This window comes from Gryllotalpicola koreensis, from assembly GCF_039538185.1.
In the GTDB taxonomy this organism is placed as follows: Bacteria; Actinomycetota; Actinomycetes; order Actinomycetales; family Microbacteriaceae; genus Gryllotalpicola; species Gryllotalpicola koreensis.
In genome coordinates this window covers 55,151-109,893 of record NZ_BAABBW010000005.1, presented here as the reverse complement: position 1 = coordinate 109,893, position 54,743 = coordinate 55,151, and the positions used below count along the sequence as shown (strand labels likewise).

Below are 54,743 nucleotides of genomic sequence, written 5' to 3'. Positions count from 1 at the left end.
CGCAGCAGCACGAGCTCGCCGGGGTGCAGCTCCAGCGAGACGTCGGTCAGGGCATCCACCTCGGTCTCTCCGCTGCCGTAGACGCGCCGCAGCCCTTGCGCGATGATGATCGCCCCGCTCGTCTCGGTCATGGGCTCGCTCATTCGCTGTCTCCCTTCCGTACCTCGGCGTGGTCGGGCTCGAGTGACAGCCTCACCCGGTGCTTGAGGTCAAGCGCCTGCACGTAGTCCGGCGGCAGCTGCAGCCGGCCGACACGGTCGAGCACGGCGAACTCCTCGGCGATGTGGCGCTCGGCGCCGTCGTCGCTCACCTCGGTGCGCCGCAGCGTCTCGGTCGAGGTGCGCCCGTCGCGGATCTGCACCGTGCGCCGCACATGGTCGGAGACCCCAGGGTCATGCGTGACGATCAGCACGGTGACACCGAGCCGCTCGTTGACGGCGCGCATCGCCTCGAGCACGAGCGCGGAGTTCGCCTCGTCGAGCTCGCCCGTGGGCTCGTCGGCGAGCAGCACCTCCGGCTCGTTCGCGAGCGCGACGGCGATCGCCACGCGCTGCTGCTGGCCGCCGGAGAGCTGCTGCGGCTTGCGGGCGCCGAGCTCGCCGATGTCGAGCAGCTCGAGCAGCTCAGCGGCACGCGCGGCACGGCGCGACCGCGGCACGCGCGCGACTGCGAGGGCGAGCGCGATGTTCTCTGCGGCGCTGAGATACGGGATCAGGTTGCGGCCCGTCTGCTGCCACACGAAGCCCACGACGTGGCGGCGATAGCCGACGCGGTCGCGCTCGCGCATGGCGAGCAGGTCGAAGCCGGCGACGGATGCCTGACCAGCGGTCGGCACGTCGAGGCCGGAGAGGATCGACAGCAGTGTCGACTTGCCGGAGCCCGAGGCGCCGACGAGCGCGGTGAGCTCCCCTGGGGCAACCTCGAGGTTGAGGCCCTGCAGCGCCTGCACCTCGACGCCCTCTGCGGAGAAGATCCGCACGAGGTCGCGGCAGTGGATCGCGGGTTCGGTCATTCTGCCCCCATCTTGACGGTGCCGGTCGGGTCGGTGCGCCGCGCGACGAGCACGGCGACGAGGATGGCGAGCGCGGCGACGCCGAGCACACCGGCGAGCAGCCGGCCGAGCTGGGCCCAGTCCGTCGCGACGGCGAGTCGGGTCGCGCCGCCGGTGAACGGCGCGAAGTCGGTCGTCGCGACGAGCAGATGCGGCATCGCGAGCCCGAGGCCGAGCCCCACAGCGGCGGAGGCCACGACGATCGGCACGATCTCCCACACGACGAGTCCGAGTGATTGGCCGCCCGTGAGTCCCATCGTGCGCAGCATCGCGATCGCCCGGTTGCGCGCGGCGCCGGCGGTGACCGAGCCCGCGAACACGGCGATCGCGGCGAGCACGGCGCTGCCGATCGCGCCAACGACGAGGGAGATGCGCAGGCCGGATGCCGCAGGGGCCGCGTTCACGACGGCGACCTCGGCCGCGGCATCCGTCACCACCGCATACGGCGCAACGTGCCTGATCGTCTTCTCGACGGGGGCGGGGTCGGCGCCGGACGTGAGCGACACCAGCAGCTGGGTCGGCTCGAAATCCTCGGAGGTGAGCTGCTTCGCGAAGGCCTTGTCGATCAGCGCCCAGCGGGAGTCGGCGCCGAGCTGCGCGTCCTGGGGCAGGACGCCGACGATCACGACTTTGGTTGTGCCGAGCTCCTGTTTCGCTCCGAGCGGGTGGGCGTCGGTGACATCGGAGGACACCACGATCGGGATGCGTCCGTCGTGCTTCGCGGCGAGGTCGCCGGGGATGTCAGGGCGCACGCGGTGCAGCTCGCGGCTGTCGGCGAAGATGCTCTGCACGGTCGTGGTCTTGCCGTTGAGGCCGAGGTCGAGGTTGTTGCTCGCCATGGTACCGCTGAGCTCGGCGACGCCGGGGGCCGCGCGCACCGCCGCGACCGCCTTGGCATCGAAGAGGGAGCCGTCCGCGCGGATGTCGGCGCCGACCTGCCCGACCGCGTGCGCGTGCGCGCCGCTCTGGATCGTCGTGAGGATGCCGGAGGACAGCACCGCGATCGAGACGCCGACCACCACGGCGAGGGCGGCCGCGACGCCGAGCGCGGGGTCGCGCATGGCGCGGGCGGCGCCGATGAACGCCACCGCCCCGCGGCCCCGCCGCGCGAGGGCGAGTCCGGCGCGCAGGGCGAGCGGCAGCAGCCGCAGCACCACGATGCTCACCGCGAGCGCCAGCAGCAGGGGAGTGAGAGCGAGCAGGGCGTCGAAGCCGGCATCCGCCACCGGTCCGCGCCGCAGCAGCAGGAAGGTCGCCACGGCGGCCGCGCCGACGACGCACGCCTCGACGATCCAGCGCACGTTCCCGCGGGCGCGCACCGACAGGTCGCGGCGCGTGCTGCGGAAGCCGGCGCCGCTGCCGAGCGCGGCGTACAGCACGGCCGGCACAAGACCGGCGAGCAGGGGGACGACCCAGGCCGCGGCATTCGCAGCGTTCGAGCCCGGCAGGATCAGCTGGGCGATGAGCGCCCCGATCACTGTGGCGGGAAGGCCCGCGACGAGCCCCTCGAGGCCGGCCGCGCCCCGCAGTTGCGCGGGGGTCGCCCCGCGCGCGGCGACGAGGGCAAGCACCGCCGCGCGTCGCTCGAGCACCGCCCGCACCGCGAGCGCGAACACGGCGACGACGACCCCGGCCGGCCCGCCCGCCAGCACTGCGATGACCGCGAGCGTCGCGGCGATGCGCCCGATGCTCTCGCCAATGGTGGTGCCGAGGTCCGTGCTCACCGGCACGCGCACGGTCTGCCCGGGCTCTGCGGCGGGGATCGAGATCTGCCTGGCCTGCATCGCCGCGATCCCCGACCTGACCTGCGCCGCGTTCGCGCTCGTGATCGCTGCGGCGTCGACGGGGAACCAGAAGGTGCCGTTGAAGACGGTCGTGTCCTGGAACGCCGCGATCGTCAGGGGGTTCACGAAGCCGACGGCGGTGTAGATGTCCGGCCCGTTGACGCCCGGCTCGACGTTCGCCTTCACGATGCCGGGCGTGTTCTGCCAGTAGTCCGAGCCGGGGTCGACGGGATCGAAGATGCCGGCGACGCGCACACGCACCTGGACGAGCTGGGTGAGCTGGGTGTCGAACACGTCGCCGACCGTGAGGTTCATCGTCTTCGCCGCCGCGGCCGAGATCGTGAGGTCGATCGGCGAAGCCGTGGTGAAGTCGCCTGGGGTGCCGGTGGGCTGGCCGTCCGGTCCGTACTGCGGCGCGGGCGCCGTCCACGCCTTCGGCAGAGCGCCGGCCGTGAGCTTTACGTGCTGCTCGTACTTCGGGTCTGCGGAGAGCCCGAACAGGTACGTGCCCTTCACATCGACCGGGCTCGCCGCGTTCACCTGCTGCGGCGTGCTGCTCACGACGACGTGCGGCGTGCCGAGCACGGCGCGCAGCGGGGCGGATGCCTGCTGCTTCGCTTTCGCGAGCGCCGCGTCGACCCGCCCGAATGCCCACTCAGCGCTTCCCTCAGCCGGCTTCCTGCCCGGCGCCTCGCCGACGAGGAACGGGATCACCGCGCCGCTCACGTCGCGGCGCGGATCGGCGAGACCGCTCACGGAGTGGTGGAGATCGGATGCCTCGAGCGCGGCCGTCGCCCGTGGGACCAGCCCGCACGCGAGCGCCACGAGGAGCATGAGCACGGCGACCAGGGCGGTGATGGGCGCTCCGGGCGCGACGATGCGCACGAGCAGCGGCAGCGTGCCCGTGCGCGGACTGCGTGCTCGGCCGCTCATCGCGCCCCCTCCCGCGCGATGACGGTGCGCGCCTGCTGCGCGACGCGCGCGGCGTAGACGGCGACGATGCCGGCGACGACGATCGCCATCGCGAGCGCGGCGGCGCCGAGGCCGACCGCGTCGAGGTGCAGGGGCAGCGGCAGCCCGGCGAAGGGGCTCTCGATGGCGACGCGCGCGAGGCCGGGCACGACGAGCAGGCTCACGACCGCGCCGCTGATCGCCCCGCCCACGGCCGCGGCAAGGCAGGCGGCGACGAGCTCCCAGCTGCGCAGCCGCGCGAGGGTGCGCGGGGCGAGGCCGAGGGCGCGCAGCACGCCGACCTCCTCCGCCCGCAGGCGCAGCAGCTCGCCGGCGACGGCCGCGAGGGCGATGAGCGCGAGCACCGCGCCGCCGGCCATGCCGAGCCAGAGGGCGGCCGGCACGGCGTCGAGCACCTGCGAGCCGGCGTCGACGGCAGGGCCGGTGACGCGGGAGCCCGGCACGGAGCGCTCGATCGCGGCGGCGGCGTCGCGCGGGGCATCCGTTCTCACCCAGATGCGGTCAGGGGTGAGCGGGTCCGAGCCGCGCATGATGCGCTGCGTCTGCACGGCGGGGAGCGCGGCGAAGGCGGCGGCGTCACCCTGCGCACCGGGCACCTGCGGCACGACGGATGCCACGGTCGCGTTCATGGTGCCGCCCGCCCCACCGCTGAGGTCGAAGGTGAGCTCGGTGCCGCGCGTGGCATGGTTCGTGTCGGCGAAGGCGGTCGAGACGGCGATCGGGACCTCCTGCGTGCCGGCCGGGACGAAGCGCAGATTGATCGCCGGGAATCCGCCCATTCCCCTGTGGGTGAAGCCAAGGGTGCCATCGATCGTGGGGGAGCCCGCCGGATCGTCGTTCGCGCTGTCACCCGCCGGCTTCCACGCCGTGCCGAGATCGACCGGCGCGGCAGTGCCGCCGGGGCCCGTCGCGACGATCTTGGTCACGTGGAATGCGATATCCGAGTTGACGATCGTCCCGAGCCCCGTGGCCGGATCCACCACCAGCCCGTCGAATGCCGGCACGCTCACGTCGACTGCGACGAGCCGCCGCCCGTTTCCGGCCGGAAGCGTCGCGTGCGCGCCGGTGCCGTCGGCATTCAGCGTCACCGGCAGGCGCGCCCCGTTCCCGTCGGCATCGACGACGTACGTGTCGAGTGTGGGCGTTATGCCGCTGATCGTGGTCGTGAAGTCGAGTGCCGTCGCCCCGTCGGCGATCGTCGCCCCGAGCAGGGGAGCGGCGACGGCCCTCGCGAGCGCGGCCGGGTCCGCGGCGCCGCCCGCCGGGGACACCGCCGAGCGGATGCTCGCGGTGCCGAGCGCCGACAGATTGAACTCCGCGCCGTCGTCGTTCTGCCAGGAGAAGCCGACCGCCGGCGCGGCGCCCGCGACGCCGGGCAGTTTCGCGATGCGTGCGGCATCCGTCGCCCCTACGTCGCTCACCACGAGGTCGCCGCCCGCGTGCAGGGTCGCCGTGCTCACGGACGCCGCCTGCCAGGTCGGCGTGTAGCACGCCGCGACGATCAGGCCGCCGCCCGCGAGCGCGATGAGCACGATCGGCGAGGCGATCATGCGCGCGCGGCGGGCGAGCTGGTTCGCGACGAGGGTGAGCCGGGCTCCGTCGCCGTGCGCGGCGACGCGCTCGACCAGGCGCGCGATCGGCGAGACGACAGCGAGGCAGAGCACAGCGAGCGCCGCGAGGCACAGTGCGGGTGCGAGCACCGCGATCGGGTCGACCTGCGCGCCCGCGCTCGTGGGCGATAGTGGAGATCCGAACTGCAGGTAGCGCCACAGGCTGAGCACGGCGGCGGCCACGAGCAGCACGAGGAGCCCGGGGGCGGCGAGGCGCCGCACGCGGCCCGAGTCGTCCACGGTGTCGCGGCGGAACGCGAGCCGCGCCGAGTTGTAGGCGACGCCCGCGACGAGCACGGTCGCCGCGACGACGACTGCGAGCACGATCGATCCGAGCAGCGGCCAGGTGAGCGGGTGCTCGCCGAACGCGAGCAGCGCCCCGCTCGCGATGCCCGCGCCGAGCAGCGCGCCGACGCCGGAGACGATGAGTGCCTCCAGTGTCGTCGTGCGCAACACCCGGCCCGCCGAAGCGCCGCGCGAGCGCAGCAGGGCGGTCTCGCGCAACCGCACCCCGTCGAGCAGGCGGGCGAGTTCGGCGAGGGTGACGAGTCCGATCGCGGCGACGAGCAGCAGGGGGACGGGCTGGATGCCGGCCAGCGGCGCCACCCGCGCCGCGAGCGCCTTCGCCTGGCTGTCGAGCGTGCCGGTCTTCTCGACGCCCTGCGCCCCGACCGCGTCGTCGTCGATCATCGCCGTGTGGATCCGCGAGCCCGCGCGCGCGAGCACGGGCAGGTCGGCGGGGGTGATGCGGGTGGCATCCGCCCGCACCGTCCAGATGAAGTCCTCGCTCTCATCGGCGGAGATGCGCGTCACCGTGACGGGCACGGATGCTCCGCCGCGCCGCAGCTCGCGCGAGATGATCGCCTCGGCGTGCGCGATCTGCGTCTTCGTGTCGTCGGACTTCGGCGCGTCGTAACGCAGCTCGGCCTGCGAGCCGGAGAGCTGTGCGATGCCGCCGCGCACCCCGTCGAGGGCGGCGGAGTCGAGGTGCCCGACGAGGCCGACTCCGAGGCCTGCGAGCAGCGCGCAGACGCACGCGAGCGCGGCGAAGAGCGCGCTGTGCGCACGCACGCGTCGGGCCGCGATCATGCGGACACTCTAGGGGTTGCATGATGGTTGCTTCGCGCACCCCAACGGGAGCTGTGCCAAGGTGATCGTGTGCGCTACACGGATGCCCTCGGCGGCGCTCTCATCATCGCGTGGGTCTTCACCGCCCTGCTCCTTCTTCTCGCCGTGACGGCGATGCTCGCCGGGCGCGGGGTGATCGGCAGGAATCCGATCATCGGAATCCGGATCCCCTCGCTGTTCGCGAGCGACGACGCCTGGCGCCGCGGTCACGCCGCCGCGGTGCGCCCGAGCTGGATCGGCTTCGCTGTCGCGCTCGTGCTCGCGCTCGTCGGCATCGTCGAGCCGGTCACCTATTGGGCCGTGATCGCCGTCTTCGTCGGAACCGTCATCTGGATCTTCGTGGCCGCGAACCGCGCCGCCAAGTCGGGCTGAGACATCGGGCAGTCGCTGAGAACAGTCAGCCGATGCGATCGAACGGGGCAGGTTCGTCGGCAAGTGGTGGTGCGGGGACCGGGATTTCGGGGTAGGTGCGGTAGACGCGGCCGGAGGGCGCGCGCCAGTCGAGTACCCCGTCGAGGTACTGGGTGAGGTTCCAGCCGGCTTCGTGTTTGAGGTGGTGGTGGTTGGCGCACAGGTGGGCGAGGCTGGTTTGGTTGGTTCTTCCGCCGCGGGCGTAGGCCTGGGTGTGGTCGATCTCGCAGTTCTTCCGTGAGCAGCCGGGGGCGCGGCAGTGCTGGTCGCGGAGTTTCAGGATGCGTTTGAGTTCAGCCGGGACCCGGTAGGTGGTGCGGTCGAAGTTCACGATGGCCCCGGTGATCGGGTCGGTGAGGATCCGGCGCAGGCTGGGAGCGAGGGCGACGAGTTCGCGGGCTTTCACCGGGTCGATGGCGCCGACGCCGGGGATGGTTCCGGCGTGGTCGTTCCTGCCGGCGAGGGTCTCTGCGGGGATGAGCACGTCAACGGTGACGGCCGCGCGCTGCTTCACGGGCGCCGTGCGGGTCACCGTGACGTCGTCGGGATCGGTGCTGGGGGTGACGATGGTGATCTGCCCGTCGAGGAGCAGCTCGACGACGAAGTCGGCTTCCAGTTGCGCCGACGTTCGGGCATCACCGGCCTCGCGGGCTTCCTGCGCGGCGTTCTCGAGCCCGGCCTTGATGCGCACCGCGTCCGTGAGGTCGAGGTAGGCCTCCAGATGCGCCATGCCGTCCCGGGCGGGTGTCACGTCGATGCGCCGCTTCGCGAGGGCCCGCTCGTGCCGCTTCGCAAGGGGCTCCTTCTCGAGGCTCTCGAGGACCTGCTTGGCCTTGTGACGGAAGCGGGGCACACCGAGTCTCTTCGCCCAGGGCAGGAGCGCCTGCTCTGCTTCCCGTCGGTCGTGCAGGTGCGCGGTCTCGATCACGATCTCGTGCGCATGCCCGCGGGTGATCTCCCCGGCCTCCAACGAGGTGAGGGTGTCGAACAGCTCGTTCGAGAGCGTCCACGCCTCGCCAAGACGCTGCTCGGCGGTCTGGACGGAGATCTGCAGGGTGCCGGCAAGCTCGGTCGCGATCGATCGCACGTTCAGGTCGTGGCGGCGGGTGACCTCGGCAGGATCACCGGCATCGAGCGCGTCTTCCCCGGCCGAGCCTTCCGCCTCCAGCAGCATCGCGGCCAGCATCCGCACCTCGCGGGCCTCGATCCACGCGATCTCGCGCCGCCCTTCCGCGACCTTCTCCAGTTCCGAAGCCAGCCACGTCTCGCTGGCCACCGGTGCAGAGTTCTCCGCATCGATATCGAACGAGACTTCCAATGTCATGGCGACAGTCAATCATGCGCCACTGACATTCGGGCAGTGCGTTTCGCGATCTGTGGATAACTCGTCAGGCCACGTCGGATCGCCGTGATTTCAGGTTGGTTAGGTAGGCGGACACACAGAAGGCCCACGCGACCGCCAGCGACAGTCCGCCCTGCAGATGTAGAGCAAAAGTACGAGAGTCATGTGCACGCTGAAGGCCATCCGGGCATTGGGGGTCGGCGGGGTCGACACACACGATGGCGTTCGCCGGCTGTGCGGGGTTGGTCAGCACCCAGAAGCCGTACAGGCCGGCCAGCAGGCCGAGCAGGAGAAAGACTGCACCAAGCATCCGCATGCGCGAAACGCTAGCAAGCGGCATCCGCCACAAATAAATTGTGCACAATCAAATTGCGTGCGATAGTAAAGCCGTGCCCGCCGCATCAACCGCAACCGCCGCCGAAGCCCTCGACCCGATGCTGTGCTTCGCCGTCTACTCGGTCGAGCGGCAGTTCGGGCAGATCTACCGCGAGTTGCTCGCGCCGTGGAAGCTCAGCTACACGCAGTACCTCGCGCTCATCGCGCTCAGCAACGACGACGAGCTCACCGTGGGCCGGCTGGGCGAATTGCTCGGCCTCGACTCGGGCACACTGTCCCCGCTGCTCAAGCGGCTCGAGTCCCGAGGCCTGGTCGCGCGCGCACGAGCCGCGCGCGACGAACGCGTGGTCGAGATCACGCTGACGGATGCCGGCCGCGAGCTCTATGGCGAGCTCGCCGACATCCCACGGTGCTTCGGCGACCGCACCGGGCTCAGCCATCACGAATACGTGCAGCTCATCTCGCTCGCGAAGGCACTGAGCGCGCGCATGACCACAGGCCAGAAGACCACGGGCCAGAAGACCACCGACAAGGAGAAGGAACAGTAATGGACATCCTCTACACCGCTGAGGCGCTTTCGACCGGCGAGGGCCGCAACGGCCACGTCACCACCGTCGACGGACGTGTCGACCTCGACATGGCGATCCCGCAGGCGATGGGCGGCTCCGGCAACGGCGCGAACCCCGAGGCGCTCTTCGCCGCCGGCTACGCCGCCTGCTTCCACTCGGCTCTGCTCGGCGTCGCGCGCTCGCAGAAGATCAAGCTGAGTGACGAGACCGTAGGTGCTCGCGTGCACATCGGGCCGAACGGCGAGGGAGGGTTCCAGCTCGCGGTCGAGCTCGAGGTCACGATTCCGACGCTGCCGCAGGATGAGGCGCAGGCGCTGGCGGATGCCGCACACCAGGTATGCCCCTACTCGAACGCCACCCGCGGCAACATCGACGTGACGATCACCGTCACCGACGACTAGCGTTTCGAGTCGCTTCGCTCCTCAACGACCGGGAGCGAAGCTCTGGGTGCCGACGACGCCGAGCAGGGCGATCTTCTCGGCCGCCTCTGTGCGGGGCGGCGCCGTCAGCACCAGCAGCGCCTGCGACTGGTCCTCGGTGAACAGCACCTGGCAGTCGAGCTCGATCGGGCCGAGTTCGGGGTGCACGAGCACCTTGTGGTCCTCGAAGCGCCGGGCGACCTCGTGCCGCTCCCACAGGGAGGCGAACTCCGGGCTCTCTGTCGAGAGCGCCCGCGCCAGCTCGCCCGCGCGCGACTGCGGGCCGTCCACTCCGTAGGCGGCCCGCAGGTTCGCGACGAGCGCCCGACTCTGCCGCTCGCGGTCGCCTTCCGGGTACAGCTCGCGCGCCCCGGGCTCGGTGAACCAGCGCCAGACGTCGGAGCGCGCCCACCCGGTGCGCCCGGACACGTCGCCGAACAGCGCGACCGCGAGCGGGTTCGCCACGAGCGTTTCGCCCAGGTTCGACAGCACCATCGCCGGAGTGTCCGAAAGCCGGTCCAGCACCCGCAGCAGCGCAGGCGCGACATGGGGCAGACCGCCCGAGCGATCCGGCGCGGCATGCCCCGCGACGCGGAACAGGTAGTCGCGCTCATCGTCTGAGAGCCGCAGCGCCCGCGCGAGCGCCGCGAGCATCTGCTCGCTCGGCTGCGGCCCGCGCCCCTGCTCGAGCCGCGTGTAGTAGTCGACCGACATGCCCGTGAGCGCGGCCGCTTCCTCACGGCGCAGGCCGGGAGCGCGCCGACGAGCACCCGCAGACAACCCGACATCCGAGGGCTGCAGCTCGCCGCGACGGCGGCGCAGGAAGTCGGCGAGGGCGGTGCGATCCATTCCTCCATCATCCGCCGCGCTCTCGAGCGCAACCAGGGACCGCCGATCCCACGATCACGGCGTCTCTGGTGCGCGCACGACACGGCGCGCACCGTAGGGATATGAACATCAGCGGAAACACCATCTTCATCCCTGGCGCGACGAGCGGCATCGGCCTCGCCCTGGCGCTGCGCTTCCAGGAGCGCGGCAACACGGTGATCATCGGCGGCCGCCGGGCGGCGCTGCTCGAGCAGCTGAAGAACGAGCACGGCTTCGACACCGTCCAGGTGGACACGACGGATGCCGCACGCATCACCGCCGCCGCGCAGGACGTCATCGCCCGGCATCCGGACCTCAACGTCCTGGTCGCGATGGCCGGCATCATGCGCGCGGAGGACTGGCACCGCCCCGAGGGCTTCCTGGCCTCCGCCGAGGAGACGATCACAACCAACCTGCTCGGCCCGATCCGCCTCATCGGGGCCTTCGTCGAGCACCTGCAGACTCGGCAGGATGCGACCATCGTGACCGTCTCGAGCGGCCTCGCGCACACGCCGCTCGCTTTCACGCCGAGCTACAACGCGACCAAGGCGGCGATCCACATGCTGTCCGAGTCGATCCGCCTGCAGCTCGCCGACACGAGTGTGAAGGTGCTCGAGCTGGTGCCGCCGCTCGTCGCCACCGAGCTGATGCCGGGGCAGTCGGATGACCCGAACGCCCTGCCTCTCGCGGACTTCATCGACGAGGTGACCGAGCTGATCGAGACCCAGCCCGAGGCGCACGAGATCCTCGTCGAGCGCGTGAAGTTCCTGCGCTTCGGCGAGGTCCGCGGCGACTACGAGCAGGTCGTCGCCACGCTCAACTCAGGCCACCGCGACCTCGCGGACTGATCGGCACGGCACTGCCTGAAGTCGACCGTCGCTGGGTACCCTCTTGCCCATGGCCATGTTCAGCAGGAACCGGGTACCCAGCGGCGGTGCGCTGCCGAAGACGGGTGCGGTGGCGGCGGCGAGATCAGCGACCACGGTGGCGTGGGGCGACGGCTTCGGCCGCTTCGCCACCCGGTGCATCCAGATCCTCGCGATCCTGATCATCGCGGGCGTAGCGGTGTTGGCGATCACGCAGGTGAGCCTCGTGTTCATCCCCGTGACGCTTGCGCTGATCCTGGCGTGCGCGATCCACCCCTTCATGGCGTGGATGCGCAGGCACGGGGTCCCCTCGATCCTCGCCACCTGGATCGCGCTGCTCTCGATCCTCGTCGTGATCGGCGGACTGACGACGCTCATCGTCTGGGCGGTGCACTCGCAGTGGGCCGAGCTCCAGCAGAACGCGACCGACGGCATCAATCGGCTGGAGGGCTACTTCAACCAGCTGCCCGCGAACCTGATCAGCCAGCAGAACCTGCACGACGCGCAGAACGCGGTCATCGACTTCGTGACCTCCGCGCAGTTCGGCCGAGGGGCGCTCGCCGGCGCGGGGGCGGCGGCCGAGGGCGTCACCGGCCTCTTCCTCACGATCGTCACGCTCTTCTTCTTCATGAAGGACGGGCCGCAGATCTGGGGATTCCTGCTGCGCCCGCTGCACGGCGAGACCTTCAAGCGCGCCCAGCGCATCGGCGACAAGACGGTCACGGTGCTCGGCGGCTACGTGCGCGGCACAGCGATGGTCGCCGCAGCCGACGCGCTCGGCATCGGCATCGGCCTCGCGATCGTCGGCGTTCCCCTCGCCTTCCCGCTCGCCGTCATCGTCTTCATCACGGCGTTCATCCCGATCGTCGGCGCGGTGCTGGCCGGCGTCCTCGCCGCGCTGGTCGCGCTGGTCGCGAACGGGCCCGTCGCGGCCATCATCGTGATCGCGATCGTGGTCCTCGTCAACCAGCTCGAGAGCCACCTGCTGCAGCCGCAGATCATGGGGCACTCGCTGAACCTGCACCCGCTCGTCATCCTGCTCTCGCTGGCGGCGGGCTCGCTCATCGGCGGCATCGTCGGCGCGGTGCTCGCCGTGCCGATCGCGGCGACGGCGTGGGGCATCGTCAGCGTGTGGAACGCGGAGACCGGCGGCCCGTTCGCGACGCCGGCCGCGGAAGAGGCTCCACCCGCGCGCGGGTAGCCGCTACCCGCGCGCGGGCGTCAGGAAGCGCCCTGCGGCGGCATCCTCGATCGCCTGCTTCTTCAAGATGAAGTGCTGCTTCTTGCCCGTCGCGGTGTAGGGCAGTTCGTCGACGAACGCGTAGCGACGCGGTCGCTTGAAGTCGGCGAGGCCGGGGTGCGCGCGGCAGTGCGCGTCGAGGTCGTTCGCGACCGCCTGCGCGTCGCCGAGGCGACCGGGCTTCAACCGCACGTAGGCGATCACGACCTCGCCCCACTGCTCGTCCGCGAGTCCCGTGACGATCGAGTCGGCGACGGCGGGATGCTCGGCGAGCGCCTCCTCGACCTGCACGGGGTGCACGTTCTCGCCGCCCGAGATCAGCATGTCGTCCTTGCGGCCGACGATCGTGACGATCTCGCTCTCGTCCCAGGTGGCGAGGTCGCCGGGGTACATCCAGCCGTCGCGGAACTTCTCTGCGGTGCGCTCGGGGTCGGTGTAGGCGTAACCCGCCTTGACGCTGCGCATGATCACCTCGCCGACGGTCTTGCCGTCCTTCGGCACGAACTCGTCAGGCGCGGCGAAGCGGTCGTCGTAGACGTGCACGACGGCCACGTCGTCGTCGATGCAGGCGCGGCCGGCGCTGCCGGCGAAGGTCGGCAGGTCCTCGGGCCGCAGGAAGGTGTTCCAGAACGCCTCGGTCGTGCCATAGCCGTTCATGAGCCGCGGGTGCAGCGTGTTCTGGTAGCGGATCGCCGCCGCCTTCTCGAGCGGCGCGCCCATCGTGACGATGCCGCGCAGCGAGGAGATGTCGCGCGGTGTCTTCTCCTGCTCGTCGGCGAGGCGCTCGAGGTTCGTCGGCGCGCCGATGACGTAGGTGAGGCGCGAGTTCTGGATCGCGTCGAGCACGACCGCCTCGTCGAAGCGGCGCAGGCAGACGGATTCCGCACCCACGAACAGCACGGGGTTCGGGCCGGCGCAGTAGTTTCCGCCGCGGTGGAACCACGGCGACATGTTCATCGTCTTGTCGGTCGACGCCAGCGGGAACGCCATGATCACGTCGTGCGCCGACAGCGTCTCGTTCAGCGAGGTGAGCGGCACCGCCTTCGGCATGCCGGTGGTGCCGCTCGTGTAGAGGCGGCTCGACTCGTCCCACACGCTGCCGTCGGCGGGAGCTCGGAAGGTGCCTGCCGAGGCATCCAGCAGCTCCTCGAACGGGATGGTGCCCGGCAGCAGCTCGCCCGCTGCCGCACCGCCCACGCCCGCAACGACGGCAGGCTTGTGCGCCGCGAGCTCAAGCGCTTGAGAGACGGCGGATGCCTGCTCGCGGTCGTACACGAAGACCTTCGGCTTCGACTCGTCGAGGATGAAGGCGGTCTCGCCGGGGGAGAGGCGGAAATTCATGGGGGAGCTCACGGCCCGCACGCCCTGGGCCGCGACGTACAGGAACGCGAACTCCGGGCAGTTCATCAGCTGATAGGCCACGAGGTCGCCGGTGCCCACGCCGGCACGGGCGAGGCCCGCGACCAGCTGCCCCGTGACGACGCCGAGTTCGGCGTACGTCCAGGAGCGCCCCGTCTCGGGGTCGCTGATCGCGGGCCTGTGCGCGTAGCGGTGGGTGTTCCGCTCGAAGGCGGTCGCCCAGGTGAAGTGATTCTCGAAAACGCTGCGGAGCTGTGAGATGTCGTACCCGGTGCCGTTGGCAGACTGCGTCGTCATCCCACAATTCTATGGAGCGTCAGCGCTTGTCCGTCGCGTCGTGGAACGCGTCCTTGAGCTGATCGCCCGCCTTCTTGAGGCCCGCCTTGACCTGGTCGGCGCGCCCCTCGTTCTCGAGCTTCTCGTCGTCGGTCAGCTTGCCTGCGGCTTCCTTGCCCTTTCCGAGCAGGTCCTCGCCCTGGTGCTTCCCCTTGTCTTCCATCGACATGATGTGCTCCCTCCTGTCACAAGGGGGAGTACCCGCAGGAAGAGCCCTAAAAACGCGGCTGCTCTGCCCGCTCGGCGGCGACGACGGCGTACACGGCGGCGGCGACCATCAGGGCGACCAGGGCCGCCTGCAGCAAGACCTGGACGATGGCGATCAGCGGCAGCATCGACACGACGCACCAGGCGGCGGCGATGATGAGCAGCCAGATCCAGCCGACGGTCTTGCGCGCGTAGAACGCGACGCCGCCGACGAGCAGCGCGGCGACGGTGGTCTGGAAGAGCGGGGTGGAGAGCTCGCCGTGGCCGATCCAGGTCACGACCAGCGTGTAGGCCCAGAACAGGAACACGAGCAGGGCGAGCAGTGTGACGAGCAGGGCGCCGACGGCGGTCGGCACGCGGCGCGCGAGAAAACCGACGAAGGACTGGTTCTGAACGCCGTCGTCGTGGGTGACGGCCGGGGATGCTGCATTCACGGTCACGGCCCCAGCTTATCGAGTCAGCTCGGCGTCGGAGAGCGCATCCACCGCGCGCACGAACGCGAGGTGCGACAGTGCCTGCGGCGTGTTGCCCGCCTGGCGCCTCGCCCGAGGGTCGTACTCCTCCGACATGAGCCCCAGGTCGCTCGCGATGCCGACGACGCGGTCGATCAGCCGGGTCGCGTCGGCGCGTCGCCCCGATCGGGCGTACTGCTCGGCGAGCCACAGCGAGCACGCCGTGAACGGGTTCTCGCCGGCTGGCAGCCCGTCGACCCCGCTGCCCGAGACGTACCGGTCGACGAATCCGTCGTGCATCAGCTCGGTCTCGATGCGCGCGACCGTGGCGAGCATGCGCGGGTCGTCGGGCGCGCAGAAGCCCACCTGCGGCAGCTGCAGCAGCGCGGCATCCACCTGATCCGATCCTGCGTACTGGACGAACGCGCCGGTCGCGGCGTCCACGTGGTTCTGATCGATGGAGTGGCGGATGCTGTCGCGCAGCTCCGCCCACCGGCGGACAGGTCCGTGCAGCCCGTGCTTCTCGACGGCCTCGACACCGCGGTCGAAGGCCGCCCACGACATGACGCGCGAGTGGGTGAAGGCGCGGGGCTCGCCGCGGATCTCCCAGATGCCCTGGTCGGGAATCGCCCAGACCTTCTCGAGGTGGCCGAGCAGAGCCTTCTGCAGCCCCCACGACACCTCGTCCTCCGGAAGGCCGACGTCGCGCGCGGCGGAGAACGCGAGCATGACCTCGCCGATGACGTCAGACTGGAACTGCTCGGAGGCGGCGTTGCCGACGCGCACGGGGTGTGCAGGGGGCGATCCCGCACCCTGGTAGCCCGCGAGCGAGTCGATCTCCCGTTCGGGCAGCCAGCGCTCGCCGCCGAGGCCGTACATGATCTGCACGTCGGCCGGATCGCCGGCGATCGCCCGCATCACCCACTGCCGCCAGCGGTCGACCTCGCCCTCGAAGTCGTGCTGCGCGAGCACGCTGATCGTCAGGGCAGCGTCACGCAGCCAGACGAAGCGGTAGTCCCAGTTGCGCCCGCCTCCGAACTGCTCGGGCAGCGAGGTCGTCGCGGCAGCCGCGATACCGCCGGTCGACTCATGCGTGAGGGCGCGCAGCACGAGCAGCGAGCGCAGCACCTGATCCTGATAGCGCGGGTCGTCGTCGTGAACGCCGCGATCGAGCCAGTCCTGCCACCAGCGCCGGGTGCGCTCGAGCGCGTCATCGACCGCGAGCGGCTCTGGCAGGTCGCGGTGGCTCGGGAACCAGGTCAGCACGATGTCGACCGTCTCGCCCTCGCCGACCGTGAAGGTGCCGGAATGCTGATGATCGTGGCCGGTGAGCCCCGGCCCGCGCAGGACCACCGCGTTGGGCCCCGCGATGGCGACGAGTTCCACCGGGTCCCGGTCGCGGTTCTGGCTCACCCAGGGAACGGTCGCCCCGTAGTCGAAGCGCAGCCGGATCTCGTGCTTCAGCTCGACCGAGCCGCGGATGCCGCGCACGCGGCGCACCACGTCGACGCGCCCGCGGCCGATCGGCATGACGTCGGTGACCTCGACCTCGCCGCTCGAGGTCGTCCAGCGATTCACGAGGGTGAAGCCCGCGCCGTCGTAGCGGCGCTCCGCCCTGGCATCCGCCGCCGTCGGTGCGAGCAGCCAGCGCCCGCCGTCCTCGTCGCCGAGCAGCGCGCCGAACACGCTGGGGGAGTCGAAGCGCGGCAGGCACAGCCAGTCGATGCTGCCGTCTGTGCCCACGAGCCCCGCCGTGAAGCAATCACCGATGAGCGCGTAGTCCTCGATCGCCAGCGACATGCGATTCAGCCTACGGCGCGGGTCTGTCAGGCGGCCTTGCTCTGATCGATGATCGCGATCTCGCCCGTGACCGGGCGCTTGAGGTCTGCCCAGCGGGTGATCGGCGCGGGCTCCCAGCTGAGCGCGGCGGGCTCGTCCTCGTCGACCTCGGCGTGCTCGACCTCTGCGGCCGGCTCGGGACGCGGCGCGCGCAGCAGGCCGAGCGGCTCGGCAGCGGGCGCGAGGCTCTCGCGTGCGGCGGCGACGGATGCCGTCACAGCGGTCGTCAGCGAGTGCACGAGCACCTCGTGGAAGATCAGGTCGTCCTGGTCGGGGGAGCGGCGCGCGACGGTCCAGTCGCCGGCCTCGCCGAAGACGTCGTTCAGGCTCTTCTGCACCGCGGCGAAGATCAACTCGTCGGTGAGCTGGGGTGCTGCGGGCGGGAGCGCGGCGTCGCGGACAGCCGCAGCCGGGGCAGGAGCGGCGTGCTTACGACGACCGAAGAACATGTTGCCGATTTTCCCGCCTCATCACGGTCTATTCGTGGAGACACGCCGTGCGGAATCCTCGCGCACCGTGATCAGCGTGACGGCCATTCCCAGCCCCCACGCCGCCCAGAGGGCCCAGGAGCGCTGACCGAGTGCCGGCTTCCTCGTCGCCCGCACCACGGGCAGCACCGCCAGGGCGGAGGCGTACACGCGCGGGCTGAGTGCGTACTTCCGGAGCGTCATGCTCCCACGCTAACCGCACTGGGCTGCCGCCGCGCCGTGTGCTTCCTGGCGAACTCGAGCGTCTCAACGAGCATCGCGAGCCGCTCCTCATCGTTGCGCGCCCTGCGGGTGTTGACCTCGGCGACGATGCCGCCGTCCCAGTTCCGCGCGGCGAGCAGCACCAGCACCTCGGCCACCGGCTGGGTGCCGTGGCCGGGAAGCGCGTGCTCGTCGAAGATGCGCCCGTCGGAGTTGCTCGCCGAGCCGTCGCAGAGATGCACGTGGCGCAGCCGATCGCCGAAGCCGCGCGCGAGCTCGAGGCTGTTCTGGCCGGAGAGCGAGGCGTGCGAGAAGTCGAGGGTGATCGCGTCGCAGTCGAAGGGCGTCGGGTCCCAGCCGGGCATGTACGCCTTCATGGCGCGGCCCGCCGCCTTCCACGGGAACATGTTCTCGACGGCGATCTCGACGCCGGCATCCGCCTGGATCTCCCGCACGATGTCGAGGAAGTCGATCGCGTACTCGGCCTGCCAGCGGAACGGCGGGTGCACGACGACCGTGGCGGCGCCGACGGACGCCGCGAGCTCGGCGCTCTTCGCGAGCTTCACCCTCGGGTCGCGGCCCCAGACGAAGTGGGTGAGCAGCAGCACGGGGGCGTGGATCGACAGGATCGGCTGCTCATAGCGCTCGGAGAACCTGAGGAGCGCGTCGGCGCTCTGGGTGCGCTCATCGCGGGTCACCATGACCTCGACGCCGTCATAGCCCGCCTCGCGCGCAAGCCGGAATCCGTGCTCCACCGGCAGCGGATACACGCAGGACGTGCTCATCCCGATGCGCATCATCGTGCGTTAATCGTACGCGCGGCGGCTGAACGGACGGTGGCCGTCCGCTGACGGCGCATGGCGCACTGATAGCCTCGACGTGAGCCGTGCGGAGGTGCCTCATTTCGTCGAAGGAAGCGGAGCAAGAGCAGTACGAGCTGGTGATCGTGTCGAACAGATTGCCGGTCGACCACGTCTCGGGGAAGGGGACGGATGCCGTCTGGCGCACGTCCCCCGGGGGGCTTGTGGCCGCTCTGGAGCCCGTGATGCGGGAGCGCGACGGCGTCTGGATCGGCTGGCCCGGCATGCCCGACGTCGAGTTCGAGCCGTTCGAGGCCGACGGCATCGACCTCATCCCCGTGCCGCTGTCGGCCGACGAGGTCGAGAACTACTACGAGGGCTTCAGCAACGACACCCTCTGGCCGCTGTATCACGATGTCATCTCACCGCCGAGCTATCACCGCGAATGGTGGGAGGCGTATCAGCGCGTCAACCGCCGCTTCGCCGATGCAGCGCTCGCGGTGGCGGCGCCCAACGCGATCGTGTGGGTGCACGACTACCAGCTGCAGCTCGTGCCCAAGATGCTGCGCGACGCCCGGCCCGATCTGATCATCGGATTCTTCAACCACATCCCCTTCCCGCCTTACGGCATCTACTCGCAGCTGCCCTGGCGGCGCCAGATCATCGACGGCCTGCTCGGGGCCGATGTGGTCGGCTTCCAGCGGGTGGCCGACGCCGGGAACTTCGCCCGCGCGGTGCGCCGCTTGCACGGCTATGAGACCCGCGGCAATTTGATCAACGTGCGGCTCGAGGAGACGCAGGCCGAGATGACCCTGCGACACCAGGCGAAGGCCAGGCGCGGGCAGCCGGTCAGGACTGTGCTCGCCCGTCCCTTCCCGATCTCCATCGATGCCCAGCAGTTCCAGAGGCTCGCCGCCGACCCGAAGATCAGGGCGCGCGCGAAGGAGATCCGCGAGGAGCTCGGCAACCCGCGCGTGCTGATGCTCGGCGTGGACCGGCTCGACTACACCAAGGGCATCCGCCACCGCATGAAGGCGTTCGGCGAGCTGCTCGAGGACGGCGTCTTCACCTCAGAGGAGGTCGCGCTGGTTCAGGTCGCGAGCCCCAGCCGCGAGCGCGTCGACGCCTACGCGCAGCTGCGCGACGAGGTCGAGATCATGGTCAGCCGCATCAACGGCGACTTCTCGCAGCTCGGCCACCCCGGCATCCACTACCTGCACCAGGGCTACCCCCGCGAGGAGATGGTGGCGCTCTACCTCGCCGCCGACGTCATGCTCGTCACCGCCCTGCGCGACGGCATGAACCTCGTCGCGAAGGAGTATGTCGCGAGCCGCACCGATCAGGACGGCGTGCTGATCCTCTCCGAGTTCGCGGGCGCCGCCGATGAACTGCGCCAGGCGCTGCTCGTGAACCCGCACGACATCGACGGGCTCAAGGCGGCGATCGTGCACGCCATCCGGATGCCGCAGCGGGAGCGCATGCGGCGCATGCGGGCGCTGCGCAAGCGGGTGCTCAGCCACGACGTGCAGCGCTGGAGCGCCACCTTCCTCGACGCCCTCGTGCGCGAGGACCACAACGACCCGGCCAACCGCCTCGACATCCCGAAGCGCGCGGTCCTGCCCCTCGACTACGGCGGGGACTGAGCGTGGGGGTTGAGGGCATCGCGGCGGCACGAAGGCTGCTCGTCGCGCTCGACTTCGACGGCACCGTCGCACCGCTCGTCGACGACCCGTCGACGTCCCGGGCCACGCCGGACGCGGCCGCCGCGATCGCGCGCCTGCGCGCGCTGCCGGCGACGTGGGTGGCGTTCGTCTCCGGTCGGCCGCTCGATGCGCTGGTGCAGTTGACCGAGTCGGGGCCGGATGCCCTGCTCGTCGGCTCCCACGGCGTCGAGGTCTCGATCCGCGGGGAGCTCGCGCCGGTCGAGTTGAACGACGACGAGCGGGCGCGCATGGCCCGTCTCGAGGCGGCCTTGACCGAGCTGGTCACTGCGGTGCCGCGTGCGCGCCTCGAGACCAAGCCGGTCGGCTACGGCGTGCACACGCGCCTCGTGACGGACACCGAACGGGTGCCGCCCCTGCAGCAGGCCGCGCGCGAAGCGGCCGACATGGTCGGCGGCTTCACCACGCGCCTCGGCAAGGACGTCATCGAGTTCAGCGTGCGCGACGTCACGAAGGGCGACGGGGTGCGGATGCTGCGCGAGCTGCTCGCCGCGGAGGAGGGCGGCCCCGTGGCCGTGCTCTATGCGGGCGACGACGTCACCGACGAGGACGCCTTCGCGGTGCTCGGGGCGGGCGACCTCGGGGTGAAAGTGGGCGCGGGCGAGACGCGCGCGACCGAGCGGGTCGCCGACGTCGAGGCCTTCGCGGGGCTGCTCCACCGGCTGGCGAGCGCGCGCGAGGCATCCGTCGCTCATCACTAAACTCGGTACATGTCCGAAATCGACGTGAAACCTCGCAGCCGAGTCGTCACTGACGGCATCGAAGCCACCACCAGCCGCGGCATGCTCCGCGCCGTCGGCATGGGTGACGCGGACTGGGACAAGCCCCAGATCGGCATTGCGAGCTCATGGAACGAGATCACGCCGTGCAACCTCTCGCTCGACCGCCTGGCGCAGGCCGCGAAGGAGGGCGTGCACTCGGGCGGCGGCTACCCGCTGCAGTTCGGCACCGTCTCCGTCTCCGACGGCATCTCGATGGGCCACGAGGGCATGCACTTCTCGCTCGTCTCGCGCGAGGTCATCGCCGACTCGGTCGAGACCGTCATGATGGCAGAGCGCCTCGACGGCTCGGTGCTGCTCGCGGGCTGCGACAAGTCGATCCCCGGCATGCTCATGGCGGCCGCCCGCCTCGACCTGTCCTCCGTGTTCCTCTACGCCGGCTCGATCGCGCCGGGCTGGGTGAAGCTGTCTGACGGCACCGAGAAGAACATCACGATCATCGACTCCTTCGAGGCGGTCGGCGGCGTCAAGGCCGGCACCATGAGCCTCGAGGACGCGCACCGCATCGAGTGCGCCTTCGCCCCGGGCGAGGGCGCCTGCGGCGGCATGTACACGGCCAACACCATGGCCTCCGTCGCCGAGGCGCTCGGCCTGTCGCTGCCCGGCTCGGCCGCGCCGCCCTCGGCCGACCGCCGCCGCGACTACTACGCGCACCGCTCGGGCGAGGCCGTCGTGGGGCTCCTGCAGAAGGGCATCACGGCGCGCCAGATCCTCACCCGCAAGGCGTTCGAGAACGCCATCACCGTCGCGATGGCGCTCGGCGGCTCGACGAACGTCGTGCTGCACCTGCTCGCGATCGCGAACGAGGCCGAGGTGCCGCTCACGATCGACGACTTCAACCGCATCGGCGACAAGGTGCCGCACCTGGCCGACATGAAGCCGTTCGGCAAGTACGTCATGAACGACGTCGACCGTATGGGGGGCATCCCCGTGCTGATGAAGGCGCTGCTCGACGCGGGCCTTCTGCACGGCGACGCGCTCACGGTGACCGGCAAGACGCTCGCCGAGAACCTGGCCGAGATCGACCCGCCGGCCCTCGACGGCGAGGTCATCCACACGCTCGATGACCCTATCCACCCGACCGGCGGACTCACGATCCTCAAGGGCTCCTTCGCGCCCGAGGGCGCGGTCGTGAAGACCGCGGGCTTCGACCTCGAGGTGTTCGAGGGGCCCGCGCGCGTGTTCGAGCGCGAGCGCGAGGCGATGGACGCGCTGACGAACGGCGAGATCCAGCACGGCGACGTCGTCGTGATCCGCTACGAGGGCCCGAAGGGCGGTCCCGGCATGCGCGAGATGCTCGCGATCACCGCTGCCATCAAGGGCGCTGGGCTCGGAAAAGATGTACTACTCTTGACAGACGGACGATTCTCAGGCGGCACAACCGGCCTGTGCATCGGCCACATAGCACCCGAAGCGGTCGACGCCGGTCCGATCGCCTTCGTGCGCGATGGTGATCTGATTCGGGTCGATATCGCTGCTCGTTCTCTCGACCTACTCGTCGATGAAGCTGAGCTGGAGGGCCGCCGCCAAGGCTGGGCCCCGCTTCCCCCGCGCTATACCCGTGGCGTTCTCGCGAAGTACTCCAAGCTCGTGCACTCCGCTGCGGAGGGCGCGGTCACGGGGTAGCCGCGACCTCATCGATCATTCACGCATCTAAGGGACCACTCATGCCCACGGACTCTCGACCTGTGCCCACGCCGCCGCCCGCTGCGTCGGCCGCGGGTCACCCGGGCCCCGAGCTGATCACCGGCTCGGCCGCCATCCTGCGCACCCTCGAGCACCTCGGCGTCACCGACGTCTTCGGGCTTCCGGGCGGTGCCGTCCTTCCCCTCTACGACGAGCTCATGGCGCAGAGCGCCGTGCGCCACATCCTGGTCCGCCACGAGCAGGGCGCAGGCCACGCCGCCGAGGGCTACGCCGCGGCGAGCGGCAAGGTCGGGGTCGCGATCGCGACCTCCGGGCCGGGCGCGACGAACCTCGTCACCGCCATTGCGGATGCCTACATGGACTCCGTGCCGCTGCTTGCGATCACCGGTCAGGTGTTCTCGACGCTGATGGGCACGGACGCCTTCCAGGAGGCCGACATCGTCGGCATCACGATGCCGATCACGAAGCACTCCTTCCTCGTGAAGACCGCAGAGGAGATCCCGGCGGCGATCGCGGCGGCCTATCACATCGCAGGCACCGGCCGCCCAGGCCCCGTGCTCGTCGACATCACGAAGGACGCCCAGCAGAACACCTTCGCGTTCAGCTGGCCGCCGAAGATCGAGCTGCCCGGCTACCGCCCTGTCACGAAGGCGCACGGCAAGCAGATCCAGGCCGCGGCGCAGCTGATCGCCGAGGCGAAGAAGCCCGTGCTGTACGTCGGCGGCGGAGTGGTGCGCGCCAAGGCATCCGCCCAGCTCCTCGAGCTCGCCGAGGCGACGGGCGCGCCCGTCGTGACCACGCTCATGGCCCGCGGCGCCTTCCCCGACTCGCACCAGCAGCACCTGGGCATGCCGGGAATGCACGGCACGGTTCCCGCGGTGCTCGCGCTGCAGGAATCCGATCTCATCGTCGCTCTCGGCGCGCGCTTCGACGACCGCGTGACCGGCAAGGTCGCGGACTTCGCCCCTGAGGCGAAGATCGTGCACGTCGACGTCGACCCGGCCGAGATCTCGAAGATCCGTGTGGCCGACGTGCCGATCGTGGGCGACCTCGCCGAGGTGCTGCCCGACCTCACCGCGGCGTTCCGCACCGCGTCGGTCGAGACCACGCCCGACATCGCCGAATGGTGGACGCGGCTCGAGGGCCTGCGGCAGGAGTTCCCGCTCGGCTTCACCCCGCCGAGCGACGGGCTGCTCGCGCCGCAGCACGTCATCCAGCGCATCGGCGAGCTGACCGGGCCCGAGGGCGTGTACGTCGCCGGCGTCGGCCAGCACCAGATGTGGTCGGCGCAGTTCATCCAGTACGAACGGCCTAATGCATGGCTCAACTCGGGCGGCGCGGGCACCATGGGCTACTCAGTGCCCGCCGCGATGGGCGCCAAGGTGGCGCAGCCCGACCGCGTGGTGTGGTCGATCGACGGCGACGGATGCTTCCAGATGACCAATCAGGAGCTCGTCACCTGCGCGATCAACGACATCCCGATCAAGGTCGCGATCATCAACAACTCGTCGCTCGGCATGATCCGCCAATGGCAGGCGCTGTTCTACGACGGCCGCTACTCGCAGAGCGAGCTGCACACCGGCCACGGCTCGCGCCATGTGCCCGACTTCGTGAAGCTCGCCGACGCGTACGGCGCCCTCGGCATCCGGGTCGAGAAGCCCGAAGAGGTCGACGCGGCGATCAAGCTCGCGCTCGAGACCAACGACCGGCCCGTGGTGATCGACTTCGTCGTCTCGCGCGACGCGATGGTGTGGCCGATGGTGCCCCAGGGTGTCAGCAACAGCTACGTGCAGTACGCCCGCGACCACAGCCCGAGCTGGGGGGAGGAGTAAGCCATGAGCCACCACGTCCTGTCCCTCCTCGTCGAGGACAAGCCCGGCCTGCTGACCCGCGTCGCCGGCCTGTTCGCCCGCCGCGGCTTCAACATCAATTCGCTCGCGGTCGGCACCACCGAGGTCGAGGGCCTCTCGCGGATCACCGTCGTGGTCGACGTCGAGGAGCTGCCGCTCGAGCAGGTCACCAAGCAGCTCAACAAGCTGATCAACGTGATCAAGATCGTCGAGCTCGACCCCGCGCAGTCGGTGCAGCGCGAGCACCTGCTCGTCAAGGTGCGCGTCGACACGACCACCCGGTCGCAGGTGCTCGAGGCCGTGAACCTGTTCCGCGCCCGCGTCGTCGATGTCGCCGCCGACGCGCTCGTCATCGAGGCGACGGGGGATTCCGGCAAGATCCAGGCGCTGCTGCGCATCCTCGAGCCGTTCGGCATCAAGGAGCTGGCTCAGTCGGGCATGCTCGCCATCGGCCGCGGCTCCAAATCGATCACCGACAGAGTTTTCAAGTCTTAAGCAAGAGAGAGAAGAACATGGCAGAGATCTACTACGACAACGACGCCGACCTCAGCATCATCCAGGGCAAGAAGGTCGCGGTCATCGGCTACGGCTCGCAGGGCCACGCGCACGCGCAGAACCTGCGCGACTCGGGCGTCGAGGTCGTCATCGGGCTGCGCGAGGGGTCGAAGTCGATCCAGAAGGCGCAAGAGGCCGGCTTCGAGGTGAAGAGCAACGCCGAGGCCGCGGAGTGGGCCGACGTCATCGTCATCCTCGCCCCCGACCAGGTGCAGCGCCACCTCTACGCGGACGACATCGCCCCCCACCTCGCCGCGGGCAAGGTGTTGCTCTTCGGCCACGGCTTCAACATCCGCTACGGCTACATCACGGCGCCCTCGAACGTCGACGTGATCATGGTCGCGCCGAAGGGCCCCGGCCACACCGTGCGTCGCGAGTTTGTCGCGGGCCGCGGCATCCCCGACATCATCGCCGTCGAGCAGGACGCCTCGGGCCAGGCGTGGGACATCGCGAAGTCGTACGCGAAGGCGATCGGCGGCACCCGCGCCGGCGTCATCAAGACGACCTTCACGGAGGAGACCGAGACCGACCTGTTCGGCGAGCAGACCGTGCTCTGCGGCGGTGTCTCGCACCTGGTGCAGTACGGCTTCGAGACCCTGCAGGAGGCCGGCTACCAGCCCGAGATCGCCTACTTCGAGGTGCTGCACGAGCTCAAGCTCATCGTCGACCTGATGTGGGAGGGCGGCATCGCCAAGCAGCGCTGGTCGGTCTCCGACACCGCCGAGTACGGCGACTACGTCTCGGGCCCGCGCGTCATCGACCCGAGCGTGAAGGAGCACATGAAGGAGGTCCTCGCGGACATCCAGGACGGCACCTTCGCCAAGCGCTTCATCGCCGACCAGGACGCGGGCGCCCCGGAGTTCCTGAAGCTGCGCGCCGAGGGCGAGCAGCACCCGATCGAGGTCACCGGCCGCGAGCTGCGCTCGCTCTTCGCCTGGAACTCGAACTCCGACGACGACTACGTGGACGGCTCTGTCGCGCGCTAAGAGCGCCGACCTCATCGCGACGTGCCGTAACGGCCGAATCCGCCCGGCGGATAACCCCGTTACGGCACGTCTCGGTTTGTACGGGAGCCCTGCGCATCGAGTACGGCGCTGTCGCAGTTAAGAGTTCGGAATCGGCGCGACTACTCCGTACTCGATCCTCGATGAAGAAAAGGTGCTCGGCACGCGATCACGCCGCCGGCAGCACGAGGGTGAACGTCGTGCCGGCGCCCTGCTCGCTCTCGATCTCGAGGCGGCCGCCGTGCGCCGTCGCGATCGCGCGCACGACCGTGAGCCCCAGACCCACGCCCGGAATCGCCTGCGCCGTCGAGGCGCGGAAGAACCGCTCGCTCAGGTGCGCGACCTCGTCGGCCGGGATGCCGACCCCCGTGTCTCGCACCGACAGTGCGGCATCCGTGCCCCGCAACTCGGTCGAGACCGTGACGGTGCCGCCTTCCGGCGTGAACTTGATCGCGTTCGAGATCAGGTTGTCGCACGCCTGGCCGAGGCGGTCGGGGTCCGCGGAGATGATGACGGATGCCGCAAGGTCGGTCCCGAGCGTCACGCCGGCGTCCTCGGCGGCAGGTCCGGCCGACTCGACCGCCTGCCGCACCACGTCGTTCAGCTCGACCTTCGTCTTCTGCAGCGTGAACGCCCCGGCGCCCGCCTGCGCCGTCGTGAGCAGGTCGCCGACGAGATGCCGCAGCCGCCGCGCGTTGCGTTCGGCGACGTCGACGAAGCCGCGCTGCTCGTCGCTGAGGTTCGCGCCCGTCATGCGCAGCAGCTCGAGATAGCCGAGCACGCTCGTCAGCGGGTTGCGCAGCTCGTGCGAGACGAGGCCGAGGAACTCGTCCTTCACCCGGTCGCGCTCCTCGCCCGCCTCGCGCAGCCGACGCGCGATCTCGTTGATGATGATCGCCGCGACGATGTACACGAACGGGGTGAGCAGGTCGCGTGCGATGTCGCCGAGCGTGACCGACGCCCCGTCGAGGTATTCGGGAAGTAACAGAGCGAAACACGTGCCGACGCCGGCGATGAGCGGATTCCACGCGCCGGGCTCGCTCGCCACCCAGATCGTCGGGATGATCAGCAGCACCCCGAACGGCGAGTCGCTGCCTCCCGTCGCGAGCCGCAGCAGCGCGATCGCGACGAAGCTCGCGCAGGGGATCAGCACGCTCCAGAACGGGTCGATGCGCCGCCAGGGCAGAGCGATCGCGGCGGCTGTCGCGGCGGCTTCGACGAGAACGGATGCCAGCAGCAGGCCGGCCGACTCGACCGGCATCCGTGTCGCGAGCAGCACGAGCAGCGCGACGGCGAAGGTGACCACCGTCGGGATCTGCTTCACCCACGGCGTCAGCCGCCCTGCGGTGAGACGCAGGAACAGCGCGCGCAGCGGCCTCATGCCCGTCACTCTGGCAGATGACGGACCGATAGGGTTGGTGCAACGCTGAACCGCCACTGTAAGGAACCACCCGTGACGAAGCCGGTCGTGCTGATCGCCGAAGAACTGTCCCCCGCAACCGTCGAGGCGCTCGGTCCCGACTTCGAAGTCCGGAATGTGGACGGCACCGACCGTCCTGCGCTGCTCGCGGCGCTCGCCGAGGCCAACGCGGTGCTCATCCGCTCTGCTACCAAGATGGACGCCGAGGCGATCGCCGCAGCCCCCGTGCTGCAGGTCATCGCCCGTGCGGGCGTCGGCCTCGACAATGTCGACATCCCCTCGGCGACGAAGGCCGGCGTCATGGTCGTCAACGCCCCGACCTCCAACATCATCTCGGCGGCCGAACTCACCATCGGGCACATCCTGAGCCTCGCCCGCCACATCCCGGCCGCCCACGCCTCGCTCAACGCGGGGGAGTGGAAGCGGTCGAAGTACACCGGCACCGAGCTCTTCGAGAAGACCGTCGGCATCATCGGCCTCGGCCGCATCGGCACCCTGATCACCCAGCGCCTGCAGGCCTTCGGCGTGCGCGTCGTCGCGTACGACCCCTATGTCACCGCGGCGCGGGCGCAGCAGCTCGGGGTGGAGCTCCTCGAGCTCGACGAGCTGCTGGGGGCATCCGATTTCATCACCATCCACATGCCGAAGACGCCGGAGACGACCGGCATGATCTCCACGGCCCAGCTCGCGCTCATGAAGCCGACGGCATATATCGTCAACGTCGCCCGCGGCGGCCTGATCGACGAGGCCGCGCTCGCCGAGGCGCTGCGCAACAACGTCATCGCGGGCGCCGGCCTCGACGTGTTCACGAGCGAGCCCCCGAAGGACGACGCGCTCACCTCGCTGCCGAACGTCGTCGTCACGCCGCACCTCGGCGCGTCGACCGACGAGGCGCAGGAGAAGGCGGGCGTGTCGGTGGCCCGCTCGGTGAAGCTCGCGCTCGAGGGCAACCTCGTGCCCGACGCCGTGAACGTCGCCGGCGGCGTCATCGACCCGTTCGTGCGCCCCGGCATCGCCCTCGTCGAGAAGCTCGGCCAGGTGTTCGCCGGGCTGACCGGCAAGGAGGCGCTCACGAGCCTCGATGTCGACGTGCGCGGCGAGCTCGCCGCCTACGACGTCTCGGTCTACAAGCTCGCGGCCCTCAAGGGCTACTTCACGAACATCGTGAGCGACAAGGTGTCGTACGTGAACGCGCCGCTGCTCGCCGAGCAGCGCGGCATCGAGGTCTCGCTCACCACGGGCGACGAGTCGAAGGACTACCGCAACACGACGACGCTCAAGGGCATCCTCGCCGACGGCACCGTCGTCACGGTCGCGGGCACCCTGTCGGGCACGAAGATGGTCGAGAAGATCATCGGGCTGAACGAGTACGAGATCGAGGTGCCGCTCGCCAAGCACCACGTCGTGCTGGTCTACCGCGACCGCCCTGGAATCGTCGCCGTCTACGGCAAGGCCTTCGGCGAGGCCGACATCAACATCGCGAACATGCAGATCGCCCGCGACGAAGAGGGCGGCAAGGCCCTCTCGGTGCTGACGGTCGACTCGCCGGTGCCGTCCGAGATCCTCGGTCAGGTCGCTGAGGCGATCAGCGCCGAGGAGCTCGTCGAGATCGACATCACCGAGTAGCACGGATGCCTGACTCGCGCCGCTACACAGAGGTCGACGTCTTCGGCCGCACCCCGCTCTCCGGCAACCCCGTCGCGGTCGTCGTCGACGGCTCCGGCCTCGACGACGTCACGATGCAGCAGTTCGCATCGTGGACGAACCTGTCCGAGACGACGTTCCTGCTGCCGCCGACGGACCCGGCTGCCGATTATCGGGTGCGCATCTTCACGCCGGGCGGCGAGCTGCCGTTCGCCGGCCACCCCACACTCGGCACCGCACACGCGTGGCTCGAGTCAGGCGGCGTGCCCGCCCGCGAGGGCGTCGTCGTTCAGGAGTGCGGCATCGGGCTCGTCACCCTGCGGCGCGACGAGCACGGACTGGCGTTCGAGGCCCCGGGGTTCGTGCGATCGGGCCCCGTCGATGAGGAGACGCTCGCTGAGGCATCCGTCGCCCTCGGCATCGAGCGCAGCGCGATCGTCTCGTCGCAGTGGGTCGACAACGGCCCCGGCTGGTTCGCGGTCGAGCTGCCGAGCGTCGACGAGCTGCTGGCGGTCGAGCCGAACCTCGCCGGCTTCGGCGAGCACGGCATCGGCGCGTTCGCGCACTACCTCGAAGAGGATGAGCGCCTCATCGAGGTGCGGGCGTTCATCCCGCAGATCGGCGTCGTGGAGGACCCGGTGACCGGCTCGCTGAACGCCGGGCTCGCGCGCTGGCTGGTCGAGTCCGGCAGGGTCTCGGAGTCGTACCTTGCAGGACAGGGCCACGCGCTCGGCAGGGACGGCCTCGTGCGCGTCACCCTCGACGAGGGCCGCATCTGGGTCGGCGGTCAGACCCAGACCCTCGTGACGGGCGCCCTCGCTCTCTAGCGGAAGGGATTCCGCAAGGCCCTCGGCGTGTTGCGGCGTGCGTGCGGCGTGTCGCGCCGAATCCCTTCCCTTAGCCTCAGCCGGATGCCTCAGGTGTGTGGCTGCCGCCAGCGCCCGCGATCTCCTAAGGTGATCCACGGCCAGATCCGCACGTGCCGAGGCTAGACCGGTGCGAAATGCATCTTCGATCACGATTCGGCGTACTTTTCGCACTCCCCAACGGGCTCCGCGTCAGATCACCAGGACGATCTTGCCGTAGGCGGGATCGTCCTCGAGGTGCTGGCGCGGGCGGCGCCGCAAGACTCGATAACCTTGAATCCATGCCCCGCACCGTCGAACTCGCAGTCATCCCCGGCGACGGCATCGGCCCCGAGGTCGTCGCCGAAGCGCTCAAAGTCCTCGATGCGGTCACCGCAGACAGCGACGTCACCTTCGCCAAGACGGAGTACCGGCTCGGCGCCGGGCGCTTCCTCGAGGACGGCGAGGTGCTGCCTGAGGCGGAGCTCGCCGAGATCAAGAAAGCGGATGCCATCCTGCTCGGCGCCGTCGGCGGGAAGCCCAACGACCCGAGGCTCGCTGCCGCGAACATCGAGCGGGGTCTGCTGCTCAAGCTGCGTTTCGAGCTCGACCACTACGTGAACCTGCGCCCGACCGTCGTCTACCCGACCGTCGAGAGCCCCCTGCGCAACCCCGGCGAGGTCGATTTCGTGGTCGTGCGCGAAGGCACAGAGGGGCCGTATGTCGGCAACGGCGGCAGCATCCGCATCGGCACACCGCACGAGATCGCGAACGAGGTGAGCGTCAACACCGCCTACGGGGTGGAGCGGGTCGTGCGGTTCGCCTTCGCCCAGGCATCCGCTCGCCGTAAGAAATTGACCCTCGTGCACAAGACCAACGTGCTCGTCTTCGCGGGCAAGCTGTGGCGCCGAATCGTCGACGAGGTGAGCATGGAGTTCCCCGAGGTCGAGGTCGACTACCTGCACGTCGACGCGGCGACGATCTTCCTGGTCACGGATCCTGCTAGATTCGACGTCATCGTCACCGACAACCTCTTCGGCGACATCCTCACCGACCTGGCCGGCGCAATCAGCGGCGGCATCGGGCTGGCGGCCTCGGGCAACATCAACCCCGACGGCACGTTCCCCAGCATGTTCGAGCCCGTGCACGGCTCCGCACCCGATATCGCCGGTCAGCAGAAGGCGGATCCGACGGCGGCCATCCTGTCCGTCGCGCTGCTGCTGACCCACCTCGGGCTGGCGGATGCCGCGGGCAGGGTCACCGCCGCGGTGCGGCAGGACCTCGCCGCCCGCACCGGCACGCGCTCGACCGCCGAAGTCGGCGATTCGATCGTCACGCTGCTCTCGTAAGGTTTATTCATGTCCCTGTCGCTCTCTCTCACCGACATCTCGCCGCTGCAGTTCGCGGTGACGCCGAACCCCACCCCGAAGTCCGATGCCGAGCGCGCGGAGATCCTCGCCGCCCCGGGCTTCGGCCAGTTCTTCACCGACCACATGGTCCAGATCCACTGGAGCGAGCGCGGCGGCTGGCACCGCGCCGCCGTCGAGCCCTATGCCAAGATCTCGCTCGATCCGGCCGCGGCCGTGCTGCACTACGCGCAGGAGATCTTCGAGGGGCTCAAGGCCTACCGCCACGCCGACGGCTCGATCTGGAGCTTCCGCCCCGACCAGAACGGCCTGCGCCTGCAGCGCTCCGCCCGCCGCCTCGCGCTTCCCGAGCTGCCGCTCGAGGTGTTCCTCGACTCGCTGAAGAACCTCGTGCGGCAGGACGCCGCCTGGGTGCCCGAGGGCGGCGAGACCAGCCTCTACCTGCGTCCCTTCATGTTCGCCTCCGAGGCGTTCCTCGGGGTGCGCGCGGCGCGCAAGGTGTACTACTTCGTGATCGCCTCGCCCGCGGGGGCCTACTTCAAGGGCGGTGTGCAGCCGGTGTCGATCTGGCTGTCGACCGACTACGCGCGCGCGGGGCACGGCGGCACGGGGGCGGCGAAGACCGGCGGCAACTACGCCGCGTCGCTGCTGCCCCAGCGGGAGGCGTACGCGCAGGGCTGCGACCAGGTGCTGTTCCTGCAGGACGGCAACCTCGAAGAGCTCGGCGGCATGAACCTCGTGCTCGTGAAGAAGGACGGCACGCTCGTGACGCCCGCCTCCGACAGCATCCTCGAGGGCATCACCCGCGACTCGCTGCTGCAGCTCGCGAAGGACCGCGGGCTCACGGTCGAGCAGCGCCCCGTGGCGATCGCCGAGTGGCGCGACGGCGTCGCGAGCGGCGACATCGTCGAGGCGTTCGCCTGCGGCACCGCGGCGGTGGTGAACCCCATCGCCCAGCTCAAGGCGAAGGACTTCACGATCGAGCTGCCCGTGCTGCCCGAGGGCGAGTCGCTCGCGATGTCGTTGCGCAAGGAGCTCACCGACATCCAGTACGGCCGCGTCGAGGACCGGCACGGCTGGCTCTATCGGCTGGACGCTGGGGGAGAGGCTCGATGAAGGTCGGCCGCTTCCAGCACGAGGGCGTGCTCAGCTACGGCATCCTCGACCCCGATGAGCAGGAGTGGGTGCTGCTCAAAGGCGACCCGATGTTCGCGGGGTACGAGCCGACCGGTGAGCGCGTCAAGATCACGGGTGTGACGCTCGTCGCCCCCGTCATCCCGCGGTCCAAGGTCGTCGGCGTCGGCAAGAACTACCAGGACCACGTCGAGGAGATGAAGTCGGTCACCGGCGGCGACGCCCCGAAGGAGCCGCTGCTCTTCCTCAAGCCCAACACCGCCGTCATCGGCCCGAACGAGCCCATCGTGCTGCCCGCGGTCTCGAACCGGGTCGAGCACGAGGGCGAGCTCGTCGTCGTCATCGGCAAGGTCGCGAAGAACGTGCCGGCCGAGCGGGCGCTCGAGTACGTCTTCGGCTACACGATCGGCAACGACGTCTCGGCGCGCGACCTGCAGGTCGCCGACGGGCAGTGGGCGCGCGCCAAGGGCTTCGACACCTTCGCGCCGCTCGGCCCCGTCATCGAGACCGAGTTCGAGCTGGCGGACGCCGCGATCCAGACCCGCGTCAACGGCGAGATCCGGCAGGACGGCAACATCTCCGACCTCATCTTCGATGTGCCGACGATCATCGCGCACGCCTCGGCCGCGTTCACGCTGCTGCCCGGCGACGTCATCATGACGGGAACGCCGGCGGGCGTCGGCCCGATCGTCGCGGGCGACACGGTCGAGGTCGAGGTCGAGGGACTGGGGATTCTGCGGAACCCGGTCAGAGCAGCGCAGGCAGAGTAGTCCCTATCGAGTCCGCGGCGCGGGCGACGTCGTGCTCGTCGTTCCACACGTGGAAGGCGACGCGGGCGTTGCCCGCCCGGCCGGAGACGGTGAGTCCGGCATCCGTCATCGCCCTCACATCGCGCCCGTCGGGGTCGGCCCACGTGACGATCGCCGAGTCCGCGGGCGGCCGCCCCAGGGCAGCGCGCAGCTCGTTCGCGAGGCCCACGTCGTGGGCACGGATGCCGGCGAGGTCGGCATCGGCGAACAGCTCAAGTGACGCGGCGGCGCCGACCCACGCCTGCCACGCGGGGGAGACGTCGAAGCGGCGCGCGTCGGCCGCGAGCGCGACGTCGGCGCCGTAGCAGGAAGCCCAGACGTCGTCGCCCGCGTACCACCCGGCTTGCACCGGCCGCAGCTCGCCCTGGAAGTCTTCGCTCAGCGTCATCAGGCTCGCGCCGCGCGGCGCGCACAACCACTTGTAGGCGTGCGCGACGGTCGCGTCGACCCGGCTCGCGTCGAAGTCCAGCCATCCGGCGGCCTGGGTGAGGTCGGCGAGCGTGCGCGCCCCGTGGCGCTCGGCCGCCTCGAGCACGGCGTCGGCGTCGGCGACGCGCCCGGTCGCGGACTGCACGAGAGAGAACGCGACCAGCCAGGTGCGCTCGGTGACGGCATCCGCCAGGCCCTCGAGCGGCACCTCGCGCACCCGCACGCCGCGGTGCGCCTGCTGCGCGAACGGCGCCCCCACCGAACTGAAGTCCCCGGCCGGGCAGAGCACCTCGGCACCGTCGGGCGCGGCGGCGGCGATGACGGATGCCTGCACCGACACCTGCGATCCGATGGCCACGCTCTCGGGCGAGACGTGGACCAGCCGCGCGTAGGCGTCGCGGCCCCGGGCGACCGCGTCCTCGTAGCGGGTGGTGCTCGTGTCGCCGCTCGCCCAGAGATCGAGATCGGCGGCGAGCGCCCGGCGCGCCCGCATCGGAGCGATGCCCATCGTGCACGCGGCGAGGTGGCCGGTGCCCGTGGGGAACTCGTCGTGGGGGAGCGCGGTCATGCGTCCAGGGTCGGCCCCGGAGAATCCATCACACAAGAACAGGTCAAGGATGGTTTCGATAACCGCTGGTTATGATGTGGGCGTGACTCTGACCCCCGCTGAACAGCTGCCCGAGCTCGACGCGCAGACCCTGCGCATCGTCGGAGCGATCGCCGAGCACGGCTCGATCACCGCCGCCGCCGAGGCGCTCGGCTACAGCCAGCCGGCCGTCAGTCAGCACCTGCGCCGCACCGAGCAGCGCCTCGGCCTCGCCCTCGCCGAGCGCATCGGCCGCTCCGTGCGCCTCACCGAGGCGGGCGAGGTGCTCGCGCGCCACGCCCGCACCATCACGAACGCCTTCGACGCGGCGGCCGGCGAGCTGGCCGAGCTCTCCGGGCTGCGCGCGGGGCGGGTTCGGCTGGCCGGCTTCCCGACCGCGTCCTCGACCGTGGTGCCGAAGCTCGTGAAGCAGCTTGCGGCCACGCATCCCGGGCTCTCCGTCAGCTATCTCGAGGCCGAGCCGCCCGAGGCGGTCGAGGCCGTCCGTGCCGGCTCCGTCGACGTGGCGATCACCTTCAGCTACCCGGGCGACCGCGTCGACCCCCATCAGGAGAGCGCGCAGGGGCTCAGCGTGGACTCCCTCTGGCAGGACGAGATGCTCGTCGCGCTGCCCGCCTCGCACCCCGCCGCGGCGCACGACCGCGTGCCGATCGACGAGCTCGCCGACGAGACGTGGATCGCCGGCTGCCCGCGCTGCCGCGGCCATCTGCTGCAGGTCACCGAGTCGGCCGGGTTCACGCCGACGATCGCCTACGAGACGGACAACTTCTCGGCGGTGCTGGGCATGGCGGATGCCGGCATCGGCATCGCCCTCGTGCCGGCGCTCGCGCTCGCCTCGACGCGCGTGCCCGAAGGCATCGTGCTGAGATCGACGGCCCGTGGCGACGCGCGCACGATCCACGTCGTGACGACGGAGGGGGCGAGCCGCGTGCCCGCCGTCGCGGCGACGCTCGAGGCGCTGCGCTCCCTCGATCTCGCCCGGCTGTCTCTGGAGGAAGCCTCCGTTCCTGCTCGATAAACTTGCTCGCGTATGTCTGACTCACGCGAGTACCCGTTCTCGACCGCGACCGGCACTGAGGTGCGCGTCCGGTTCTGCCCATCGCCGACCGGCACCCCGCACGTGGGTCTCATCCGCACCGCGCTGTTCAACTGGGCCTACGCCCGGCACACCGGCGGCAAGCTCATCTTCCGCATCGAGGACACCGACGCGGCCCGCGACAGCGAGGAGAGCTTCGAGCAGATCGTCGACGGACTCACCTGGCTCGGCATCGACTGGGACGAGGGCGTCGGCAAGGGCGGCCCGCACGAGCCCTACCGGCAGTCGCAGCGGTACGACATCTACCGCGACGTGGTCGCCAAGCTGCTGGCATCCGGTCACGCCTACGAGTCCTTCTCGACGGCGGAGGAGATCGACGCACGCAACGACGCCAACGGCCGGCCGCGCGCGCAGGGCTACGACAACTACGACCGCACGCTGACCGAGGAGCAGAAGGCGGCGTTCCGCGCCGAGGGCCGCGAGCCGGCCATCCGCCTGCGCGTGCCCGACGAGGACGTCGCCTTCGACGACCTGATCCGCGGCGAGATCACCTTCCCGGCGGGCTCGTTCGGCGACTTCGTCATCGTGCGCCCGAACGGGCATCCGCTCTACACCCTCGTCAACCCCGTCGACGACGCGCTGATGCAGATCACCCACGTGCTGCGCGGCGAGGACATCATGCCGTCGACCGGGCGCCAGATCGCGCTGTATCGGGCGCTGATCGATCTGGGCATCACGACCTTCATCCCGCGCTTCGGCCACATGCCCAGCGTGCTTGGCGACGGCAACAAGAAGCTCTCGAAGCGCGACCCGCAGTCGAACCTGTTCCACCACCGCGACCGCGGCTTCATCCCCGAGGGGCTCGACAACTACCTCGCGCTGCTCGGCTGGGGCTACTCGGCCGACCGCGACGTGTTCTCGATGGACGAGTTGGTCGAGAAGTTCGACATCGTCGACGTGAACCCCAACCCCGCGCGCTTCGACCAGAAGAAGGCCGAGTCGATCAACGGCGACCACATCCGGCTGCTCGACGTCGCCGACTTCGCGTCACGAACCGTTCCCTATCTGCAGGCTGCCGGGGTTTTGGGCGAGGTGGTGACGGATGCCGAGCGCGCGGTGCTGCTCAAGGCCGCGCCCCTCGTGCAGGAGCGCGTGCAGCTGCTCGGCGAGACGCCCGGCATGCTCGGTTTCCTGTTCACCTCCGCCGACGCCCTGGTTTATGAGGACGATGCGCTCGCGACGCTGACGGACGTCGCGCCGGCGATCCTCGAAGCATCCGTCGCCGCCCTCGAGCCGCTGGAGTCGTGGACGACGGTCGCCATCGAGGAGGCGCTGCGCGCCGCGCTGATCGAGAACCTCGGCCTGAAGCCGCGCGTCGCGTTCGGGCCGCTGCGGGTCGCGGCATCCGGTCGCCGCGTGTCGCCGCCGCTGTTCGAGTCGTTCGAGATCCTCGGGAAAGAGGAGACGCTGGCTCGTCTGCGGAAGCTGCATGACCGAGCCTGACGTCGTCGTCATCGGCGCCGGGCCGGCTGGGCTCACCGCTGCGCTGAACCTGGTGCGCGCGCGCCGCAGCGTGCTCATGGTGGACACCAACAGGCCCCGGCACGCGCCGACGCTCCACTCGCACGGCACGCTCGGGCTCGACGGCATCCCGCCGCTCGAGCTGCGCAAGGTTGGGCGCGAGCAGGTGCTCGCCTACCCGGGGGCCGCGCACACGACGGGTGTGGTGACGTCGGTCGGGGCTGACCTCACGGTGTCGGTCACGGGGCAGCGCGGCGGACCTGACCTTGAGCTGCGCCCGCGCGCGGTGCTCGTGGCAACGGGGCTGTCGGAGGTGCTGCCGAAGGTCGAGAACCTGCGCGCCTACTACGGAACAGCGCTGCACTCGTGCATCGAGTGCGATGCGTACGAGAAGAGCGGGCAGGCGCTCGCCCTGGTGGGAATCGGGCCGGACCTCGTCGTGCGGGCGCTCGAGATCGCGCACTGGGCGCCGGATCTGATCGTGTTCTCGAGCACTCTCCGTACGGAGGATGAGGCGCGGCTCGTCGCCGCCGGCATCGGTGTCGAGCGCGAGCCCGTGGTCGCGATCGAGGGGGAGCGCGCGGTCATGACCGGCATCCGTCTCGCATCCGGCCGCGTCGTCGCACGCGAGGGCGGATTCGTACGGCCCGAGTGGATTCCGCAGGTCGCGTTCTTGAGCGATACGGATGCCGCACTCGACGATCTCGGACGGGTCGTCGTCGACGCGCGCTTCCGCACCACGGTGCCCGGGCTCTACGCCGCGGGCGACGTGACGGCGCGCGAGCCCATGCAGATCGCGGTCGCGGCGGGGGAGGGCGCGGTGGTCGCCCGGACCATTCATCTCGACCTGCTCGACGCCCTCGCCGATTTCAGAGACGGCCTGCCCATCGGGTAAAGTGTTCTCTTGTGCCCGAGCTTCGGTTCCGGCCATTGGGGTATGGTGTAATTGGCAACACGGCTGATTCTGGTTCAGTTGTTCTTGGTTCGAGTCCAGGTACCCCAGCACTGAGTTGAGACAGTGCAAGAGCCCTCGCGATGCGAGGGTTTTCTTGTTTCTGGGCTTTCAGGAGCGCACGAGGCGCGCGATGGCGTCGCTCGCCTCCTTGATCTTGATCGTGATCTCGGTGTCGTCGCCACCCGTCTTCGCCGCGTCCAGGACGCAGTGCTTGAGATGGTCGTCCAGCAGTCCCACTGCCACGGCCTCGAGCGCGCTCTTGAGGGCGCTGATCTGGGTGAGGATGTCGATGCAGTACTGCTCCTCATCGACCATCTTCGAGATGCCCCGCGCCTGGCCTTCGATCCGCTTCAGCCGGTTCAGGTACTTGTCCTTGTCTGTGATGTAGCCATGCGTGTGCATGCTCGGTGCCTGTGGGGTGGACATCAGTTCTTCCTTCGCTCAGCGGTCACGTACAGCCCGGGCCTGCCCCGGGCTGATCGACCCGAGCTGAGACCGGGTCCCAGCCCGCAGCCCGCCAGAGATCCCGTTTCATTCTCCGATACAGAGATCCTGCTTCATTCTCCGATATACGGCTCGCGACGGCTCACGGCTCGTCATGCTGCTTGCCAGGATACCCCCCAGGGGTATGATCAAGCTCGTAACCCCGATGGGCATGGAGGACGCGATGCCACACGATCACGATCACACGCCAGATGCTGCGCTGAGCGCACCCGAGGAAGCGCTTGCGGTCTGTCCGGTGATGCCCACGAACGTCGTCGTGAAGGACGACGCCGAAGCGGCCGGCTTCTTCCGTGACTACCAAGGAGAGCGCTACTGGTTGTGCTGCGCCGGCTGCGGCCCCCGTTTCGATGCTGACCCTGAGCACTTCGCCGCGACTGCGCGGACGCTGCCATCCCCTCAGGAGGTGCTGGAGCGGCGCGCCGCATCGTCAGCGCACCGCCACGACGAGCACGCTGGGCACGATCACCACGTGCAGATGGATCACCACCAGATGGGACACGACCAGCACATGGGTCATGCGGGACATGACGCGCACGGCGGCCACGGCGGCCACGGCGATCATGTCGGCCGATTCCGTCGACTCTTCTGGATCATGCTCGGCTTCGCCATCCCGGTCGTGGCCTTCTCGAGCATGTTCTCGATGCTGCTGGGCTACGAGCTTCCTGACGCCGTGTGGATCAGCTGGATCTCGCCGGTCCTCGGCACGGTCATGTTCTTCTGGGGCGGTTGGCCGTTCCTCACCGGCGCCGTCTCGGAGATCCGCACGCGTCGGCCGGGCATGATGCTGCTGATCGGCCTCGCCATCACGGTGGCGTTCGTCGCCTCGCTCGGAGCAAGCCTCGGCGTTCTCGACCACCAGCTGGACTTCTGGTGGGAGTTGGCGCTCCTGATCGTCATCATGCTCCTCGGCCACTGGATCGAGATGCGGTCGCTGGCGCAGACCACGTCGGCACTCGACTCGCTCGCGGCGCTGCTTCCCGATGAGGCCGAAGTCGTCGACGGCGACGGTACCCGCACGGTCGCCCCCTCCGAACTCGCGGTCGGGGACGTCGTGGTGGTGCGACCGGGCGGCCGCGTTCCCGCGGATGGCCGTGTCAGGTCCGGCTCGGCGAGCATGGATGAGTCCATGATCACGGGCGAGTCTCGGACGGTGAGCCGCGGCGAGGGTGCATCCGTCGTGGCGGGCACCATCGCCACCGACTCCTCGATCCGCGTGGAGATCACCGCCGTCGGCGACGACACCACGCTGGCCGGCATCCAGCGGCTCGTCTCCGCGGCGCAGAACTCGTCATCGCGGGCGCAGCGGATCGCCGACCGGGCAGCGGCGTGGCTGTTCTGGTTCGCGCTCGGCGCCGGCGTGATCACGGCGATCGTGTGGATCCTGGTCGGATTCCCCGACGAGGCGGTGGTCCGCACGATCACCGTGCTCGTCATCGCCTGCCCGCACGCGCTCGGCCTGGCCATTCCGCTCGTCGTCTCGATCGCGACGGAACGGGCCGCCCGCGGCGGCGTCCTCATCAAGGATCGCCTCGCGCTGGAGAGCATGCGCACTGTCGACACGATTCTGTTCGACAAGACCGGCACGCTGACCACGGGCGAGCCGACGGTGACGGGAACCGCGGTCACCGGGTCGATGTCCGATGACGAGATGCTCGCCCTTGCTGCCGCAGCCGAGGCCGACTCCGAGCATCCTCTGGCCCGCGCCATCGTCGTTGCGGCACGCACTCGAGGCCTGAGCGTCCCGAGCGCGACGGACCTCACTTCGTCACCTGCCGTGGGCGTCACCGCAACGGTCGACGGCACGACGATCCGGGTAGGCGGGCCGAACCTCTTGGAAGAAGAGAATGCGGACGAGCTGCCCGTTGCCGATCAGTGGCGCGCGGAAGGCGCGATCATCCTGCACGTGCTCGCCGACGGCAAGGTGATCGGTGCGCTGCGGCTGGCCGACGCCGTCCGTGAGGAATCCCGCCAGGCGGTCGACGCGCTGCACGCGCTCGCGCGCCAGGTCGTGATGATCACGGGCGACGCCGAAGCGGTGGCGAACACCGTCGCCAAGGAGCTCGGCATCGACCGGGTCTTCGCGGGCGTTCGCCCCGCCGACAAGGCCGCCAAGGTCCAGCAGCTGCAGGCAGAGGGCCGCGCGGTGGCGATGGTCGGCGACGGCGTCAACGATGCTCCGGCACTCGCGCAGGCAGACGTCGGCATCGCGATCGGCGCAGGCACGGACGTCGCCATCGCGTCCGCCGGAGTCATCCTCGCCAGCTCCGACCCGCGCTCCGTGCTCTCCGTCATCCAGCTGTCCCGCGCGTCCTACCGGAAGATGACGCAGAACCTGTGGTGGGCGGCAGGCTACAACCTGCTGTCCGTCCCGTTGGCGGCCGGCATCCTGGCGCCGATCGGGTTCGTCCTGCCGATGTCGATCGGAGCCATCCTGATGTCCCTCTCGACCGTCGTGGTGGCGCTCAACGCCCAGCTCCTGCGCCGTCTCGACCTGCGCCCCGGGACGAGCGCGCGCGAGATCCTCGACGGCGCCTGATCCGCATCGCGTCCGTCTTGGGCCCGAAGGTACGCCGTCGGGATGATGTCCGGCTGTCGCGCCGAAGCTAATCTCGCATCATGACCCGTGACGCCACGCTCACTTCGACGCGTGTGCCCCTCAGGTCGGCTATCCGCGTTGCCCTGGCCGTGGTCGGAACGGTGTTCAATGTGGTCTTCTTCGTGTTTTACGCCCTGTTCCGAGTCGCCGACGATTGGGCCGTCGATCGAAGCGAGATGCATGGCGGATTCGACCAGAGCTATCTCCTCCCGCACGGCGATCTCGCCTGGCTCGTCGGCGCAGCAGCGGTTGTCGTGCTTCTGGTCTTTGACGTGCTCGTTGCTCTGCTACTGGTGGCGCCGGCGGCGCACCAGGCGCAGCGCGACCGTGACGACGAGCAAGAGGATGCCCGCGATGGCGATGGCCTGCCCGAGATAGTCGATCGCGGTGAAGTGCGGCTGGATCACGCCGCCGACGAACGGATTTGACGACGAGCCCCGCGTGACCTCTCCGTTGTTCGGGAGCAGTAGCCAGGCGCCCTCCGAGATGAGGATGCCGCCGATCGTCAGGGCGATGCCCAGCACGATGAGCGATCGGTGATCGAGCCGACTGTCCCGAGCTGCAGCGCGCATGTCGTTGAACGTACGCGATCCGCCGACGCGGTGCGAGAGACCCGACTAAGGTTTTCGCACGTCGCCGGCTGATAGCGTTCCCGCATGTCTGCGCCGGTCCCTTCTGCCGAGCTTCACCTGCACATCGACGGATGCCTCGAGTCGCCGTTGCTCGTCGAGATCGCGCGCCGCAACGGCATCCCTCTGCCCAGCTATGACCCCGACGTGCTCGACGCCCGCTACGCGTCGAGCGCGTCGACCACGGGCTGCGCGCCATGGAGGATCCGGAACTCGTGCGCCGACTCGCCGATGAGCAGATCGCGCTGACCGTGTGCCCGTTGTCGAACGTCGCGTTGCGTGCGGTACCGAGCATGGCGGAGCATCCGGTGTTCGCGATGCTCGAGGCGGGGCTGCGCGTTACGGTCTCGAGCGACGATCCGCCGTATTTCGGCGGCTACCTCGATCGGAACTGGGACGCACTCGTGGCCGCCGGAGCGAGCCGCGAGCAGCTCGTGCGGCTCGCGCGCAACTCCTTCGACGCCGCGTTCATCGACCACGCAGAGCGACAGGAGCATCTCGCTCGGCTCGATGACTGGGCTGCCGGGTCCCTCTAGCGTTCGCGCGGGCGTTATCCCCCTGCACCTGCCGGGTACCCGCCCGGCATGGATGCGTTGACCTTGACCCTCGGCGACCGGCGCTTCCTTCTGCGGCCGGGAACCAGTGCTCGCCGACTGGAACGACGGATCGTCGCAGCGATGCGCGAAGGCGCAGGCGTCGTCAGGCTCCACCTCGCTGGCGGCGAGGACGTGGATGTCGTCGTGAGCCGCTCTCTTCCTGTTACGGTGGAGCGAGCGCCCCAGGAAGAGCGCGCGACCGCGCCCGACGGCAGCTGGCACGCCGAGAAGCCCGTCGACTGGTGCGAGTACGCCTAGTTTCGGTCAGGCGACCGTCGGGCGGTACTTCCGGCGGGTCGAGTTCGTGATCGAGACGCGCGTGCCCGCGTTGACGAGGAAGACCCGCTGATCGAGCGGGTCGGCGTTGCGGACAAAGGTCAGGATGCCGTTGCCGCCTGCTGCGGCGATGGCCGTGATCTGGCCGAGCACCGCCTCGAACTCCGCGTCGTCGTCGAAGACGAAGGCCTCGCCATTGACATCGACGGTGTGCGTGGTGACGAAGTCATCGCTCATGCGTCCACCTTGGCACGCCGAGAAGCCCGTCGACCGGTGCGAGTACGCATCGAACTCACCCCTCGCGCGCGATATCCGCCTCGACGTGGCGGTAGCCGCCCGTCTCGTAGCCGACGATGACGACCATTGGTGAGAGCATCACGACGAACAGGCACCAGCCCAGCGGCACGCCGAACAACGCGAGTACGACCGCGAGCGCCAAGAACATGATCATGCCGACCGCGAGGCCGACATGAAAAGGATCGACCGCCCGGAACAGGATCGACCAGAGCCCGAAGTAGAGCAGGCAGAAGGCGAGCACGGGAACGGCCGTGCTGAGCACCACACCGACGGTGCCGATGGTCGCCTCGCCCTGGGCGGCGAAGGCGGCGACACGGATTCCTGCACCGACCGCCGCCACGGATCCGAAGAGCGCGATGTGTCCGTATGACCAGGCCCACTTCCTACTGCGATGGCGCGCGAGCACCGTGCCCGACGGGAAGATGAAGTAGGTCCACCAAAGTCCGAGCGTCGTGCCGATTCCGGCGACGACGATGAGCACTGCCTCAGTCGACCAGCCGACGTGTGCGACAACTGCGGCGACCGCGGCGATCGTGCCGAGCACCACCTCTCCGAGGGCGATGATCACGAAGAGCCCGTACCGCTCGGCGATGTGGCGTGCGTGCCAGGGTGTGCCGTGCCAGGCATCCCCACGCGCAGCTCCCTCCCACGTCGAGACGACTGGGCCCAACAGCTCGACGACCCAGAGCAGCACGACCAGAGTGCTCAGCAGAGCGACGCTCTCCACTCGCAGCAGCAGGAGCGCGAGCCAGCCCAGCTGCGCCCCTGCGGTGAACACGATGTAGAGGAGGGCGGTGCGCCGGTTGGCCGCGTCCTGTCGGGCGACCCGCGCCCACATCACGATCATCGAGATGCGCATGATGACGTAACCGGCCGCGACGATGCGGTAGTCGAGGGACTCACCATCGTCGATGGAATGGAACACGTCGGGCACGCCGAGCGCGAGTACCACGACGCCGACCATCTGCACGACGGTGAGCACCCGCTGCAGCCAATCGTCGGTGTCGAACGCCGAGGCGAACCATGTGTAGCTGATCCACGCCCACGTGATCGAGATCATGATGAACGCGAAGCCCCACACGCCCGCGGCGACATGCCCGCGGGCGAGGAACTCCGCGAGCTGGTCACTCGCCTGCGCGAAGGCCGCGACGAAGGTGAGATCGAAGAGCAGCTCGAGCGGGCTGGCAGCGCGGTGCGATTGGTTCGGGTCGCGCCCGACCATCGGGCGAAGGCGGAACCGCTGTGCGGGGGCGGTCTTCTCGACGCTCACGCGCATAGAGTAGGGCTTCGGCCCGCGCCACCTCCAGCATCCGCGCCCCTGTCTATCCTGCCGCTCATCTGGGAACGTGTCTGTTGTGAGTGACAGCACCCGGACCGAAACGAAACCGTCGCGGCGGCCGTGGAAGTACGTCGCGCGCCGCACTCTGGCCGAGTTCACGGCGGACCAGTGTCAGGATGCCGCGGCCGCTCTGACCTACTACGGCGTGCTCTCCGCCTTCCCCGCGCTGCTGGCGATCTTCTCGCTGCTCGGCGTCGTCGGCGAGGGCGGCAGCGCCGCCAAGGCCGTGCTGAAGATCATCGAGCAGGTGGCTCCCGGGGGCACCGTCGACCTGGTGAAGGGACCGATCGAGCAGTTCGCGTCGTCCTCTGCGGCCGGTCTCGGGCTCGTCGTCGGCATCGTGCTGGCCGTGTGGAGCGCTTCGGGCTACGTCGGCGGGTTCTCGCGCGTCATGAACCGCATCTACGAGATCGACGAGGGTCGGCCGTTCTGGGTGCTGCGCCCGCAGCAGCTGCTGATCACGCTGGTGCTCGTCGTGCTGATGGCCGTCATGGCGGTTCTGCTCGTCATCTCAGGTCCGCTCATCGGCGCGATCGGCGAGGCTCTCGGTGCCGGCGCCGCGGCGACCGCGGTCTGGTCGATCGCACGCTGGCCCGTCATGGTGCTCGTGCTGATCCTCGCCGTCGGCCTGCTCTACTGGGCGACTCCCAACGTCAAGCAGCGCTTCCGCCTCATCTCGCTCGGCAGCCTGATCGCGATCGTCGTGCTCGCGATCGCGACCCTCGCCTTCGGGTTCTATGTCGCGAACTTCGCGAACTACAACAAGTCGTACGGCTCGCTCGGCGGAGTGATCATCTTCCTCGTCTGGCTCTGGATCGCGAACAGCGTGCTGCTCTTCGGCGCCGAGTTCGACGCCGAGGTCGAGCGCAGCCGCGAGCTGCAAGACGGGCTGGATGCCGCGGAGGAGATCCAGCTGGCACCGCGCGGCACGCGGCAGAGCGAGAAGAGCGTCGAGAAGGCCGAGAAGCTCATTGCGGAAGGCCGGGATCTGCACGAGTCATGAGCGGGTGCGTGCACGGCGTTCTCAGTCGCTCTCCTGGGCATCCATAGCTCCCGCAGAAGTCGCTGCCCCACCGTGGCCATGAACCTAAGAGAGAGATAAAGGTCATGCTGCACGGGCTTCTGGCGCTCCGCATCACCGGGGGAGCCTTCCTCATCGTCGTCGACGCGCTGGCCGTCGCCGCCGGACTCGTCCTGATCAGTCGCCGGCCGACGCGGCGGTGGCTGCTGACCGTCGCCGCCGCAGCCGCAGGCGGGCTGGGATTCGGATATCTGCTGTGCTGGTTCGTCGGCGACAAGCTCGACCTGCTCGGCTTCTCGCCCACCCCGATCAGCCGCATGTGGGTCGCCCTGCTGACCGCCGGCATCGCGCTCGTCGTCGTGAACGTGACCGCCCGACCCACCTGGCGGCGGATGGCGGCGATCGGATGCCTGCCGCTGATCCTGCTCGCCGGCGCCGTCGGCATCAACGTCGACGCCGGCGCCTTCACGCATCTCGGGCAGGCGCTCGGTGTGCCGACGCGGGTGCTCGCGCGGGCGGCGCAGCTGCCGCACCGCGCCGCGACCGGCGCCGCGCCCGTCGCGGCGGACTGGCGCGCCGACGGCGCTCTGCCCGGCAAAGGGCGGCTGTACCGCGTCAGCATCCCCGGCAGGGTCTCGCACTTCCAGGCCCGCGACGCCGAGATCTATCTGCCGCCCGCGGCGCTCGCGAAGAACGCGCCGACCCTCCCCGTGATCTTCGGATTCTCGGGGCAGCCGGGCAGCCCGTCCGACCTGTTCGAGCTGGGCCACCTCGACAGCTACCTGAACGCCTACGCGCGGGCCCACCACGGGGTCGCGCCGATCGTGGTCGTGCCCGACCAGCTGGGGGCGCAGCACGGCAGGAACCCGATGTGCGTCGACTCGCCGCTCGGGAACGTCGCGAGCTATGTGAAGACGGATGTCGCGGGCTGGGTGCGTGCGCACCTGAACGTCGAGAGCAGCCCCTCGGGCTGGGGGCTGCTCGGGTTCAGCGAGGGGGCCACCTGCGCGAACCAGTTCCTCGCGGGCGACCCAGGACAGTTCAGTGCCGAACTGTCGATCTCGAGCGAGCTGGCCCCGTGGAACGGCCCGAGCACGGTGGCCGAGGCCTTCCACGGCTCGGCGGCGGCGTACGCCGCGGCGAGTCCGGAGTCCCTGCTGCGTCATGGCGCGCCCTATCGGCACGCCTTCGCGGAATTCGCCGTCGGCGCGAATGACGCGCGGTACCGTTCGAATGCGGTCGCCCTCGACGCGGCGGCGAAGGCGGCGGGGATGACGACGACGTTGACGATCTCACCGGGGTCTGCGCACGACTGGAACACGGTGCGCTATGCGCTGAGCCACGACCTGGCGCCGCTCGTCGAGCACCTGGGGGAGTCGGCGTGAGGCAGGGCCAGCGGCTCGGGGCGCAGCTCGCCCGGCATCCGTTCAGCTCGACCATGGCCGCGCTGTATCTCGTCGTCGCGGTGGTGACGGGCCCGTTCTCCGGCCCCGACCGCATGCTGCGCCAGCGTTTCTGGGTCGTGCTCGGCTCGGACGAGCCCGTCTCGCACTGGTGGAGCCCGATGACGGGCATGCTGTTCGCGGGCGGGTTGCCCGAGCTCGCAGTGGCCGTTCTTGGGAGCCTCGTGCTGCTCGGCGCCTCCGAGCGGCTGATGGGGTGGCGGCGCACCGCGCTGGCGTTCGCCGTCACGGCGATCGTCGGCACGACCGTCGGCGCCGGCCTCATCGTGCTGGGCGAGCTCGACAATGTGTCGTGGGCGCGCAGCATCGCGCGCATCGCGACGGTCGACCCGCAGTCGGGCATCTTCGGGGCGATCGCGGCCGCGAGCGCGTTCGCGGGCGTGCTGTGGCGGCGGCGCATCCGTCTGATCACCGTGCTCGTCTCGCTCGTCTTCCTGCTGTACTCGGGCGAGCCAGCCGATGTGTATCGGTTGACGGCGACGATCGCCGGTCTCGGGCTGGGGATGCTGCTGACCAGGCGGCGGCGCACCGGCTGGACGCGCAGCTCGCAGCACGAGGTGCGCCGGCTGCTCGCCGCCGCCACGGCCCTGACGGCCGCGGGGCCGATCATCGCGCTGTTCACCCGAAATCGGGTCGGGCCGCTGGGGCCGATCGGCATGCTGCTGGCGGCGCCCGACGCGCTGAGCCCGCGTCAGGTGGCGACGCGCTGCGACCTGTTCCAGCTGTCGCGGGCGTGCGTCGACCAGCTCACGCTTGCGCGCATCGCGGGGCCGGGGCCGATCGTCGTGTCGGTCGTTCCGCTCGTCTTGCTGCTGCTGGCCGCGTGGGGGCTCGCGCGCGGGCGGCGCGCCGCGGTCTGGCTCGCCGTCGGGGTCGAGGTGCTGCTCGGCGGGCTCGCAGCCGTCTACTTCGGGCTGGTGCCGATCGCCGTGCAGAACCCCGGGCTCGGCGCCTATCGCGACGTGCAGTTCCAGTTCGACGCCGTGCTCTCGATCGGGCTGCCACTGGCCATCGCCGTGGCTCTGATCGCCGCGCGGCGTAACTTCCCGGTGCCGAGCGCGGTCGGCGCGCTGCCCCGCTTCGGGGTGATCGCGGCGGGCGCACTGCTCGTTCTCGGGGGTACGTACTTCGCGGTGCTGCTGCTCGGGCAGGAGCATGTGCTCGGGGCGCACGCCGCGCCGGGGCGTCTGCTCGCCTCCACCCTCGAGCGCTTCGTGCCGGTCGCCTTCCTCGGTGGCGACGGCGCGCTGGTCGTGCCCGTGTCGGTGCTCGGCCGACTTGTCGCGCACGTGGTCGGACCCGTGTTCTGGCTCGTCGTCGGCGCTGCCGCGCTGCGGCCGCTGTTCGGGGCGAGCACGCCGCGACCGGACGGAGATGCCGCCGCAACCCGGCGCATCGTCGAGAGCGGCGGCGATTCGCTCGGCTTCATGACCCAATGGGCGGGCAACTCCTCATGGATCTCCGCCGACGGCGCGGCCGCCGTCGCCTACCGCGTGGTCGGCCGGGTCGCTGTGACGGTCGGCGGCCCGATCGGCCGCGTGGACGACCCCCGCGCCGTCGTCGAGGGGTTCGCGCGGCACTGCGACGACAACGGGTGGATGCCGGTGTTCTACAGCGTCGACGCAGGCCTGTCTGCGACCTTCGCGGCGCTCGGCTGGCAGCGGCGGATGGTGGCGGAGGAGGCGGTGCTGAACCCGCTCGAGATCGACTTCGTGGGGCGCAGGTGGCAGAAGGTGCGCTCGTCCGTGAACCGGGCGGGCCGCGAGGGACTGCGCGCGCTGTGGTCCGCGTGGGCGGAGCTGCCGCGGCACGTCGCGCGCCAGCTGACCGAGATCTCGGAGGAATGGGTCGCGAAGAAGGAGCTGCCCGAGATGGGCTTCACTCTCGGCGGCCTCGACGAGGCCCGCGACCCCGCCGTGCGCCTCATGGTCGTGCTCGACGCCGACGACCGTGTGCATGCCTTCACGAGCTGGCTGCCGGTGTACCGCGACGGCGTCGTGGTCGGCTACACCAACGATCTGATGCGGCGGCGCCCCGGCGGGACCCACGGCTCGATGGAGTTCGCGATCGCCGAGGTCATCGCGCGCCTGCGCTCAGAGGGCATCGGCCTGCTGAGCCTGTCGGCGGCACCGCTCGCCCGCGTCACGGCATCCGAGCCGGACGGGCTCGACGACCTGCTCGAACGGCTGTCGCGCCGTCTCGAGCCGGCCTACGGCTTCCGCAGCCTGCTCGATTTCAAGCTCAAGTTCCAGCCCGAGCTGCGCCCCTTGCTGATCGCCTACCCCGACGCGGCGGCGCTGCCCGAGATCGGCCTCGCGCTCGTGCGCGCCTACCTGCCCACCCTGTCGCTCGCGCAGGCGTCGCGGCTTGTGCGCGAGCTCTCGAGCCGCACCGCGCGGGCGGAGGCGGAGGCCGAGCCGCAGGGCACGAGCGCCTGAGCCGGGCGAGCCGGGCTCGGCCGCGCCTGGCAGGCAACGGTCAGAGGCCGCCCCTAATCTCGACAACGATGAGCAGGCGGAGGCGAGGCAGACGGCGTACGCGGCGTGTTGTCGGCGCCGTCATCGGCACGGTCGCGCTCGTGGCGGGGCTCGTCGTAGCCGGCGTCGTCGGGGTGGCCATCGCGGCGTCCAAGGCGCAGCCGCAGGCATCCGATTCGCCCGCTTTCGCCCTGCCGGCGTGCCCCGCCGCCGACCCCGTGACGGTCGGCGACATCGTCGTGCCGCGCGGGCCCGTCGCCGGGTACTGCCAGGCCAGGCTCGTGAACGCGGCGCAGGTGATCAGGGCCGCGCAGTCGCTCGGCATCGGCACGCACACGCAGGCCGTCGGCGTGATGACCGCGATCGGCGAGAGCGGGCTCGTGAACCTCGACTACGGCGACGCGGCCGGGCCCGACAGCCGCGGCCTGTTCCAGCAGCGCGACAACGGGGCGTGGGGCACCTATGCCGAGCGGATGGACCCGTACACGGCGGCGTTGCACTTCTTCCAGAAAGCGATCAGGGTTCCGGGGTGGCAGACGATGGAGCCGACCGCGCTCGCGCACGCCGTGCAGCGCAATGCCGACCCCGGGTATTACGCGAAGTACTGGCCGGAGGCCGAACAGATCGTCGCGGCGCTCAACCCCGCGGGTCGCTGAGACCCGACGTCATGGCCGCCGCCACGGCCTCGGCACCGGGGAACGGCTCGGTCGCGAGCCCGGCGACCACGCCGCGCCGGTCCGCCTCAGAGCGGTTCTGGCTCAGCTTCGCCTTGCCCTCGACCTTCTCGACCGCGACCTCGATGCCGACGATGCCGGAGAGCTGCATGTCGAGGTACTCCGGCGGGGCATCCGTCACGGCCCACGCATCGCTTCTGCCGGACTCGTGCAGCTCCGTCAGCTCGGTGACGGCGGCACGCAGCCATTCGGGGTCGTCGTGCACCGTGATCGGGCCGCTCAGGTGCACGGCCGAGTAGTTCCAGGTCGGCACGACCTTGCCCGCCTCGGCCTTCGCCGCGTACCAGCCGGGGTGGATGTAGGCGTCGGGCCCCGTGACGATGAGCAGAGCCGGTGCGCCGTTCGTGATCGCACGCCAGTGGCGGTTCGCGCGGGCCAGATGGGCGATGACGGTGCCGTTCTCGCCGCGGCCGCCGTCGCCCGGCCGCCAGATGATCGGCAGCAGCGACGCCTGCGGCACGCCGTCAGGCGCCGCCGTGACGAGCCACGCGACGCGGGCCTCGGCGACCATGCGCCGGATCTCCGCCTCGTCGTCGACCTGGTTGAAGCGCGGCGTGTACATGGGTCGAGGCTAGCGGGGGTACCTGGCAGGCATGGGCAGGATCTATGACGAGAACGCCGTCGAGCTCGGGCACGCGCAGCGGCTCTCGGTCTCGGGACTGATGCTGAACGTGAACCGCGCCTCGAACGGCGAGTGGCTGGTCGACGCCGGCGGCACCGATGTGGTGGCGATCCGGGCGGCAGAGGGCGGCGGATTCGTCGTGGGCGCCGGTGCCGCGCCCGCCTATCGCAGCGCCTTCCCCGCGGCGATGCAGCTGGCGCTGCGGCGGCTCGGGTTCTAGCGACCGCTCAGAGCGCGGCGACGGCCTTGATCACGGGCGACCAGCGCGCCGCGTACTCGGCGAGCTTCGGGTCATCGACATAGGCGGAGTCGAGCTGGTACAGCCCGGGCGCGGGGGTGATCGCCCCGAGTTCGACCAGTACGGGCTTGAGCAGCAGCTCGGGAGCGAGGGCGTGCCCTGGGCCTGCGCCGAGCATGAGCGGGACCGCGACGACGCCTTCGAGGCCGGTCGCGGTCGCGAACTGGTCGAGGAACAGCTTGAGCAGGCCGGTATATGTCGCCTTGAACGTGGGGGAGGCGAAGATCGCGAGATCGGATGCCTGCACCTGGGCCACCGCGGCCGTGACGTTCTCGTCGCCCCAGCCGATGAGCCCGGGCCCGAGCTCGATGAGGTCGATCAGCTCGACCTCGTCTGCACCGAGGGCGGTCGCAAGCCGCTGCGCGGCATCGGCGGTGCGGGAGGCGGGCTTCGGGTTGCCGACGACGGCGACTGCTCTCATGCCGACAGTCTGTCGTGTGCTCTGCTCGTAGGGTGACTGTATGACGGATGTTGCGCGCCACGAGACCGAGGTGCGCGGTGCGCGCCTGAGCTGGACTGAGACGGGGCAGGGGCCGACCGTCATCTGGGCGCACGGCATGACCTCGAGCGGCTGGGCGCAGGAGCGCGGCGGCATGTTCGACTGGTCTCCGGTCTCGGATGCCGGGCACCGGCTCGTGCGCTACGACGCGCGCGGCCACGGGGCCTCGACCGGAACCACGGCCGAGGGCGACTACACCTGGCCGGAACTCGCGCAGGATCTGCTCGCGCTGCTCGACCACATCGCCCCCGGCGAGCAGGTCGACGGCATGGGCTCATCCATGGGCACCGCGACGCTGATCTATGCCGCGCTCGCCGAGCCGTCGCGCTTCCGCCGGCTTGTGCTCACGAGCGCGCCGACCGCCTGGCAGACCCGCGCGGGGCAGGCCGAGGTCTACCGCAACCTCGCGACGCTGATCGAGACCAGGGGGCTCGGGGCGTTCCTCGAGCTGATGGCGTCGAACGAGGCGCCTCTGCCCGAGGCGTTCCAGGGCCTCGACGCCGACGCGTTCACGCCACAGGTCGGCGAGGCGCTCGCCCCGACGGTGCTCCGCGGCGCCGCCCTGAGCGACCTGCCGCCCGTCGACGCGATCGCCGCGATCGACGTTCCGGTCCTGCTGCTGCCGTGGGCGGGCGATCCCGGGCATCCCGTCGTGACATCCGAGATCCTGCGCGACAGCCTTCCGAACGCGCGGATGCAGCTCGGCCGCTCCCTCGCCCAGCTGCGGGGCTGGGGCGAGGAAGCGGCCGAGTTCCTGCGTTAGAGGTCAGCGCTTCTTGACCGCCGCCGCGAACTCCGCGCCGATGAACGAGCCGTTCGGAACGCCGAGACCGGTCTCGTCGTCGTAGCCGTACGTCGTCTTCTGCGTGTCACCCGCGTCGAAGGTGCCGAGGTAGCTGCCCGCGGTGCTCGCGAAGTGGATGCCGGGGTGCGGCGTCACATCCGAGATGCCGCGTGCACCCACCTCGTAGAGCAGCGGGTTGGCGAAGCCGATCGCGATCGGGCGGTTCTGCTGCGCGAGCGCCTGAATGCCGGCGACGAGCGGCGTGGCGAGGCTGGTGCCGCCCCACGTGGTGATCGAGAAGGTACCGCCGGTGCCGCCGTCCGTGAAGCCGCGGTACATGCCGGTGTACGGGTCGCCGTCGGCGGCGATGTCCGGCACGGTGCGCATCTTGGTCGCGCCGCGCGCCTGCGAGAGGCTGTTCGGCACGGTCGACGTCTGGTACCAGGGCTGTGTGAACAGCTGGCTGGTGCCGCCGCCCGAGCCGCCGTAGAAGTAGTCGCCGGGCACGGGCCCGTCTTCGTACACGGGCGTTGCTCCCGAGTAGTCGACGCGGTCGAACAGCGTCTCCCACCCGGTGCGGGCGACGAGCTGGTCGTTCTTCCCGATGATCTCGCTGGTCGCGCCGACACCCGTCACGTACGGGTCGGAGGCCTGGTACTCGGGCTGCGGGCTCTGGCCGTCGATCACGGTGTCGCCGTCGTCGCCGGTCGCGAAGTAGAAGCCGATGCCCTCGGCCGCGGCCTGCTCCATGATGGCGTGCTCGAGCTTGATCTCGGCCTGGTCGGTCGCGTCCGTCGGCTCGCCACCCCAGCTGTAGGAGTTGGAGACGATGGATGCCGCATGCGTCTCGACGACCCAGTTGGCGGCATCGTCGAGGCCGGTGTCGCAGTCGGTGGCGCCGACGTAGAGCACGTGGGCCCCTGGGGCCATGCCGTGCACGGCCTCGACGTCGATCGCCTCCTCGCCGTTCCAGCCGGCCTCACCGGCGCACTCGTCCTGGTTGACGAACGAGCCCATGATCTTCTCCGAGTACTGACCAGGCGCGAAGGGCCGGTCGCCGAGCGCGGTGGAGGTCTGGTTCGCGTCCGAGAGCATCGTGGGGCTCGCGTACGCGTCGAGGATCGCGACGGTCACCCCCTTGCCGGTGTCGCCCGTGGCGACGGCGCCGGTCGTGCCGTAGAGCTTGCGCAGCTGCGCCGGCGTCTCACCGCAGAGGTAGGTGTTGAACTTCGTCTGCCCGAACGCCTCGGGCAGCGTCTGCTGGTACTCGCCCCAGTAGTCGGAGCACTGCGAAGCCGGCGGCTTCGTCGCGGTCGGCGCAGCCGCGCCCGGTGCGGTCGGCTCGGGCGATGCGCCGCCCGGCTTGCGTGCGGTCTCGCCCTGCGCGAGCCCCGTCACACCGCCCACGACACCGGCGACGGATGCCGGCACGGAAAGCGCCGACGAGGGCGCGTACTGCCTCTTCCCGTCGTGGGAGTAGTTCGCCATCGACGTGTCGAACGCTTTGCCGACCTGGGCGGCGGTGCCCGAGGCGTCGATCCACTTATTGCCCTGCCCAACGGCCGTGACCTGAATGCCCTGACTCGTCAGGAACGACTCGACCGATTTCACGTCGGCGGCGCTCGGCGCGTACCTGGCGTCGTACTGCGCAGGCGTCAGGTACTTGCCGTAGTCCTTGCTCTTCGGGTCGGTGACGTCCGTGATGAGGGCGTCGATGCTCGGCTGATGCGAGTTGTTCACGACGACGCGGAACGGGATCCGCTGGCCGCCGGGGAGATCGCCCTGCTTGTGGCCGGGTGTCGCCCACGACGGCGCGCCGCCGAGGGAATGCCTGCCGGTGTCGGCCGCGTTGGCGGCCGCCGTTCCGGCGAGGGTGGAAAGCAGCACTGCGCCGACGCTGATCGCGACGGCCACGCTGCGGGAGCGGCGAGAACGCACGTATACCTCCGTTGGAATGCGAGACGCTGACCCGCGGGTGGGGGTCAACCTCACTTCTCTAGCGCCGCGCGAGATGCTTCGTCAAGAGCAACTATCGACCGGAGCTCGAAGGGTTACACGTCCGAAACGTGCTCGAATTCGCCTAACCGCCGAGGGCTAGCCGCAGGCCGAGAACCACCATGACGACGGCTATGAGGCCGTCCAGAACACGCCATGAGAGCGGCTTCGCGAACAGCGGCCGCAGGAGCCGCGCGCCGAAGCCGAGCGAGAAGAACCAGATGAAGCTCGCGGTCACCGCGCCGCCGACCCACCACCATCGCGCGTCCGGCGCCTGCTGGTTCGCGATGGAGCCGAGGAAGACGACAGCGTCGAGATAGACGTGCGGATTGAGCCAGGTGAGCGCGGCGACCGTGCCCAGAGCACCGCCGAGACGGATGCCGCGACCGGGCATGCCCGCACCGGCATCCGTCGTCACCACCAGTCCTTCGCCGCCGCGCCTCACCGCGCGCCGTGCCGCCAGGAATCCGTACACCAGCAGGAAGCCGGCGCCGATCACCCGCACCACCGTGAGCACCTGCGGTGCGCGCTGCAGCACCGCCCCGACGCCGGCCGTGCCCGCCGAGATCAGCACCGCGTCCGACACGGCGCACAGCAGGACGACCGGCAGCATGATGCGGCGCGCCGCTACGACGCCGAGGCGCAGCAGGTAGGCGTTCTGCGCGCCGATCGCGACGATGAGGGAGAGGCCGGTGCCGAGGCCGAGCAGGGCGGGGAGCAGGGTGGAGCTGAGTTGCACTCTTCAACGGTAGGTAACACGCCATCAACACACCAGCTAAAGAATCTGAGGCAGCATAAGCTGAGCTAATGATGGAGTTGAACTCTGATCAGCTGCGCACGCTCGTCGCCGTCATCGACGAGGGCACCTTCGACGCGGCGGCGGCGCGGCTGCACGTGACGCCCTCTGCGGTGTCGCAGCGCATGAAGGCGCTCGAGCAGGCGGCGGGCGCTGTGCTGGTCCGCCGCAGCACCCCGATCGAGGCGACGGATGCCGGGCTCGTCGTGCTGCGGCA

55 protein-coding genes and 1 tRNA gene (2 of these 56 running past the window's edge) are annotated in these 54,743 nt (G+C 70.1%); 32 read left to right on the top strand and 24 right to left on the bottom strand.

Features of this window, described 5'->3' with window-relative positions:
• The 4 genes in view from ABD708_RS14955 to ABD708_RS14940 are tightly spaced (each overlapping or abutting the next) and all read right to left on the bottom strand, a layout consistent with a single transcriptional unit that may run on beyond the window.
• On the bottom strand, positions 1 to 143 hold the 5' portion of the coding sequence (locus ABD708_RS14955; protein ID WP_344755867.1) for an ABC transporter ATP-binding protein. 580 nt of this gene lie to the left of the window's left edge; only the first 143 of its 723 coding nucleotides appear in the window; its start codon is at positions 141 to 143; its stop codon lies beyond the left edge, outside the window.
• Complete coding sequence (locus tag ABD708_RS14950) at positions 140 to 1,012, bottom strand: ABC transporter ATP-binding protein (protein WP_344755865.1); 873 nt, start codon at positions 1,010 to 1,012, stop codon at positions 140 to 142. The genes ABD708_RS14955 and ABD708_RS14950 overlap by 4 nt, the downstream gene beginning before the upstream one ends.
• A complete protein-coding gene (locus ABD708_RS14945; protein ID WP_344755863.1) occupies positions 1,009 to 3,768 on the bottom strand; it encodes an ABC transporter permease in 2,760 nt (919 codons plus the stop codon). The genes ABD708_RS14950 and ABD708_RS14945 overlap by 4 nt, the downstream gene beginning before the upstream one ends.
• Positions 3,765 to 6,506, bottom strand: a complete 2,742-nt coding sequence (locus tag ABD708_RS14940; protein ID WP_344755861.1) for an FtsX-like permease family protein — start codon at positions 6,504 to 6,506, stop codon at positions 3,765 to 3,767. Before ABD708_RS14940 ends, ABD708_RS14945 begins: the two co-directional genes overlap by 4 nt.
• Positions 6,507 to 6,575: 69 nt before the next feature.
• Between ABD708_RS14940 and ABD708_RS14935 the strand changes: the two genes are divergently transcribed.
• The gene (locus ABD708_RS14935; protein ID WP_344755859.1) at positions 6,576 to 6,917 is read left to right on the top strand and encodes an SdpI family protein; all 342 of its coding nucleotides are present in this window, start codon (positions 6,576 to 6,578) and stop codon (positions 6,915 to 6,917) included.
• A gap of 25 nt (positions 6,918 to 6,942) precedes the next feature.
• Here the strand turns inward: ABD708_RS14935 and ABD708_RS14930 are convergent, their stop codons facing one another.
• On the bottom strand, positions 6,943 to 8,280 hold the full coding sequence (locus ABD708_RS14930) for an HNH endonuclease (RefSeq protein WP_344755857.1): 1,338 nt from the start codon (positions 8,278 to 8,280) through the stop codon (positions 6,943 to 6,945).
• 64 nt (positions 8,281 to 8,344) lie between these two features.
• The gene (locus ABD708_RS14925; RefSeq protein ID WP_344755855.1) at positions 8,345 to 8,614 is read right to left on the bottom strand and encodes a hypothetical protein; all 270 of its coding nucleotides are present in this window, start codon (positions 8,612 to 8,614) and stop codon (positions 8,345 to 8,347) included.
• Positions 8,615 to 8,687: 73 nt separating this feature from the next.
• On the opposite strand from ABD708_RS14925, the gene ABD708_RS14920 reads away from it, so the two are divergent.
• Positions 8,688 to 9,182: a MarR family winged helix-turn-helix transcriptional regulator gene (locus ABD708_RS14920; RefSeq protein ID WP_344755853.1), complete on the top strand. Its 495-nt coding sequence runs from the start codon at positions 8,688 to 8,690 to the stop codon at positions 9,180 to 9,182.
• The gene (locus ABD708_RS14915; RefSeq protein WP_344755851.1) at positions 9,182 to 9,604 is read left to right on the top strand and encodes an organic hydroperoxide resistance protein; all 423 of its coding nucleotides are present in this window, start codon (positions 9,182 to 9,184) and stop codon (positions 9,602 to 9,604) included. Before ABD708_RS14920 ends, ABD708_RS14915 begins: the two co-directional genes overlap by 1 nt.
• A 21-nt stretch (positions 9,605 to 9,625) precedes the next feature.
• Here ABD708_RS14915 and ABD708_RS14910 read toward each other — a convergent pair whose 3' ends face one another.
• The gene (locus tag ABD708_RS14910; protein WP_344755849.1) at positions 9,626 to 10,471 is read right to left on the bottom strand and encodes a helix-turn-helix transcriptional regulator; all 846 of its coding nucleotides are present in this window, start codon (positions 10,469 to 10,471) and stop codon (positions 9,626 to 9,628) included.
• 101 nt (positions 10,472 to 10,572) lie between these two features.
• On the opposite strand from ABD708_RS14910, the gene ABD708_RS14905 reads away from it, so the two are divergent.
• Positions 10,573 to 11,337 carry an SDR family oxidoreductase gene (locus ABD708_RS14905; RefSeq protein WP_344755847.1) on the top strand — a complete coding sequence of 255 codons (765 nt, stop codon included), beginning with the start codon at positions 10,573 to 10,575 and terminating at the stop codon, positions 11,335 to 11,337.
• A 49-nt stretch (positions 11,338 to 11,386) separates the two neighbouring features.
• Complete coding sequence (locus ABD708_RS14900; RefSeq protein ID WP_344755845.1) at positions 11,387 to 12,556, top strand: AI-2E family transporter; 1,170 nt, start codon at positions 11,387 to 11,389, stop codon at positions 12,554 to 12,556.
• Between the two features lie 3 nt (positions 12,557 to 12,559).
• Here the strand turns inward: ABD708_RS14900 and ABD708_RS14895 are convergent, their stop codons facing one another.
• From ABD708_RS14895 to ABD708_RS14865, 7 genes are read right to left on the bottom strand one after another with little or no spacing between them, the layout of a single operon-like run.
• Complete coding sequence (locus tag ABD708_RS14895; RefSeq protein ID WP_344755843.1) at positions 12,560 to 14,251, bottom strand: class I adenylate-forming enzyme family protein; 1,692 nt, start codon at positions 14,249 to 14,251, stop codon at positions 12,560 to 12,562.
• Between the two features lie 19 nt (positions 14,252 to 14,270).
• Positions 14,271 to 14,459 (bottom strand): CsbD family protein, encoded by a 189-nt coding sequence (locus ABD708_RS14890; RefSeq protein WP_344755841.1) that lies wholly within the window; start codon positions 14,457 to 14,459, stop codon positions 14,271 to 14,273.
• Positions 14,460 to 14,505: 46 nt separating this feature from the next.
• Positions 14,506 to 14,937 (bottom strand): hypothetical protein, encoded by a 432-nt coding sequence (locus tag ABD708_RS14885; protein ID WP_344755839.1) that lies wholly within the window; start codon positions 14,935 to 14,937, stop codon positions 14,506 to 14,508.
• Positions 14,938 to 14,946: 9 nt separating this feature from the next.
• Positions 14,947 to 16,749, bottom strand: coding sequence for a glycoside hydrolase family 15 protein (locus tag ABD708_RS14880; protein ID WP_344755837.1), 1,803 nt, complete (start codon positions 16,747 to 16,749; stop codon positions 14,947 to 14,949).
• A 26-nt stretch (positions 16,750 to 16,775) separates the two neighbouring features.
• Complete coding sequence (locus tag ABD708_RS14875; RefSeq protein WP_344755835.1) at positions 16,776 to 17,237, bottom strand: hypothetical protein; 462 nt, start codon at positions 17,235 to 17,237, stop codon at positions 16,776 to 16,778.
• 21 nt (positions 17,238 to 17,258) lie between these two features.
• Complete coding sequence (locus ABD708_RS14870; RefSeq protein ID WP_344755833.1) at positions 17,259 to 17,459, bottom strand: hypothetical protein; 201 nt, start codon at positions 17,457 to 17,459, stop codon at positions 17,259 to 17,261.
• Complete coding sequence (locus ABD708_RS14865; protein WP_344755831.1) at positions 17,456 to 18,277, bottom strand: sugar phosphate isomerase/epimerase family protein; 822 nt, start codon at positions 18,275 to 18,277, stop codon at positions 17,456 to 17,458. Before ABD708_RS14865 ends, ABD708_RS14870 begins: the two co-directional genes overlap by 4 nt.
• A 146-nt stretch (positions 18,278 to 18,423) precedes the next feature.
• On the opposite strand from ABD708_RS14865, the gene otsA reads away from it, so the two are divergent.
• Genes otsA through ilvC form a run of 6 tightly spaced genes read left to right on the top strand, consistent with a single transcriptional unit; the run spans position 18,424 to position 25,815 of the window.
• A complete protein-coding gene (gene otsA, locus ABD708_RS14860) occupies positions 18,424 to 19,920 on the top strand; it encodes an alpha,alpha-trehalose-phosphate synthase (UDP-forming) (protein ID WP_344755829.1) in 1,497 nt (498 codons plus the stop codon).
• A 2-nt stretch (positions 19,921 to 19,922) separates the two neighbouring features.
• Complete coding sequence (gene otsB, locus ABD708_RS14855) at positions 19,923 to 20,699, top strand: trehalose-phosphatase (RefSeq protein ID WP_344755827.1); 777 nt, start codon at positions 19,923 to 19,925, stop codon at positions 20,697 to 20,699.
• 9 nt (positions 20,700 to 20,708) lie between these two features.
• Positions 20,709 to 22,403 (top strand): dihydroxy-acid dehydratase, encoded by a 1,695-nt coding sequence (gene ilvD / locus ABD708_RS14850; protein ID WP_344755825.1) that lies wholly within the window; start codon positions 20,709 to 20,711, stop codon positions 22,401 to 22,403.
• Positions 22,404 to 22,444: 41 nt separating this feature from the next.
• Positions 22,445 to 24,256: an acetolactate synthase large subunit gene (locus ABD708_RS14845; RefSeq protein WP_344755823.1), complete on the top strand. Its 1,812-nt coding sequence runs from the start codon at positions 22,445 to 22,447 to the stop codon at positions 24,254 to 24,256.
• A gap of 3 nt (positions 24,257 to 24,259) precedes the next feature.
• A complete protein-coding gene (gene ilvN, locus ABD708_RS14840; RefSeq protein ID WP_344755821.1) occupies positions 24,260 to 24,769 on the top strand; it encodes an acetolactate synthase small subunit in 510 nt (169 codons plus the stop codon).
• Between the two features lie 17 nt (positions 24,770 to 24,786).
• Positions 24,787 to 25,815: a ketol-acid reductoisomerase gene (gene ilvC, locus ABD708_RS14835; protein ID WP_344755819.1), complete on the top strand. Its 1,029-nt coding sequence runs from the start codon at positions 24,787 to 24,789 to the stop codon at positions 25,813 to 25,815.
• Between the two features lie 187 nt (positions 25,816 to 26,002).
• Here ilvC and ABD708_RS14830 read toward each other — a convergent pair whose 3' ends face one another.
• A complete protein-coding gene (locus ABD708_RS14830) occupies positions 26,003 to 27,214 on the bottom strand; it encodes a sensor histidine kinase (RefSeq protein WP_344755817.1) in 1,212 nt (403 codons plus the stop codon).
• A gap of 72 nt (positions 27,215 to 27,286) precedes the next feature.
• On the opposite strand from ABD708_RS14830, the gene serA reads away from it, so the two are divergent.
• The 5 genes from serA (at position 27,287) to ABD708_RS14805 (ending at position 33,013) form a co-directional block, all read left to right on the top strand.
• Entirely contained in the window at positions 27,287 to 28,879 is a 1,593-nt protein-coding gene (serA, locus tag ABD708_RS14825) for a phosphoglycerate dehydrogenase (protein WP_344755815.1), read from the top strand.
• A 5-nt stretch (positions 28,880 to 28,884) separates the two neighbouring features.
• Positions 28,885 to 29,724 carry a PhzF family phenazine biosynthesis protein gene (locus ABD708_RS14820; RefSeq protein ID WP_344755813.1) on the top strand — a complete coding sequence of 280 codons (840 nt, stop codon included), beginning with the start codon at positions 28,885 to 28,887 and terminating at the stop codon, positions 29,722 to 29,724.
• 320 nt (positions 29,725 to 30,044) lie between these two features.
• Entirely contained in the window at positions 30,045 to 31,091 is a 1,047-nt protein-coding gene (locus ABD708_RS14815) for a 3-isopropylmalate dehydrogenase (RefSeq protein ID WP_344755811.1), read from the top strand.
• 9 nt (positions 31,092 to 31,100) lie between these two features.
• Complete coding sequence (locus tag ABD708_RS14810; protein ID WP_344755810.1) at positions 31,101 to 32,225, top strand: branched-chain amino acid aminotransferase; 1,125 nt, start codon at positions 31,101 to 31,103, stop codon at positions 32,223 to 32,225.
• Positions 32,222 to 33,013 (top strand): fumarylacetoacetate hydrolase family protein, encoded by a 792-nt coding sequence (locus tag ABD708_RS14805; RefSeq protein ID WP_344755808.1) that lies wholly within the window; start codon positions 32,222 to 32,224, stop codon positions 33,011 to 33,013. The genes ABD708_RS14810 and ABD708_RS14805 overlap by 4 nt, the downstream gene beginning before the upstream one ends.
• Here ABD708_RS14805 and ABD708_RS14800 read toward each other — a convergent pair.
• Positions 32,991 to 34,049, bottom strand: coding sequence for an aminotransferase class V-fold PLP-dependent enzyme (locus tag ABD708_RS14800; RefSeq protein ID WP_344755806.1), 1,059 nt, complete (start codon positions 34,047 to 34,049; stop codon positions 32,991 to 32,993). The two genes, ABD708_RS14805 and ABD708_RS14800, sit on opposite strands and share 23 nt — an antisense overlap.
• Positions 34,050 to 34,131: 82 nt before the next feature.
• Between ABD708_RS14800 and ABD708_RS14795 the strand changes: the two genes are divergently transcribed.
• The 4 genes from ABD708_RS14795 to ABD708_RS14780 all read left to right on the top strand — a co-directional run bounded on the left by ABD708_RS14795 (position 34,132) and on the right by ABD708_RS14780 (position 37,648).
• Positions 34,132 to 35,106, top strand: a complete 975-nt coding sequence (locus ABD708_RS14795) for a LysR family transcriptional regulator (protein WP_344755804.1) — start codon at positions 34,132 to 34,134, stop codon at positions 35,104 to 35,106.
• Between the two features lie 12 nt (positions 35,107 to 35,118).
• A complete protein-coding gene (gene gltX / locus ABD708_RS14790) occupies positions 35,119 to 36,627 on the top strand; it encodes a glutamate--tRNA ligase (RefSeq protein ID WP_344755802.1) in 1,509 nt (502 codons plus the stop codon).
• Positions 36,614 to 37,540, top strand: a complete 927-nt coding sequence (locus ABD708_RS14785) for an NAD(P)/FAD-dependent oxidoreductase (RefSeq protein WP_344755800.1) — start codon at positions 36,614 to 36,616, stop codon at positions 37,538 to 37,540. The genes gltX and ABD708_RS14785 overlap by 14 nt, the downstream gene beginning before the upstream one ends.
• A gap of 36 nt (positions 37,541 to 37,576) precedes the next feature.
• Positions 37,577 to 37,648: transfer RNA gene (locus ABD708_RS14780), tRNA-Gln, on the top strand.
• Positions 37,649 to 37,708: 60 nt separating this feature from the next.
• On the opposite strand, the gene ABD708_RS14775 is transcribed toward ABD708_RS14780, so the two are convergent.
• Together ABD708_RS14775 and ABD708_RS19500 are read right to left on the bottom strand one after the other, a co-directional pair.
• Positions 37,709 to 38,026 carry a metal-sensitive transcriptional regulator gene (locus tag ABD708_RS14775; RefSeq protein WP_344755798.1) on the bottom strand — a complete coding sequence of 106 codons (318 nt, stop codon included), beginning with the start codon at positions 38,024 to 38,026 and terminating at the stop codon, positions 37,709 to 37,711.
• A 505-nt stretch (positions 38,027 to 38,531) separates the two neighbouring features.
• Positions 38,532 to 38,666: a hypothetical protein gene (locus ABD708_RS19500; protein WP_425553305.1), complete on the bottom strand. Its 135-nt coding sequence runs from the start codon at positions 38,664 to 38,666 to the stop codon at positions 38,532 to 38,534.
• Positions 38,667 to 38,696: 30 nt separating this feature from the next.
• On the opposite strand from ABD708_RS19500, the gene ABD708_RS14770 reads away from it, so the two are divergent.
• The 5 genes from ABD708_RS14770 (at position 38,697) to ABD708_RS14750 (ending at position 42,183) form a co-directional block, all read left to right on the top strand.
• Entirely contained in the window at positions 38,697 to 40,640 is a 1,944-nt protein-coding gene (locus tag ABD708_RS14770) for a heavy metal translocating P-type ATPase (protein ID WP_425553304.1), read from the top strand.
• 80 nt (positions 40,641 to 40,720) lie between these two features.
• On the top strand, positions 40,721 to 41,128 hold the full coding sequence (locus ABD708_RS14765) for a hypothetical protein (RefSeq protein WP_344755796.1): 408 nt from the start codon (positions 40,721 to 40,723) through the stop codon (positions 41,126 to 41,128).
• A gap of 228 nt (positions 41,129 to 41,356) precedes the next feature.
• On the top strand, positions 41,357 to 41,578 hold the full coding sequence (locus ABD708_RS14760) for a hypothetical protein (protein ID WP_344755794.1): 222 nt from the start codon (positions 41,357 to 41,359) through the stop codon (positions 41,576 to 41,578).
• Positions 41,545 to 41,865: a hypothetical protein gene (locus ABD708_RS14755; protein ID WP_344755792.1), complete on the top strand. Its 321-nt coding sequence runs from the start codon at positions 41,545 to 41,547 to the stop codon at positions 41,863 to 41,865. The genes ABD708_RS14760 and ABD708_RS14755 overlap by 34 nt, the downstream gene beginning before the upstream one ends.
• A 48-nt stretch (positions 41,866 to 41,913) precedes the next feature.
• On the top strand, positions 41,914 to 42,183 hold the full coding sequence (locus ABD708_RS14750; protein WP_344755790.1) for a hypothetical protein: 270 nt from the start codon (positions 41,914 to 41,916) through the stop codon (positions 42,181 to 42,183).
• Between the two features lie 6 nt (positions 42,184 to 42,189).
• Here ABD708_RS14750 and ABD708_RS14745 read toward each other — a convergent pair whose 3' ends face one another.
• Together ABD708_RS14745 and ABD708_RS14740 are read right to left on the bottom strand one after the other, a co-directional pair.
• Complete coding sequence (locus tag ABD708_RS14745; protein WP_344755788.1) at positions 42,190 to 42,438, bottom strand: hypothetical protein; 249 nt, start codon at positions 42,436 to 42,438, stop codon at positions 42,190 to 42,192.
• A gap of 55 nt (positions 42,439 to 42,493) precedes the next feature.
• Positions 42,494 to 43,768, bottom strand: coding sequence for a low temperature requirement protein A (locus ABD708_RS14740; protein ID WP_344755786.1), 1,275 nt, complete (start codon positions 43,766 to 43,768; stop codon positions 42,494 to 42,496).
• An 85-nt stretch (positions 43,769 to 43,853) separates the two neighbouring features.
• On the opposite strand from ABD708_RS14740, the gene ABD708_RS14735 reads away from it, so the two are divergent.
• From ABD708_RS14735 to ABD708_RS14720, 4 genes are all read left to right on the top strand, one after another.
• The gene (locus tag ABD708_RS14735) at positions 43,854 to 44,840 is read left to right on the top strand and encodes a YihY/virulence factor BrkB family protein (RefSeq protein WP_344755784.1); all 987 of its coding nucleotides are present in this window, start codon (positions 43,854 to 43,856) and stop codon (positions 44,838 to 44,840) included.
• 104 nt (positions 44,841 to 44,944) lie between these two features.
• The gene (locus ABD708_RS14730) at positions 44,945 to 46,243 is read left to right on the top strand and encodes an alpha/beta hydrolase (protein ID WP_344755782.1); all 1,299 of its coding nucleotides are present in this window, start codon (positions 44,945 to 44,947) and stop codon (positions 46,241 to 46,243) included.
• Positions 46,240 to 48,759, top strand: coding sequence for a bifunctional lysylphosphatidylglycerol flippase/synthetase MprF (locus ABD708_RS14725; protein ID WP_344755780.1), 2,520 nt, complete (start codon positions 46,240 to 46,242; stop codon positions 48,757 to 48,759). The genes ABD708_RS14730 and ABD708_RS14725 overlap by 4 nt, the downstream gene beginning before the upstream one ends.
• Positions 48,760 to 48,827: 68 nt before the next feature.
• Entirely contained in the window at positions 48,828 to 49,454 is a 627-nt protein-coding gene (locus tag ABD708_RS14720; RefSeq protein WP_344755778.1) for a hypothetical protein, read from the top strand.
• On the opposite strand, the gene ABD708_RS14715 is transcribed toward ABD708_RS14720, so the two are convergent.
• Positions 49,435 to 50,094, bottom strand: coding sequence for an FMN-binding negative transcriptional regulator (locus tag ABD708_RS14715; RefSeq protein WP_344755776.1), 660 nt, complete (start codon positions 50,092 to 50,094; stop codon positions 49,435 to 49,437). The genes ABD708_RS14720 and ABD708_RS14715 overlap by 20 nt on opposite strands.
• Positions 50,095 to 50,125: 31 nt before the next feature.
• On the opposite strand from ABD708_RS14715, the gene ABD708_RS14710 reads away from it, so the two are divergent.
• Positions 50,126 to 50,374: a hypothetical protein gene (locus ABD708_RS14710; RefSeq protein ID WP_344755774.1), complete on the top strand. Its 249-nt coding sequence runs from the start codon at positions 50,126 to 50,128 to the stop codon at positions 50,372 to 50,374.
• Positions 50,375 to 50,381: 7 nt separating this feature from the next.
• Here ABD708_RS14710 and ABD708_RS14705 read toward each other — a convergent pair whose 3' ends face one another.
• Positions 50,382 to 50,873 carry an NADPH-dependent FMN reductase gene (locus ABD708_RS14705; protein ID WP_344755772.1) on the bottom strand — a complete coding sequence of 164 codons (492 nt, stop codon included), beginning with the start codon at positions 50,871 to 50,873 and terminating at the stop codon, positions 50,382 to 50,384.
• Positions 50,874 to 50,913: 40 nt separating this feature from the next.
• Between ABD708_RS14705 and ABD708_RS14700 the strand changes: the two genes are divergently transcribed.
• The gene (locus ABD708_RS14700) at positions 50,914 to 51,714 is read left to right on the top strand and encodes an alpha/beta fold hydrolase (RefSeq protein ID WP_344755771.1); all 801 of its coding nucleotides are present in this window, start codon (positions 50,914 to 50,916) and stop codon (positions 51,712 to 51,714) included.
• 3 nt (positions 51,715 to 51,717) lie between these two features.
• Here ABD708_RS14700 and ABD708_RS14695 read toward each other — a convergent pair whose 3' ends face one another.
• Complete coding sequence (locus tag ABD708_RS14695) at positions 51,718 to 53,673, bottom strand: S53 family peptidase (RefSeq protein WP_344755769.1); 1,956 nt, start codon at positions 53,671 to 53,673, stop codon at positions 51,718 to 51,720.
• Positions 53,674 to 53,815: 142 nt separating this feature from the next.
• Complete coding sequence (locus tag ABD708_RS14690; protein ID WP_344755767.1) at positions 53,816 to 54,469, bottom strand: LysE/ArgO family amino acid transporter; 654 nt, start codon at positions 54,467 to 54,469, stop codon at positions 53,816 to 53,818.
• 68 nt (positions 54,470 to 54,537) lie between these two features.
• Between ABD708_RS14690 and ABD708_RS14685 the strand changes: the two genes are divergently transcribed.
• Positions 54,538 to 54,743, top strand: partial view of a LysR family transcriptional regulator ArgP gene (locus ABD708_RS14685; protein ID WP_344755765.1) — the 5' portion only. It continues 691 nt past the right edge of the window; 206 of the gene's 897 nt are visible here — the first part of the coding sequence; its start codon is at positions 54,538 to 54,540; the stop codon falls past the right edge of the window.

Bases quoted from the DNA above. Each gene is read 5' to 3' on its own strand.
- ABD708_RS14865 (WP_344755831.1), bottom strand. From the start codon at position 18,277: ATGATGCGCATCGGGATGAGCACGTCCTGCGTGTATCCGCTGCCGGTG.
- gltX (WP_344755802.1), top strand. From the start codon at position 35,119: ATGTCTGACTCACGCGAGTACCCGTTCTCGACCGCGACCGGCACTGAG.
- ABD708_RS14945 (WP_344755863.1), bottom strand. From the start codon at position 3,768: ATGAGCGGCCGAGCACGCAGTCCGCGCACGGGCACGCTGCCGCTGCTC.
- ABD708_RS14905 (WP_344755847.1), top strand. From the start codon at position 10,573: ATGAACATCAGCGGAAACACCATCTTCATCCCTGGCGCGACGAGCGGC.
- ABD708_RS14880 (WP_344755837.1), bottom strand. From the start codon at position 16,749: ATGTCGCTGGCGATCGAGGACTACGCGCTCATCGGTGATTGCTTCACG.
- ABD708_RS14875 (WP_344755835.1), bottom strand. From the start codon at position 17,237: ATGTTCTTCGGTCGTCGTAAGCACGCCGCTCCTGCCCCGGCTGCGGCT.
- ABD708_RS14900 (WP_344755845.1), top strand. From the start codon at position 11,387: ATGGCCATGTTCAGCAGGAACCGGGTACCCAGCGGCGGTGCGCTGCCG.
- ABD708_RS14760 (WP_344755794.1), top strand. From the start codon at position 41,357: ATGTCTGCGCCGGTCCCTTCTGCCGAGCTTCACCTGCACATCGACGGA.
- ilvD (WP_344755825.1), top strand. From the start codon at position 20,709: ATGTCCGAAATCGACGTGAAACCTCGCAGCCGAGTCGTCACTGACGGC.
- ilvN (WP_344755821.1), top strand. From the start codon at position 24,260: ATGAGCCACCACGTCCTGTCCCTCCTCGTCGAGGACAAGCCCGGCCTG.
- ABD708_RS14870 (WP_344755833.1), bottom strand. From the start codon at position 17,459: ATGACGCTCCGGAAGTACGCACTCAGCCCGCGCGTGTACGCCTCCGCC.
- ABD708_RS19500 (WP_425553305.1), bottom strand. From the start codon at position 38,666: ATGATCGCCGTGGCCGCCGTGGCCGCCGTGCGCGTCATGTCCCGCATG.
- ABD708_RS14895 (WP_344755843.1), bottom strand. From the start codon at position 14,251: ATGACGACGCAGTCTGCCAACGGCACCGGGTACGACATCTCACAGCTC.
- ABD708_RS14710 (WP_344755774.1), top strand. From the start codon at position 50,126: ATGGGCAGGATCTATGACGAGAACGCCGTCGAGCTCGGGCACGCGCAG.
- ABD708_RS14720 (WP_344755778.1), top strand. From the start codon at position 48,828: ATGAGCAGGCGGAGGCGAGGCAGACGGCGTACGCGGCGTGTTGTCGGC.
- ABD708_RS14940 (WP_344755861.1), bottom strand. From the start codon at position 6,506: ATGATCGCGGCCCGACGCGTGCGTGCGCACAGCGCGCTCTTCGCCGCG.
- ABD708_RS14820 (WP_344755813.1), top strand. From the start codon at position 28,885: ATGCCTGACTCGCGCCGCTACACAGAGGTCGACGTCTTCGGCCGCACC.
- ABD708_RS14765 (WP_344755796.1), top strand. From the start codon at position 40,721: ATGACCCGTGACGCCACGCTCACTTCGACGCGTGTGCCCCTCAGGTCG.
- ABD708_RS14750 (WP_344755790.1), top strand. From the start codon at position 41,914: ATGGATGCGTTGACCTTGACCCTCGGCGACCGGCGCTTCCTTCTGCGG.
- ABD708_RS14705 (WP_344755772.1), bottom strand. From the start codon at position 50,873: ATGAGAGCAGTCGCCGTCGTCGGCAACCCGAAGCCCGCCTCCCGCACC.
- ABD708_RS14800 (WP_344755806.1), bottom strand. From the start codon at position 34,049: ATGACCGCGCTCCCCCACGACGAGTTCCCCACGGGCACCGGCCACCTC.
- ABD708_RS14700 (WP_344755771.1), top strand. From the start codon at position 50,914: ATGACGGATGTTGCGCGCCACGAGACCGAGGTGCGCGGTGCGCGCCTG.
- ABD708_RS14715 (WP_344755776.1), bottom strand. From the start codon at position 50,094: ATGTACACGCCGCGCTTCAACCAGGTCGACGACGAGGCGGAGATCCGG.
- ABD708_RS14950 (WP_344755865.1), bottom strand. From the start codon at position 1,012: ATGACCGAACCCGCGATCCACTGCCGCGACCTCGTGCGGATCTTCTCC.
- ABD708_RS14910 (WP_344755849.1), bottom strand. From the start codon at position 10,471: ATGGATCGCACCGCCCTCGCCGACTTCCTGCGCCGCCGTCGCGGCGAG.
- ABD708_RS14925 (WP_344755855.1), bottom strand. From the start codon at position 8,614: ATGCGGATGCTTGGTGCAGTCTTTCTCCTGCTCGGCCTGCTGGCCGGC.
- ilvC (WP_344755819.1), top strand. From the start codon at position 24,787: ATGGCAGAGATCTACTACGACAACGACGCCGACCTCAGCATCATCCAG.
- ABD708_RS14915 (WP_344755851.1), top strand. From the start codon at position 9,182: ATGGACATCCTCTACACCGCTGAGGCGCTTTCGACCGGCGAGGGCCGC.
- ABD708_RS14730 (WP_344755782.1), top strand. From the start codon at position 44,945: ATGCTGCACGGGCTTCTGGCGCTCCGCATCACCGGGGGAGCCTTCCTC.
- ABD708_RS14930 (WP_344755857.1), bottom strand. From the start codon at position 8,280: ATGACATTGGAAGTCTCGTTCGATATCGATGCGGAGAACTCTGCACCG.
- ABD708_RS14805 (WP_344755808.1), top strand. From the start codon at position 32,222: ATGAAGGTCGGCCGCTTCCAGCACGAGGGCGTGCTCAGCTACGGCATC.
- ABD708_RS14770 (WP_425553304.1), top strand. From the start codon at position 38,697: ATGCTCGGCTTCGCCATCCCGGTCGTGGCCTTCTCGAGCATGTTCTCG.
- ABD708_RS14890 (WP_344755841.1), bottom strand. From the start codon at position 14,459: ATGTCGATGGAAGACAAGGGGAAGCACCAGGGCGAGGACCTGCTCGGA.
- ABD708_RS14745 (WP_344755788.1), bottom strand. From the start codon at position 42,438: ATGAGCGATGACTTCGTCACCACGCACACCGTCGATGTCAATGGCGAG.
- ABD708_RS14785 (WP_344755800.1), top strand. From the start codon at position 36,614: ATGACCGAGCCTGACGTCGTCGTCATCGGCGCCGGGCCGGCTGGGCTC.
- ABD708_RS14815 (WP_344755811.1), top strand. From the start codon at position 30,045: ATGCCCCGCACCGTCGAACTCGCAGTCATCCCCGGCGACGGCATCGGC.
- ABD708_RS14775 (WP_344755798.1), bottom strand. From the start codon at position 38,026: ATGTCCACCCCACAGGCACCGAGCATGCACACGCATGGCTACATCACA.
- ABD708_RS14830 (WP_344755817.1), bottom strand. From the start codon at position 27,214: ATGAGGCCGCTGCGCGCGCTGTTCCTGCGTCTCACCGCAGGGCGGCTG.
- ABD708_RS14845 (WP_344755823.1), top strand. From the start codon at position 22,445: ATGCCCACGGACTCTCGACCTGTGCCCACGCCGCCGCCCGCTGCGTCG.
- ABD708_RS14810 (WP_344755810.1), top strand. From the start codon at position 31,101: ATGTCCCTGTCGCTCTCTCTCACCGACATCTCGCCGCTGCAGTTCGCG.